The 57671-nt window shown below is 72.3% G+C and carries 47 protein-coding genes, 1 tRNA gene and 2 pseudogenes (2 of these 50 only partly in view); 29 read left to right on the forward strand and 21 right to left on the reverse strand.

Features of this window, described 5'->3' with window-relative positions; genetic code table 11:
- Positions 1-54, forward strand: the end of a protein-coding gene (locus tag O7620_RS30825; RefSeq protein ID WP_278126656.1) for a DNA-formamidopyrimidine glycosylase family protein. 753 nt of this gene lie to the left of the window's left edge; the window shows 54 of its 807 coding nt (coding positions 754-807); its start codon lies off the left edge, out of view; its stop codon occupies positions 52-54.
- A gap of 32 nt (positions 55-86) precedes the next feature.
- Here the strand turns inward: O7620_RS30825 and O7620_RS30830 are convergent, their stop codons facing one another.
- Complete coding sequence (locus O7620_RS30830) at positions 87-953, reverse strand: aminoglycoside phosphotransferase family protein (protein WP_278126658.1); 867 nt, start codon at positions 951-953, stop codon at positions 87-89.
- 51 nt (positions 954-1004) lie between these two features.
- Between O7620_RS30830 and O7620_RS30835 the strand changes: the two genes are divergently transcribed.
- The 4 genes from O7620_RS30835 to O7620_RS30850 all read left to right on the forward strand — a co-directional run bounded on the left by O7620_RS30835 (position 1005) and on the right by O7620_RS30850 (position 4761).
- Positions 1005-1856 (forward strand): LLM class flavin-dependent oxidoreductase, encoded by an 852-nt coding sequence (locus tag O7620_RS30835; protein ID WP_278126660.1) that lies wholly within the window; start codon positions 1005-1007, stop codon positions 1854-1856.
- Positions 1853-2278 (forward strand): nucleoside deaminase, encoded by a 426-nt coding sequence (locus O7620_RS30840; RefSeq protein WP_151489260.1) that lies wholly within the window; start codon positions 1853-1855, stop codon positions 2276-2278. Before O7620_RS30835 ends, O7620_RS30840 begins: the two co-directional genes overlap by 4 nt.
- A 261-nt stretch (positions 2279-2539) precedes the next feature.
- Positions 2540-3805, forward strand: a complete 1266-nt coding sequence (locus O7620_RS30845; protein ID WP_347403785.1) for an AGE family epimerase/isomerase — start codon at positions 2540-2542, stop codon at positions 3803-3805.
- Positions 3802-4761, forward strand: a complete 960-nt coding sequence (locus O7620_RS30850; protein ID WP_278126662.1) for a carbohydrate kinase — start codon at positions 3802-3804, stop codon at positions 4759-4761. Before O7620_RS30845 ends, O7620_RS30850 begins: the two co-directional genes overlap by 4 nt.
- A gap of 89 nt (positions 4762-4850) precedes the next feature.
- On the opposite strand, the gene O7620_RS30855 is transcribed toward O7620_RS30850, so the two are convergent.
- The 3 genes from O7620_RS30855 to O7620_RS30865 all read right to left on the reverse strand — a co-directional run bounded on the left by O7620_RS30855 (position 4851) and on the right by O7620_RS30865 (position 8437).
- Positions 4851-5825, reverse strand: a complete 975-nt coding sequence (locus O7620_RS30855) for a LacI family DNA-binding transcriptional regulator (RefSeq protein WP_278127225.1) — start codon at positions 5823-5825, stop codon at positions 4851-4853.
- Between the two features lie 72 nt (positions 5826-5897).
- Positions 5898-7277 carry an FAD-dependent oxidoreductase gene (locus O7620_RS30860; RefSeq protein ID WP_278126663.1) on the reverse strand — a complete coding sequence of 460 codons (1380 nt, stop codon included), beginning with the start codon at positions 7275-7277 and terminating at the stop codon, positions 5898-5900.
- Between the two features lie 23 nt (positions 7278-7300).
- On the reverse strand, positions 7301-8437 hold the full coding sequence (locus O7620_RS30865; RefSeq protein ID WP_278126665.1) for a glutamate--cysteine ligase: 1137 nt from the start codon (positions 8435-8437) through the stop codon (positions 7301-7303).
- A 152-nt stretch (positions 8438-8589) separates the two neighbouring features.
- Here O7620_RS30865 and O7620_RS30870 point away from each other — a divergent pair, with 152 nt between their 5' ends.
- Positions 8590-8883 carry a DUF6412 domain-containing protein gene (locus tag O7620_RS30870; RefSeq protein ID WP_278126667.1) on the forward strand — a complete coding sequence of 98 codons (294 nt, stop codon included), beginning with the start codon at positions 8590-8592 and terminating at the stop codon, positions 8881-8883.
- Positions 8884-8982: 99 nt separating this feature from the next.
- Entirely contained in the window at positions 8983-9720 is a 738-nt protein-coding gene (locus tag O7620_RS30875) for a YidC/Oxa1 family membrane protein insertase (RefSeq protein ID WP_278126669.1), read from the forward strand.
- Positions 9721-9723: 3 nt separating this feature from the next.
- On the opposite strand, the gene O7620_RS30880 is transcribed toward O7620_RS30875, so the two are convergent.
- The gene (locus O7620_RS30880; protein ID WP_151492917.1) at positions 9724-10398 is read right to left on the reverse strand and encodes a DedA family protein; all 675 of its coding nucleotides are present in this window, start codon (positions 10396-10398) and stop codon (positions 9724-9726) included.
- Positions 10399-10467: 69 nt separating this feature from the next.
- Positions 10468-11082 carry a DUF1349 domain-containing protein gene (locus tag O7620_RS30885; protein WP_278126671.1) on the reverse strand — a complete coding sequence of 205 codons (615 nt, stop codon included), beginning with the start codon at positions 11080-11082 and terminating at the stop codon, positions 10468-10470.
- A 67-nt stretch (positions 11083-11149) separates the two neighbouring features.
- On the opposite strand from O7620_RS30885, the gene O7620_RS30890 reads away from it, so the two are divergent.
- Positions 11150-12802 (forward strand): alpha-amylase family protein, encoded by a 1653-nt coding sequence (locus tag O7620_RS30890; RefSeq protein WP_278126673.1) that lies wholly within the window; start codon positions 11150-11152, stop codon positions 12800-12802.
- A gap of 99 nt (positions 12803-12901) precedes the next feature.
- Here O7620_RS30890 and O7620_RS30895 read toward each other — a convergent pair whose 3' ends face one another.
- Positions 12902-16630 (reverse strand): S8 family serine peptidase, encoded by a 3729-nt coding sequence (locus tag O7620_RS30895; RefSeq protein ID WP_278126675.1) that lies wholly within the window; start codon positions 16628-16630, stop codon positions 12902-12904.
- Between the two features lie 175 nt (positions 16631-16805).
- Between O7620_RS30895 and fabG the strand changes: the two genes are divergently transcribed.
- Positions 16806-17564, forward strand: a complete 759-nt coding sequence (gene fabG, locus O7620_RS30900; protein ID WP_151493207.1) for a 3-oxoacyl-ACP reductase FabG — start codon at positions 16806-16808, stop codon at positions 17562-17564.
- Between the two features lie 8 nt (positions 17565-17572).
- On the opposite strand, the gene O7620_RS30905 is transcribed toward fabG, so the two are convergent.
- On the reverse strand, positions 17573-17989 hold the full coding sequence (locus tag O7620_RS30905; protein ID WP_151493208.1) for a hypothetical protein: 417 nt from the start codon (positions 17987-17989) through the stop codon (positions 17573-17575).
- Positions 17982-18409, reverse strand: a pseudogene (locus O7620_RS30910) (hypothetical protein). The gene O7620_RS30905 and the pseudogene O7620_RS30910 overlap by 8 nt, the downstream one beginning before the upstream one ends.
- Positions 18410-18669: 260 nt before the next feature.
- Here O7620_RS30910 and O7620_RS30915 point away from each other — a divergent pair.
- On the forward strand, positions 18670-19572 hold the full coding sequence (locus O7620_RS30915) for a Gfo/Idh/MocA family oxidoreductase (protein ID WP_278126678.1): 903 nt from the start codon (positions 18670-18672) through the stop codon (positions 19570-19572).
- A gap of 505 nt (positions 19573-20077) precedes the next feature.
- On the forward strand, positions 20078-20875 hold the full coding sequence (gene erm / locus O7620_RS30920; protein WP_278126680.1) for an ErmE/ErmH/ErmO/ErmR family 23S rRNA (adenine(2058)-N(6))-methyltransferase: 798 nt from the start codon (positions 20078-20080) through the stop codon (positions 20873-20875).
- A gap of 9 nt (positions 20876-20884) precedes the next feature.
- Here the strand turns inward: erm and O7620_RS30925 are convergent, their stop codons facing one another.
- On the reverse strand, positions 20885-21076 hold the full coding sequence (locus O7620_RS30925; protein WP_151492735.1) for a DUF2795 domain-containing protein: 192 nt from the start codon (positions 21074-21076) through the stop codon (positions 20885-20887).
- 101 nt (positions 21077-21177) lie between these two features.
- On the opposite strand from O7620_RS30925, the gene O7620_RS30930 reads away from it, so the two are divergent.
- Entirely contained in the window at positions 21178-22434 is a 1257-nt protein-coding gene (locus O7620_RS30930) for an erythromycin esterase family protein (protein WP_278126683.1), read from the forward strand.
- Positions 22435-22539: 105 nt separating this feature from the next.
- On the opposite strand, the gene O7620_RS30935 is transcribed toward O7620_RS30930, so the two are convergent.
- The 3 genes from O7620_RS30935 to O7620_RS30945 all read right to left on the reverse strand — a co-directional run bounded on the left by O7620_RS30935 (position 22540) and on the right by O7620_RS30945 (position 25881).
- A complete protein-coding gene (locus O7620_RS30935; protein WP_278126685.1) occupies positions 22540-24759 on the reverse strand; it encodes an MMPL family transporter in 2220 nt (739 codons plus the stop codon).
- The gene (locus O7620_RS30940; RefSeq protein WP_151492738.1) at positions 24759-25346 is read right to left on the reverse strand and encodes a TetR/AcrR family transcriptional regulator; all 588 of its coding nucleotides are present in this window, start codon (positions 25344-25346) and stop codon (positions 24759-24761) included. The genes O7620_RS30935 and O7620_RS30940 overlap by 1 nt, the downstream gene beginning before the upstream one ends.
- A 100-nt stretch (positions 25347-25446) precedes the next feature.
- Entirely contained in the window at positions 25447-25881 is a 435-nt protein-coding gene (locus O7620_RS30945) for a helix-turn-helix domain-containing protein (protein ID WP_225854795.1), read from the reverse strand.
- A gap of 75 nt (positions 25882-25956) precedes the next feature.
- On the opposite strand from O7620_RS30945, the gene O7620_RS30950 reads away from it, so the two are divergent.
- Together O7620_RS30950 and O7620_RS30955 are read left to right on the forward strand one after the other, a co-directional pair.
- Positions 25957-27474, forward strand: a complete 1518-nt coding sequence (locus tag O7620_RS30950) for an MFS transporter (RefSeq protein WP_278126688.1) — start codon at positions 25957-25959, stop codon at positions 27472-27474.
- Between the two features lie 26 nt (positions 27475-27500).
- Positions 27501-28430 carry an ATP-dependent DNA ligase gene (locus O7620_RS30955; protein ID WP_278127227.1) on the forward strand — a complete coding sequence of 310 codons (930 nt, stop codon included), beginning with the start codon at positions 27501-27503 and terminating at the stop codon, positions 28428-28430.
- A gap of 26 nt (positions 28431-28456) precedes the next feature.
- On the opposite strand, the gene O7620_RS30960 is transcribed toward O7620_RS30955, so the two are convergent.
- The 5 genes from O7620_RS30960 to O7620_RS30980 form a co-directional block, all read right to left on the reverse strand.
- Positions 28457-29800 (reverse strand): glycosyl hydrolase family 18 protein, encoded by a 1344-nt coding sequence (locus O7620_RS30960; protein ID WP_278126690.1) that lies wholly within the window; start codon positions 29798-29800, stop codon positions 28457-28459.
- A gap of 212 nt (positions 29801-30012) precedes the next feature.
- Positions 30013-30087 (reverse strand) — tRNA-Arg (locus tag O7620_RS30965).
- Positions 30088-30325: 238 nt separating this feature from the next.
- Positions 30326-31021, reverse strand: coding sequence for a winged helix-turn-helix domain-containing protein (locus O7620_RS30970; RefSeq protein ID WP_151490464.1), 696 nt, complete (start codon positions 31019-31021; stop codon positions 30326-30328).
- A 335-nt stretch (positions 31022-31356) separates the two neighbouring features.
- The gene (locus O7620_RS30975; RefSeq protein WP_278126693.1) at positions 31357-32025 is read right to left on the reverse strand and encodes a DUF305 domain-containing protein; all 669 of its coding nucleotides are present in this window, start codon (positions 32023-32025) and stop codon (positions 31357-31359) included.
- Between the two features lie 10 nt (positions 32026-32035).
- Positions 32036-32833 (reverse strand): DUF3105 domain-containing protein, encoded by a 798-nt coding sequence (locus O7620_RS30980; RefSeq protein WP_278126695.1) that lies wholly within the window; start codon positions 32831-32833, stop codon positions 32036-32038.
- Between the two features lie 98 nt (positions 32834-32931).
- Here O7620_RS30980 and argS point away from each other — a divergent pair, with 98 nt between their 5' ends.
- The 9 genes from argS to rho all read left to right on the forward strand — a co-directional run bounded on the left by argS (position 32932) and on the right by rho (position 47594).
- On the forward strand, positions 32932-34599 hold the full coding sequence (argS, locus tag O7620_RS30985; protein ID WP_278126697.1) for an arginine--tRNA ligase: 1668 nt from the start codon (positions 32932-32934) through the stop codon (positions 34597-34599).
- A gap of 1 nt (position 34600) precedes the next feature.
- Complete coding sequence (gene lysA, locus O7620_RS30990) at positions 34601-35986, forward strand: diaminopimelate decarboxylase (RefSeq protein ID WP_278126698.1); 1386 nt, start codon at positions 34601-34603, stop codon at positions 35984-35986.
- A gap of 8 nt (positions 35987-35994) precedes the next feature.
- A complete protein-coding gene (locus tag O7620_RS30995; RefSeq protein WP_192580298.1) occupies positions 35995-37305 on the forward strand; it encodes a homoserine dehydrogenase in 1311 nt (436 codons plus the stop codon).
- A 138-nt stretch (positions 37306-37443) separates the two neighbouring features.
- Positions 37444-38493, forward strand: coding sequence for a threonine synthase (gene thrC, locus O7620_RS31000; RefSeq protein WP_151490458.1), 1050 nt, complete (start codon positions 37444-37446; stop codon positions 38491-38493).
- Between the two features lie 154 nt (positions 38494-38647).
- Positions 38648-41944, forward strand: a complete 3297-nt coding sequence (locus O7620_RS31005) for an efflux RND transporter permease subunit (protein WP_278126701.1) — start codon at positions 38648-38650, stop codon at positions 41942-41944.
- A 158-nt stretch (positions 41945-42102) separates the two neighbouring features.
- Positions 42103-42918 (forward strand): polysaccharide deacetylase family protein, encoded by an 816-nt coding sequence (locus tag O7620_RS31010; protein ID WP_278126703.1) that lies wholly within the window; start codon positions 42103-42105, stop codon positions 42916-42918.
- Positions 42919-42929: 11 nt separating this feature from the next.
- Complete coding sequence (locus tag O7620_RS31015) at positions 42930-44174, forward strand: MFS transporter (protein WP_278126706.1); 1245 nt, start codon at positions 42930-42932, stop codon at positions 44172-44174.
- A gap of 64 nt (positions 44175-44238) precedes the next feature.
- The gene (thrB, locus tag O7620_RS31020) at positions 44239-45183 is read left to right on the forward strand and encodes a homoserine kinase (protein WP_278126707.1); all 945 of its coding nucleotides are present in this window, start codon (positions 44239-44241) and stop codon (positions 45181-45183) included.
- Positions 45184-45479: 296 nt separating this feature from the next.
- Positions 45480-47594 (forward strand): transcription termination factor Rho, encoded by a 2115-nt coding sequence (gene rho / locus O7620_RS31025; protein WP_278126709.1) that lies wholly within the window; start codon positions 45480-45482, stop codon positions 47592-47594.
- Between the two features lie 75 nt (positions 47595-47669).
- Here the strand turns inward: rho and O7620_RS31030 are convergent, their stop codons facing one another.
- Positions 47670-48566 carry an AAA family ATPase gene (locus tag O7620_RS31030; RefSeq protein WP_278126711.1) on the reverse strand — a complete coding sequence of 299 codons (897 nt, stop codon included), beginning with the start codon at positions 48564-48566 and terminating at the stop codon, positions 47670-47672.
- 275 nt (positions 48567-48841) lie between these two features.
- Between O7620_RS31030 and rpmE the strand changes: the two genes are divergently transcribed.
- Positions 48842-49066 (forward strand): 50S ribosomal protein L31, encoded by a 225-nt coding sequence (gene rpmE / locus O7620_RS31035; protein WP_088987870.1) that lies wholly within the window; start codon positions 48842-48844, stop codon positions 49064-49066.
- A gap of 127 nt (positions 49067-49193) precedes the next feature.
- Complete coding sequence (gene prfA, locus O7620_RS31040; protein WP_151490451.1) at positions 49194-50282, forward strand: peptide chain release factor 1; 1089 nt, start codon at positions 49194-49196, stop codon at positions 50280-50282.
- Between the two features lie 32 nt (positions 50283-50314).
- On the opposite strand, the gene O7620_RS31045 is transcribed toward prfA, so the two are convergent.
- A complete protein-coding gene (locus tag O7620_RS31045) occupies positions 50315-51862 on the reverse strand; it encodes a GGDEF domain-containing protein (protein WP_151490450.1) in 1548 nt (515 codons plus the stop codon).
- Between the two features lie 73 nt (positions 51863-51935).
- On the opposite strand from O7620_RS31045, the gene prmC reads away from it, so the two are divergent.
- The 4 genes and pseudogenes from prmC (at position 51936) to O7620_RS31065 (ending at position 56363) form a co-directional block, all read left to right on the forward strand.
- Positions 51936-52883, forward strand: a complete 948-nt coding sequence (gene prmC / locus O7620_RS31050) for a peptide chain release factor N(5)-glutamine methyltransferase (protein WP_278126716.1) — start codon at positions 51936-51938, stop codon at positions 52881-52883.
- Positions 52874-53530, forward strand: a pseudogene (locus O7620_RS31055) (L-threonylcarbamoyladenylate synthase); the annotation flags it as partial. The gene prmC and the pseudogene O7620_RS31055, both read left to right, overlap by 10 nt.
- Positions 53531-54142: a phosphotyrosine protein phosphatase gene (locus O7620_RS31060; RefSeq protein ID WP_278126717.1), complete on the forward strand. Its 612-nt coding sequence runs from the start codon at positions 53531-53533 to the stop codon at positions 54140-54142.
- Positions 54143-54248: 106 nt separating this feature from the next.
- Entirely contained in the window at positions 54249-56363 is a 2115-nt protein-coding gene (locus O7620_RS31065) for a transglycosylase domain-containing protein (protein ID WP_278126718.1), read from the forward strand.
- A 208-nt stretch (positions 56364-56571) separates the two neighbouring features.
- Here O7620_RS31065 and O7620_RS31070 read toward each other — a convergent pair whose 3' ends face one another.
- Positions 56572-57671, reverse strand: partial view of an SDR family oxidoreductase gene (locus O7620_RS31070; RefSeq protein WP_278126719.1) — the 3' portion only. It continues 364 nt past the right edge of the window; 1100 of the gene's 1464 nt are visible here — the last part of the coding sequence; its start codon lies beyond the right edge, outside the window; the stop codon is at positions 56572-56574.

Below are 57671 nucleotides of genomic sequence, written 5' to 3' on the forward strand. Positions count from 1 at the left end.
CGCGGCGAGCTGGCCGGCCGCAACCTCTACTGGTGCCGCACCTGCCAGGCCTGAGCCGACGGCACCACGATCGGCGACGGTGTCGGTCAGTGCCCGTCGAGCAGCCAGCGGGCCACCTCGATCTGGTGCGGGAAGACGACCTGATCGGCGATGCTCCAGGCCAGCGTGTGCCCGATCGTCCAGCCCCGGACCCGCTCGGTGTCCAGCCCCAGTTCCGCGCTGAGCCGGTCCAGTCGGTGTCGGACGGCGGCCGGCGAGTGACCCAGCTCCTGGCCACGGACCATCGGCACGACGGAGAACTCCCGCTCACCGGTGAGCGGCTTCGGATCGATCGCCAGCCAGGGTTCCCGGTCGGCGGCGAGCACGTTGCCGGCGTGCAGGTCCTGGTTGACGAGCACCTGCTCACCCTGGCTCGGCACCAGATCGGTGAGCAGGGCCAGCGCCGCGTCGAGCAGTCGGCGCTCGTACGGCCGGCCGGCGCGATCCCAGGCCCGGGGCATCCGGTCGATCCAGCCGGCGGCCTCATCGGCCAGCGGGGTGAAGGGTGCGCCGGCGGGTCGCCACAGCCGGGGGAGGAGTCCGGTCACCACGTCCAGCGCCCGGTCCATGGGCAGCTCGTGCAGCGGGGTGCTGGGTCGGCAGCGCTCCACCAGCAGGGCACGGCGCGCGGGGTCGTGGGCGAGCAGCCGGATCGCCCCGTCGCCGTCCCAGCGGGCCAGCGCGTCGGCCTCGTGCCGGCTGTCCTCGTCCGGGTACTGGAGCTTCAGCACCGCGGCCGTGCCGTCCGGCAGGTCGGCGGGGAGCGCCAGTGACGCGTACGCGTACCGGAAGGGTGGGCCGGGTCGCAGCGACCACTGCTCGGCGCACTCCGCCAGCCAGGTCGGGAGTGCGGCCAGCCAGGCCCGCCCGGACGGTGTCGCGTTCACCCAGTCGAGGCCCTCGGGTAGGTCCATCCGCCCATCATGGGCCATCCAACGCGCCGTCGAGAGTCCACAATGGCTAGCGTGCGGATTGGCGTGAACGTTCCGAACTTCGCCCCGGGCACCGACCCCGACGTGCTGCGACGGTGGGCGCAGACGGTCGAGGGCCTCGGCTTCGACCTGCTGATGGTCTCCGACCACATCGTGGTGACCCCGGACGTGGCCGAGCAGTATCCGGCGCCGTTCTACGAACCGTTTACCACGCTGTCCTGGCTGGCCGGGGTGACCAGCCGGGTCCGGCTGGGCACCACGGTGCTCATCGTCCCGTACCGGCACCCGCTGCTCACCGCCCGGATGGCGGCGAACCTCAACCGTCTCAGCGGCGGCCGGCTCGTCCTCGGTGTGGGCGTGGGTTGGGCCCGGCAGGAGTTCGAGGCGCTTGGTGTGCCGTTCGGGCGGCGCGGCGCGCTGACCGACGAATACCTGCGCGCCATGCGTTCGGCCTGGCAGGACACCGAGGACTACGACAGCGGTGCGATCCCGATCTGGGTCGGCGGCAACAGCGACGCCGGTATGCGCCGCGCGGTACTGCTCGGTGACGCCTGGCATCCGCTGCGGGTCGCGCCCGGACAGTTGGCCGAGGCGGTCGGCCGATTGAAGATCATCGCGGACGAGCAGGGTCGTCCGGTGCCCGCGGTGGTGCCGCGCATCGCGCTGCGCGAGACCTCTGAGCCGATCACCGCCCCGGACCGGCTCGCCGGTGTCGGCACCATCGACCAGATCATCGCCGACATCGACCAGATCCGTTCGCTCGGCGCGGAGACGGTGGTGCTCGACCCGTTCAACGACGACCTGACCGAGATCCGCCAGCCCGAACGCGCCTGGCGGACTCTTGCGGCCGTGGCCGCGTACCACCGATCCCAGGAGGTCCGATGACACCCGACGACGAGACGTTCCTCCGCCGCGCCGTGGAGATCGCCAACGAGGCGGGGGCGTCCGGCGAACGGCCGTTCGGCTCGTTGCTGGTCGGCGCGGACGGTGTCGTCCTGATCGAGGACCGCAACACGGTGGTCTCCGACTCGGACATCACCGCGCATCCGGAGCTGAAGCTGGCCCGCTGGGCCGCTCGGGAACTCCCTCCCGAGGTGGCCGCCGGCACCACGATGTTCACCAGTTGTCAGCCCTGCCCGATGTGCGCGACCGCCATCGACCGGTCCGGGCTCGGCCGGGTGGTGTACGCCCTGTCCAGCGAGCAGTTCGAGGAGGTCAAGCCGGCCACCCCGCCGCTGCCCCCGGTCCGCTACGAGGGGCCGGCGCTGTTCGACGAGGCGCGTCGGCCGATCGACGACTACTACTGACGGGCGTGGCGGGCCCGGTCCCGTCCGGTGCTGCCCGGCCGTGCGGTGTGACGCAGGTGGAATTGACAGTCGGACGCCTGCCGGAGCAGGGTTGAGCAGTGACAACGATGTCAACGGACAAAGGCGAGGAAAACGTACTCATGATCCTTTCGGATCGTTCCGGCACTCGCGGTGTCCCGTTGACGGTTTTCCGGCGCGGACCAGGTCCGTCCGCCGATTCTGGCCGTATGTCCCTTCCCTTCCCGACGGTGACCAGCTGAGATGACCGACGTGCCCCGATCCGACGCCGCAACGACCCCCGCTCCTGCCGGGTCACCCGACCTGCTCGACCTCGACGAGTTCCTCGCCGACCAGACCCGGACGCTGCTCGACACGGCCGGCCGGTCGATCCGGCCCGAGGGCGGTTTCTGGTGGCTCACCGACGACCGCACCCCGGACCGCGGCGAACCGGTCTACACCTGGATCACCTGCCGGATGACCCACGTGGCCGCCCTCGCCCACCGCAACGGCGACCCGGACGCCGCCGCCCTGGTCGACCACGGCATCGCCGCGCTGAGCACACTGCTGCGCGACGAGCGGTACGGCGGGTGGTTCAGCGCGGTGGACCAGCAGGGCGCGCCCGTCAACGACCGTAAGGCCGGCTACGACCACGCGTTCGTGCTGCTCGCCGCGTCCAGCGCGGCCCGCGCCGGCCGGCCCGGCGCAGACCGGTTGCTCGCCGACGCGCAGGCCGTGGTGCGGGACCGGTTCTGGGACGACGACGCCGGTGCGGTCCGCGAATCGTGGAACCGGGACTGGACGGTCACCGAGGACTACCGCGGCGCGAACAGCAGCATGCACATGGTCGAGGCATTCCTCGCCGCTGCCGCCGCCACCGGGGACACCAGCTGGACCGACCGGGCCCTGCTGATCGGCACCCACCTGGTGCACGGTGCGGCCGCACGCCACGACTGGCGGCTGCCCGAGCACTTCACCGCCGACTGGGCGCCGCTGCCCGACTACAACCGGGACCGGCCCGCCGACCCGTTCCGGCCGTACGGCTCCACGATCGGGCACTGGCTGGAATGGGCCCGGCTGCTGCTGGAACTGGAGGCGGTCCTGCCGCAGCCACCGCGCTGGCTGCTCGACGACGCGCGCGCCCTGTTCGCGGCCTCCGTCCGACGCGGCTGGGCGGTGGACGGCGCGGACGGCTTCGTCTACACGATCGACTGGGACGACCGGCCGGTGGTCCGCTCCCGGATGCACTGGGTGCTGGCCGAGGCGGTCGGTGCGGCGGTCACCCTGCACCGGCGTACCGGCGACGCCGTCTACGCCGACTGGTACCGGGTGTTCTGGGCGTACGCCCGCCGCTACCTCGTCGACGGCACCGGATGGCGGCACGAGCTGGACCCGCAGAACCGTCCCGCCGACACGGTCTGGCACGGCCGACCGGACGTCTACCACGCATACCAGGCGGTGCTGCTGTCCCGGTCGGCCGACGGTCTCGGCGGCACCGGCCCGCTCGCCCCGGGCGAGGTGACCGCGTGATCGTGGTCGCGGGTGAGGCACTGATCGACCTGGTGGTCAGCGCCGAAGGGCAACGGGCGGTGCCGGGTGGCTCCCCGGCGAACGTGGCGGTCACCCTGGCGCGCCTCGACGAGCCGGTGCGCCTGCTGGCGCGGATCGGCACCGACGAGTACGGCCGGCAGCTCGCCGAGTACCTGAGCGCCAACCGGGTGGATCTGGCCTGGGCGGTACGCGCCGACGAGCCCACGTCGGTGGCGGTGGCCACCCTGAACGCCGCCGGCCAGGCCAGCTACGAGTTCCGGCTGGCCGGCACGGCGGACTGGCAGTGGACGCCGCAGGAGCTGCCCGAGCTGGCCGGGTCACCGGCGACCGCCCTGCACACCGGGTCGCTCGCACTCGCCCTGGCCCCCGGCGCGCAGGTGCTGGAGGGCCTGCTCGCCCGCGAACACCGTCGCGACGGGCTCACCGTCTCGATCGACCTCAACCTGCGTCCGAGCATCGTCACGGACCGGGCGGCGGAGCAGGCGCGGGTACGACGGCAGGTGGGCCTCGCGCACCTGGTGAAGGCCAGCGACGAGGACCTGGCCTGGCTTTACCCGGACCGGACGGTGTCCGACGTGCTGGCCGGTTGGCGGGAGGCCGGGGTGTCCTGCGCGGTGGTGACCCGGGGTGGGGAGGGCGCCTGGCTGCTCGCCCCGGACGGTGCGCTGCTCGAGCAACCCGTGGTGCGTACCACGGTGGTCGACACCGTCGGCGCCGGCGACTCGTTCACCGGTGGCCTGCTGGCCGCGCTCGCCGATCTCGACGCGCTCGGTGACCGGCCGGCCGATCGGCTCGCCGCGGTGACCGCGCAGCAGTGGGCGGAGGTGCTCCGGCAGGCCGCGACGGTGGCGGCGCTGACCTGCGGCCGGCGGGGTGCCGACCCGCCCCGCCGCGCCGAGGTCGAAGCCCTGCTGCACCCCACCACCACCAGCTGACTCCCGCGATCGTGCACTTTCTGTCCCGACGAAACGGGATGTTCGCCGCAAGTCGACGACAGCAAGTGCACGATCGCGAGGGGGCAGGTTCAGGGGCGGGTCAGGCCTCGGGGGAGGAGTTGGGTGGGGAGGACCGTCGTCGACGGTGGGGCGTCGTCACCCGCGATTCGCTCGAACAGCCGCTCGGCGGCCACCCGGGCCAGCTCCCGTGTGTCGTACGCGACCACGGTCAGCGGGCGGGGCATCAGGTGGGCCAGTTCGAAGTCGTCGAAGCCGACCAGCGCGGCGGCACTGCCCCGCCGGTGCAACTCCTGTAGGGCACCGACGGTGAGCCGGTTGTTGGCGCAGAAGAAGGCGGTCGGCGGGTCCGGAAGGTCGAGCAGAGCGGCGACCGCCCGCCCGGCCTCCTCCGGCGCGATGAGCCGGTCGCGGACCAGCGACTCGTCCGGCTCGACGCCGGCGGCAGCCAGGGCCGAGCGCGCCCCGGCCAGCCGCTCACGCATCGTGGGCACGCTCGGCGCGCCCAGCAGGAGACCCACCCGGCGGTGCCCGTCGTCGAGCAGCGCGGCGACCCCGTCCTGGCTGCCGCCCCGGTTGTCCAGCAGGACGGCGTCCGCCTGCAGGCCCTGCGGCGGCCGGTCCAGGAACACCACCGGCATGCCCAGCTCGACCTCGCGGCGCAGGAACGAGTGGTCGAGACCGGCCGGCACCACCAGCAGCCCGTCGACCCGGCGCTGGGTGAAGTCCTGAAGTAGGGCGCGTTCCCGTTCCGGGTCCTCCTCCGAGGAGGCGGTGATCAGCATCGTGCCGTGCGCGGCGGCGATCTCGGCGGCGACACTGGCGATGGTGGCGTAGAACGGGTTGGCGATCTCCTCGATGAGCAGCCCCACCGTGGCGTTGAGCTGCCGGGAGCGCAGGTTCCGGGCGATGTCGTTGCGCCGGAACCCCAACTCGGCGATGGCGGCGAGGACCCGGCTCACCAGCTCCTGCCCCACCGGCTCGTCGTTGACCACCCGGGACACCGTCTTCAGACTGACCCCGGCATGCCGGGCCACGTCGACCATCGTCGGGCGCCGGCGCGTGGCCGGCCTGGTCGGGGTCTGCGTCACGGGGTGGTCCTCCACGGCGGGCGCGGGTCAGCGGTCGAGAGCGGCGAGCGCGTCGACCGCTTTACGGGCGGCGATGAGCACCGGATCCCAGACCGGCGCGTACGGCGGAGCGTAGCCCAGGTCCAGTGCGGTCATATCGTCCACCGTCATGCCGTTCCACAGCGCCACGGCCAGCGTGTCGATGCGCTTGGCCGCCTCGGACCAACCGACGATCTGCGCACCGAGCAACCGGCCGCTGGGCCGCTCGGCGATCAGCTTGACGGTCATCGGCCGGGCACCGGGGTAGTAGCCGGCCCGGCTGGTCGACTCGGCGACCACCGAGACGAACTCGAAGCCGGCCGCCGTGGCGTCCCGCTCGCGCAGGCCCGTCCGCCCCACCTCCAGGTCGCAGACCTTGGTCACCGCCGTGCCGATCACGCCGGCGAAGGTGGCGTACCCGCCGCCGATGTTGATCCCGGCGACCCGGCCCTGCTTGTTGGCGTGGGTGCCCAGCGGGATGTGCACGGGCATGCCGCTGACCCGGTGCAGTGTTTCCACGCAGTCGCCGGCGGCCCAGACCCCGGACAGCCCGGGCACCCGCATCCGGCGGTCCACCCGGATCGCGCCGGTCGGCCCGAGCGGCAGCCCGGCCGCCTCCGCGAGTGCGGTGTTGGGGCGTACGCCGAGCCCCAGGACCACGACGTCGGCCGGAATCGGCCCCTCGGCGGTGACCACGGCGGACACCCGGCCGTCGCGCTGCTCCAGGCCGGTCACCGTCAGGCCGCTGCGGATCGTGATGCCGAGGCCGCGCATGGCGTCGGCGACCAGCTCGGCCATGTCCGGGTCGACCGTCGACATGGGTTGCTCGGCCTGCTCGACCAGGGTCACGGTGAGGCCGCGTTGGATCATCGCCTCACCCATCTCCACGCCGATGTACCCGCCACCGATCACCACCGCCCGACGCGGCTGCGGATCGCCGTCCAACCACTCGCGCAGCGCCGCACCGTCGTCGAGGGTCTGCACGCCGAACACCCCGCCGAAGTCCGCCTGCGCCCACGGTGGCTTCACCGGCACCGCGCCGGCCGCGTACATCAGCTCGTCGAAATGTTCCCGGACCTCGCCGCCGCCCCCCAGGTCCCGGGCCACCACCTCGCGGCGGTCCAGGTCGATGGCGGTGACCTCATGGCGGATCCGCACGTCGATGGCGAACTTCGTGCGGAACGTCTCCGGATCGCGGGCGATCAACTGCTCCGGGCCGGGGACCAGCCCGCTGATCCAGTACGGGATGCCGCAGGCCGAGTAGGAGGTGAAATGGCCGCGCTCGAAGACCACGATCTCCAGGTCGTCGCGATCGCGGCGACGACGGGCCTGGGATGCCGCCGACATGCCGGCGGCGTCCCCGCCGATGACGATCAGCCGTTGCGCCACGGGATCATCCTGTCACGAGGCGCTCAGCCACGGGTCTGTCGCGCCACGTCCTGCACCACGTCGGTGAGCCGCCCGGTGCGGGCGTACACCGCGCGCTGCCGAGCGGCGCCGCTGCCGTGCCGGCGCAGCCCACCCAGCAGGTCGGTCACCTCCGCCCAGTCGCCGTGCTGCTCCAGAGCCGGCCGCATCCGTTCCACGAACCGGTCCAGCAACTCCCAGGCCGGGCGCAGCTCGCCGGTGGTGACGTCGACGCCCTCGCCCTCCAGGCCGTCGTGGGCGGCCCGCCAGTGCGCGCCGACCAGCAGGTGGTGGTCGGTCTGCAACGCTGGCCGGCCCGCCTCGACGTCGGCGATGGCGGTCGCCACCACCGCCCGGACCAGGGCCGCGACCAGCACCGCGTCGTCCACCGACGGGCAGACGTCGCCGATCCGCAGCTCCACCGTCGGGTACTTCGCCGACAGCCGGGCGTACCAGTAGAGCATCCCCTCGTCGAGCATCACCCCGCTGGAGATCAACTGGCGGATCAGCCGTTGGTAGTGCTCGTGCGACTCCAGCCAGGGCGTCGGCGCGACCGACGGCCAGCGCTCCCACTCCACCGACCGCCAGCTCGCGTAGCCAGTGTCCTCGCCCCGGGCGAACGGGGAGTTGGTGGTCACCGCGTGCAGCATCGGCAGCCACGGCCGTACGTGGTTGAGCACCTGCACGCCGGTCTCCGGGTCGGGGATGCCGACGTGCACGTGCATGCCGTTGTTGCCCGGTCCGGGGACGAGCAGCCGGAAGCGTTCGATCATCCGGTCGAAGCGGGGCTTGTCCACCACCGGCGGCACCGGGCCGTCCACCGGGCCGGTGCCGATGGCCAGCAGTCGTACGCCGGCCCGCTCGGCGGCGTCGGCGAGCGCCTCCCGCAGGACGCCGAGGGAGTGCCGGATCGAGGACAGCTCCAGACCGGGCGGAGTGCCGATCTCGATCTGGCTGGTCTGGAACTCGCGCTCCACCTGGCCGCGCAGCTCCGCCGGCACCTGCTCCATCACCAGGTCGACGGCGGGAACCGCGGCCCCGGTGTGCGGGTCGACGAGCAGGAACTCCTCCTCGACACCAACGGTGAGCACATCGGTCCCCGCGGTCGTTCCGCTGGGAGCCTCCGCCACCTGGCCGGTCATCGACACCACCGTCCGTTCCTGCCGTCCGCGGTCCGTCCGCGTCGGTCCGCCGTCTGGTTACCCAACGTGGCGACGACGGGAAACGTGGCGTGCCGTCCAGGGGTTGGTGCGATTCGGTCGGGCGGCGTGACACCGGGTCCTATGCTGGGCCCGTGCCGGTGCTGCTGGGGGTCATCCAGGTCGCGTGGATGTCCGCGTTCGCCCAGCTCACCCTGCTCGCGGGCCGCCCCGCCGACCTGCTCGCCGGTGCCGCGCTGACCGCCTTGGTGCTGCTCGCCGTGGTGCTCGCGGCGCGGGTGCTCGGCCGTTCGGGTGCGCCCGGCGCCGGGCCGCGGTGGGCCGGGCTACGGGCCCGCTCCCGTGCTCGTCGGATGCCCCGACAGATCGACCCGGACGCCCCCGGTCGTCCCCGCCCCCGCGCACCCGGTCACCCCTCGGTCGCGTAGCGCCTCGCGCCACGCGGCCGATCCCGCCGTCACCGGTCCTCCCGCCGGGCGGACGCCGCCGGGGGAGGACCCCACCGGAATCGGACCGAGGGGTAACCCATGCTCGCCTTCGCACCACTGCACGACACGGTCGCCGCCGCCGGCACCGCGCTGTCCTGGCTCACCGACCTGCTCGAACCACTGGCCGGCGGGATGGCGACCGCCGCCGCGATCGTGCTGTTCACCATCGCCGTCCGACTGGTGATCTCGCCGCTCACCGTCGCGCAGGTCCGCGGGGAGCGACGCCGTGCGGCGCTCGCCCCCCAGGTGCGCGATCTCCAGCAGCGGTACGCCGACGACCCGGCGACGCTTCAGCGGGAGGTGTTCGCGTTGTACCGCGAGGCCGGCGCCAACCCGCTCACCGGCTGCCTGCCGCTGCTGCTCCAGGCGCCGTTCCTGCTCGTGCTGTACCGGTTGTTCACCACCAGCGAGGGCGGCACCGGGCTGCTGGACGAGCGGCTGGCCGGCGTGCCGCTGGGGCACCATCTCAGCGACGGGCTGGGCGGCGCGGCCGGGCCGCTGTTCGGCGTACTCCTGGCCGTGCTGCTGCTGGTGGCCTGGTGGTCGTCGCGGCGGGCGCGCCGGGCGCAGGCGGCGGTCGGCACGGTCGCCGGTACGCCCACCGAGGGCCCGGGCGCGGCCACGCTCGGCCGGCTGCTGCCCCTGCTGCCGTTCACGACGGTGCTGGTGGCGCTGGTGCTGCCGCTCGCCGCGGTGATCTACCTGGTGACCACGAGCGTGTGGTCGGCGATCGAGCAGGTGGTGCTCCGGCGACCGCAGGCCGCGACTCCGTCGTGATGATCAGTGGCGACCGGCGGTCACCGACCGCCGGTCGTCGCGTTCCCGGCGGCGGCGGACCTTACGGATCACCCAGGTGACCAGCATGACGACGAAGACCACGCCGATCGCGTAGTTGAACCAGTCGCTGTAGCGCTCGACGTTCTGCCAGCGGCTGCCCAGCGCGTAGCCGGCACCGACGATGAGGGCGTTCCACACGCCGCTGCCGAGCGTGGTGAGCAGGATGAACTCGCCCAGCGGCATCCGGTTCGCGCCGGCCGGGACGGAGACCAGGCTGCGGACCACCGGCACCACCCGGCCGATCAGCACCGCCCACCGGCCGTGCCGTTCGAACCAGCGGTCGGCCTTCTCCAGGTCGTCGCGGTCCACCAACGGAATGCGGTCCAGCCAGCGCTTGAGCCGTTCCTCGCCGAGCGCCGCGCCGAGCCAGTAGAGCACCAGCGCGCCGACCAGCGAGCCGACCGTCGCGGCCACCACCACGAGGACGACGTTGAACGTGCCCTCGTGGGCCAGGAAGCCGGCCATCGCCAGCACGATCTCGCTGGGGATCGGCGGGACGATGCTCTCCAGGGCGACCAGCAGCGCGACGCCGACCGGGCCCATCACCTCGATCACCGAGGCCACCCAACCGGTCAACCCGGTGAACTCGGACGGGTCACCAGTCTGGGCGTACGCCATGGTCGTCCTTCCGGTCGGCTGTCGGGGATCGGAGGGTGTTACCCACTGCCGGCCCTGCTACACCCGCGCTCAGTGCTCCGGGTGCAGGGCGGTGTCGGCCGGCCCCTGCCGCCACCCGGTGAACACGACGGTCAGCCCGGCACGCACCGGGGCGCAGCAGAACGGACCCGCCACGGCCTCGGCGGCCGGGTCCAGCGGGGCGAGCCGGACCAGTCGCCACGGCTCGTCGTCGGCCCGCGCCCGCACGGTCAGCGCGTCGCCGGCACGGCTGACCCGTACGGTCACCTGCCGGCCCGCCCACCGCGGCACCGGCGCCACCGACCAGTCGGAGAACTCCCGGGTCACCACCGCGCCGAGGTGCAGCTCGCCGTCGCTCATCTCGACGCCGGCCTTGGTCCAGGTCCGCTCGTCCACCCGCACCAGCGCGCCGGCCTGGTCGAACTGCCCGCTGAGGTCCAGCCGGAAGCTCACCTCCATGGCGCTGCCGACCGGCAGCGGCGCCAGCAGGGCGGGGCCGTTGTCGTGCACGAAGCCGTAGCTGGTCCGCCGCCAGAAGTCGGTCTCCGCGGCCGGTCCGACGACCAACTCGCCGGCCGGGCCTTCCTCGGTGCGCACCGGCGGGTGCAGCCACCGGCCCCGGGACCAGTCCAACGGTTCGCTCGGCGGTACGAGGTCGATCTCCATGACCGGAACGGTACCGGCCGTCACGGACGGGTTTGCCGCGGTGATCGACCGGAGATGTTCCTCCGGCATGGGTGACCGTTGGTATTCCGAAGCCGTCGTCTACTGCCTCGACATCGACACGTACGCCGACTCGGACGGCGACGGGGTCGGCGACATCCGCGGCCTGATCGGCCGGCTGGACTACCTGGCCCGGCTGGGCGTGACCTGCCTGTGGCTGCACCCGATCCACCCGTCACCGAACCGCGACGACGGCTACGACGTCACCGACTTCTACAACGTGGACCCGCGCTTCGGCACCCTCGGTGACTTCGCCGAGCTGCTGCACCAGGCGCAGAACCGGGGCATCCGGGTGATCATCGATCTGGTGGTCAACCACACGTCCGACGAGCACCCGTGGTTCCAGTCCGCCCGATCCTCGCCGGACTCGCCGTACCGTGACTGGTTCGTCTGGTCCGACACCGAGCCCGACGACCGGCACCAGGGCATGGTCTTCCCGGGCGAGCAGAACGAGACCTGGAGCTACGACCGGACCGCCAAGGCGTGGTTCTACCACCGGTTCTACAAGTTCCAGCCGGACCTCAACTTCGCCAACCCGGAGGTCCGGGCCGAGGTCAAGAAGATCATGTCGTTCTGGCTCCAGCTCGGTGTCTCCGGCTTCCGGATGGACGCGGTGCCGTTCATCATCGAGCTGACCGAGCCGGGCAACCCGGACTCGCCGAAGGACTTCGAGTTCCTCACCGAGATGCGCCAGCACGTGCAGTGGCGACGGGGCGACGCCGTCCTGCTGGCCGAGGCGAACGTGGAGCCGGACCAGCTGCCCACGTTCTTCGGCGACGTCAGCGGCTCCGGCAACCGCATCCACATGCTCTTCGACTTCATGCTCAACGGCCGACTCATGCTCGCCCTGGCCCGTGCGGACCCGGAGTCGCTGATCGAGGCGCTGCGGGACACCCCGAAGCTTCCCGTCGGCGGGCAGTGGGCCACGTTCCTGCGGAACCACGACGAGATCGACCTGTCCCGGCTCACCACCGAACAACGCAACCAGGTGTACGCGCAGTTCGGCCCGGACGAGAACATGCGCATCTACGACCGGGGCATCCGCCGCCGGCTGGCCCCGATGCTCGGCAACGACCGGCGGCGCATCGAGCTGGCGTACGCCCTGCAGTTCTCGATGCGGGGCACTCCGGTGCTGCGCTACGGCGAGGAGATCGGGATGGGCGAGGACCTGTCGCTGCCCGGTCGCGAGGCGATCCGTACCCCGATGCAGTGGTCGTACCAGCCGAACGCCGGCTTCTCCACGGCGGAGGAGGAGAAGCTGATCCGCCCGGTGATCGACAAGGGTGAGTTCGGCTACCAGAACGTCAACGTCACCGCCCAGCGGAGCGACTCGAAGTCGCTGCTCGCCTGGTTCGAGCGCATGATCCGTACGCTGCGCGAGGCGCCGGAGATCGGCTCCGGCTCGACCACCCACATCGACGTGCCGGTGCCGCCCGGCGTGCTGACGCACCGGGCGGACGGGCCGACCGGGACGATGGTCTTCGTGCACAACCTGGGCACCGACGACGTCGAGGTGGACCTGAGCAGTCTCGAGCCGGAGGCCGACCTGCCGATCGACGTGCTCGCCGATCGGGGCTACGGCGAGTTGGGCAAGCTCGGCGCGGTGAAGGTCGCCGGCCACGGATACCGGTGGATTCGCCTATGCCGGGGCCAGTGGGTCTGACCCACGAGGGACCGCACCGATCGGCGCGGTCCCCGGCCCCGCGTGGCGTCCGGCCGGCACCGGCCGGCTGGACGCCACGCGATCATCGCAGCTTGCCGTTCAGCGCACGCCGAAGGCACGGAGCACGGTCTGCTTGACCGAGTTACCCGAGTCGTCCGTCGCGCTGGCCCGCAACGAGACGAACTTCGCGCCCTTCGGCGCGCGCAGCTTCGCCGTCCAGGAGCCCTCCTTCGAACGGTCCAGCGACTGCTTCTGCCAGTGCGTGCCGTCGTCGTACGAGATCTCCAGGGTGACCGGCCGGATGCTGCCGCAACCGGTCACGCCGGGCAGGTGCGCGGCGGACACGGTCAGGTCGGTCCGGTCCTTCGCGGTCCCGGCGGCGTCGGTGTCGACCCCGTAGTCGAGCTGAAGTAGCGGCAGCACACTCGACTCCACCCCGACGGCGGGCGCCTTCGACCGGAACGCCCACTGCGTCTCGGTGCTGGTGGAGTAGGGGCCACCCTTCGGGTCCTGGGTCGTCTTCACCACCAGCCGGTACGGCAGGTCACCCGCTCCCGGCGCGGTACCGCTGACCCACGTGCTGGTGCTCTGTCCGAGCAGCGTGGAGCCCTGATAGAGCTGGTTGGTCTGGGTGGCGGCGTTCATCGCCATGCCGACGTGGTCGTCCCCACCCCAACCGGGCACGTCCAGGTTGAGGCTGTCGCCCGAACGCTTGGGCAGCTTGAAGTTGTTGTTCAGGTGTGGCCGTTCGATCGGCTCGAAGAACTGCTCCGTACTGTGGCTGCCGGGCCGGTAGCTGGTCTGCGGGTCGATCTGGTACGTCGCGCCGTTGATGTACGCGTCCTGACCCCACCGGTACAGGTCGCCGGTGGAGACCCAGTCGGTGCGGACCGGGGCGAGCGGCCGGTTGCTGGTCAGGCCGATGCCCCAGTTCGAGTACGAGGGATAGTCGTACCGGAACTCGCCACCCAGGGTCTGCGGGGTCGGGAAGTTGAAACCGACGTCGATCCGGGCCAGCGTCTTCTTCGACTCGGTCCGGATCAGCTCGCGCGGGATCCGGTTGTGGTAGGCCTGAACCAGGTCGTACGTGTAGTCGGCGATGGGCTGCGAGACGACCTCGACCTTCGTCGATCCGCGCTGGATCTGTCGGATCAGCGCCTCGCCCTCATCCATGCTGAGCAGCGCCACCTCGATCGGCGTGCGAACGAGGGAGAACGAATAGTCGCGCACTTCGCGAGCCGGGCTGTCGTTGACCACCAGCATCAGCTTCGCCCCGGCGGCGGTCGCCGCGGCGGCCTGGTCGCTGTCGCGGACGTCCCAGTTGTGCCGGACCACTACCGCCTTGCCCCGGGCGTCCAGCCCGGCGTAGTCGCTCGCCGCACCGTTGCCGGCGAACACCGCCGCCAGCGTCGAGCGGCCCTTCGGCAGTCGGGTGGTGCCCAGCTGGCGGATCACGTCGTCGAAGTTCACCGCCTTGGTGCCGACGCTCAGGTCCGGCTGCTCCTTACGCCATCGGGCGCTGACGTAGAAGTCGCCGTGTCGCACGTCCTTCGTGGTGGGTTGGGCCCAGAAGCTGTCGTAAAAGACGGTGCCGTTGACGAACGTGCGCCAGTGGCCCTCCCCCTGCGAGCGGTAGTAGTCGAGCCGGGTGAACGTGTCGGCGGTCTGCTGCGGCACGGCGGAATCGACCCGCCGGGCGGCCTTTCCGTCCAGCCGAACCGTCATGTCCTTGCGCAGATCGATGTCGGGGTCGCCGAGTAGTGCCAGGCCGAGTGAGTTGGGCCCGTGGCTGCCGGTGACATTGAGGAAGCTCATCGCCGAATAGACGCCTTCGGGCAGGATGAGTTCCGTGAATCCGTCCGCGTTGGTCTCGACGAAGCCCGGCTCGTAGCTACCCGGCTGGCCCAGTTCGATCATCCCGGCGGCCGGCTTACCGGCCAGGTCGGTCATCTCCAGTCGCAGCCGGCGATACTGCGTGAAGGTGCCGACGGCGATCGCGGTACGGGCCAGTACGACCCGGTCCGCCCCGGTGGCGACGATCTGACCGGTGTACCGGCTGCCGGCGCTGGCCCGGGTGGTGTCCGTTGTCAGGGTGACCGTGGCGGTGCCGTTCGCGGGCACGCTCACCTGCGTCGCGGACAGTCTGAACAGCCCGGCCGGCGCGGTGGCCGCGTCGACCGTCACGCCCAGGGTGATCGGTTGGCCGGTGGTGTTGGTGTACGTCACCGGGTGCGTGCTGCCGCCCGACTTCGCGGTCTCGTACTTCACGCTGGTGGAGATCGCGCCGGTGGCGACTATCGGTGCGCGGACCGCGGCGGCGACGTCGACCCGCCCGCTGCCGGCCTGGTACGCGTCGTACTGCGGGGTGGCCTTGGTGGTGCTGACCAGGGCGTCCTTGAGCTGCTGGCCGGTCCAGTCCGGGTGCTCGGCGGCGAGCAGGGCGGCGGCGCCCGTCACGTGCGGCGCGGCCATCGAGGTGCCGTCCAAGGTCTGGTAAGCGCCCTCACCGGGCGCGTACTGCGACCGGGCCGCGAGCACCCCGACACCGGGGGCGGTCAGCTCCGGCTTGATGGCCTCGTCGCCGTTTCGCGGCCCCTGACTGGAGAAGGAGGCGAGCTGGTCGCTCGCGTCAACCGCACCGACGGTCAGCGCGGCGTCCGCCGCGGCCGGCGTGCCGACGGTACCCGGGGCGCCGCTATTACCGGCGGCGACCACGAACAGGGTGCCGGTCTCGGCGCTGAGCGCGTTGACCGCCTGGCTCATCGGGTCGGTCCCGTCGCTGAACTGGTCGGAGCCCAGGCTGATGTTGATGACGCTGGCGTCGGCGTCCCGCGCCGCCCACTCCATGCCGGCGAGGACCCAGGAGTCCTGTCCGACGCCGGTGTCGCTGATCACCTTCGCGATGGCGAGTTGAGCGTCCGGGGCGACGCCCTTTTCGTGCCCACCCGAGGCGGCGCCGGTGCCGGCGATGGTGGAGGCGACATGGGTGCCGTGGCCGATCCGGTCGGTGATGTCGGCGCCGGGCGCGAACACGGCGGACGCGCTGATCCGGTCGGTCAGGTCCGGGTGGCTCGCGTCGATGCCGGTGTCCAGCACGGCGACCCGTACGCCCGCACCGGTATTCCCGCCGGCCCACACCTTGGGTGCGCCGATTTGCGCCGTGGTGTCGGCGAGGTCGGCGCGTACCCGCCCGTCCAGCCAGATCTTGGCGATCCCGCCGCCGAAGCGTCCGGCGCCGCTGCCGGCGGTGGCCGACTTCGCGGCGGTACCGGTGATCGCCGTCCAGAAGTCGGCGGCCTGGTCGCGGTCCGCGCTGAGCGCGGCGCCCGAGATGCTGCTCAGGGTGCGGGTGCGGGCCACCCCGGCTGGTGCCGCATCGGTCCGCAGGCCGGCCGCCGCGTCGGCGTACGACACGATCAGGGGCAGGTGGTCCATCTGGGCGTCGTCGTACCCGTCGGCGATTAGCCGGGTGACGTTGAAGAGCCGCTTGTCGAGGGTCTTCGCGGCCACGTAGGGGAGCACGGACTGCGGGTAGACGTAGAGGTCGTGGCCGGCCTCCACCACCCGCACGGGTGTCGAAGCGCCGTTCGGGCCGCGTACGTCGATTGTGCCGCCGTTGGCGCTCTGGCGGGTGTTGACCGTATCGCCGGTGATCAGGGTGACCGAGTGGGTGCCGGGTGGGGTGGGTAGGTCGGTCGCGGTGGCGGGGGACGAGCCAGGACCGGCGGGTGCGGCGGCGGCCTGGGCGGGTGAACCACCCGTCGCCGCGAGGGCCGCGGAGACCACGGCGGCGAGCCAGGCCCTACGGGGGGTATGCGAAAACTTCAACTGATGTTGTTCCTTGCCTCGTCGTCTGTTCGCTGGGTGGGCTTGACAGCGAACGAGACGGTACGCACGGAAGATCTCTTCGGATAGTCAACTTTTGTAAAGCGATGGTCATCGCTGGTAACTGCCGGTGAGGAGTAAGATCCTCCGATCGATCCCACGTTACCGGGAGGTAATCATGTCGGAGGAGCCCCGCGTCGCCATCGTCACCGGAGCCGCACGCGGTATCGGTGCGGCCACCGCCCGACGGCTGGCCGCCGACGGGATGGCCGTCGCCGTGGTCGACATCGAGGAAGCCGCCACCAAGGAGACGGTGGACGCCATCGCCGCCGCCGGCGGCCGGGCGCTGGGTGTGGGCGCCGACGTGTCCGACCGGGAGCAGGTCGAGGCGGCCGTGGAGCGCGTCGCCGCCGACCTGGGCGCGCCCACCGTGCTGGTCAACAACGCCGGTGTGCTCCGCGACAACCTGCTGTTCAAGATGACCAACGCGGACTGGGACACCGTCCTGGGTGTGCACCTGCGCGGCGCGTTCCTGTTCAGCCAGGCCACCCAGAAGCACATGGTGGACCGCAGGTGGGGGCGGATCGTCAACCTGTCCAGCACCTCCGCCCTGGGCAACCGGGGTCAGGCGAACTACGCCGCCGCCAAGGCCGGCCTACAGGGCTTCACCAAGACGCTCGCCATCGAGTTGGGGCCGTTCGGGGTGACCGCCAACGCGGTCGCACCCGGCTTCATCGTCACCGACATGACCGCGGCCACCGCCGCCCGCATGAAGGTCGACTTCGAGGACCTCCAGAAGCACGCCGCCGCCGAGATCCCGGTACGCCGACCGGGCCGGCCGGAGGACGTCGCGCACACCATCTCGTTCCTGGTGAGCGAGGGGGCGGGCTTCGTCTCCGGTCAGGTCATCTACGTCGCCGGTGGCCCGCGGGGCTGACCGAGGGGTCAGGCGTGGTCGTGGCGGGTGCGCCACAACCAGAGCAGGCCGAGCACCGGCAGCACCAGCGGAATGTAGCCGTACCCGCTGCCGAACTGCGACCAGACCGTCTCGTCGGGGAACAGCTCCCGGTCGACCACGCTCAGGACGCCGACCGCGACCACGCCGACCAGCTCCACCGAACAGCAGGCCAAGGCCACCCGCCGGCCGGTGTGCCCGGCCCGGGCCAGCCCCACCGCCGCCACGATGTAGATGAGCGCGGCCAGCGCGGAGAGCAGGTACGCCACCGGCGCCTCGTCGAACTTGGTGGCGATCTGCAGGCCCGCCCGACTCGTCGCCGCGATGGCGAAGAGCAGGTAGACGGCGATCAGCAGTCGACCCGGCCCGGAGTTCGTACGCCGCCGCGCCGGTCCCGCCTCAACCACCGAGCACCTCCCAGGTCTGCTGCAACCGGACCACCACCACCGGAGTCACCAGGCAGACCGCGCACACGATCGCCGAGCCCCAGCGGGTCGGCTCCATCCGGGCCAGCACCCAGGCCAGCGGCGGCAGGCAGACCAGCGTGACCAGGTAGCCGAAGAAGGCACCCGGCTCGCCGGGACGATCCCCGCCGCCCACCGCGACCAGCGCCAGGACGCTCAGCACGAGCAACGCCACTTCCAGTACGGCCAGACCGACGACCTGCACCCGGTCCGGCGGCCGATGGCGTACCGCCGCCACCAGCGCCCACACCGCCACGAGCAGCGACAGCACGATCGGCACGGTCGCGACGATCCCGTCCACCGGTGAATCGGTGCCCACGCTGGTCACCGGACCCACCCGGTCGTTGCCTCGGTCACCGGCACAGCCTACTAACCGCTGTAGTAACCGGGTCACGCTGCCTCGCCCGCGCCGTGCCCGCGCGCCCCGCGCCGCGCGGTGTCCCGCCTCAAGATCGTGCTCGATCCAGGAAACAGGGCCTTCGATGCGTGGACGAGGGCACTCGATCCAGGTTCGAGCGCGATCATGCGAGGTTGGCGACCCGCCGCCGGTGTGACCAGCGGGGCGACTAGCGTGGATCACGTCCGTGGCGTTGCCGCGGTGCGGCGAAAAAGCGGAGGTACACGTGCTGCGGTTCGGTTTGTTCGGCACCGGTCACTGGGCGATCGAGACGCACGGGAAGGCGTTGCACGCCCACCCGGACGCGGAACTGGTCGGCGTGTGGGGGCGCAACCCGGAGCGGGCCTCCGCGCTGGCCGAGCGGTACGGGGTGCCCGCGTACGCCGACGTCGACGCGCTGATCGAGCAGTGTGCGGCGGTGGCCGTGGCGCTGCCGCCGGACATCCAGGCCGACATCGCCGTGCGGGCCGCGTCCGCAGGCCGGCACCTGCTGCTGGACAAGCCGCTGGCGCTCAGCGTCGCCGACGCCGACCGGGTGGTCGCCGCCGCCGAGGCGTCCGGGGTCGCCTCGGTGGTCTTCTTCACGCAGCGGTTCCAGCCGAACGTCACCGCGTTCCTCGCCGCCACCTCCGCCGCCGGGGGTTGGCAGCACGGGCGGACCACCGCCTTCGCGTCGATCTTTCAGGACGGCAGCCCGTACGGCGGTTCGTTGTGGCGTCGGGAGCACGGCGCGCTCTGGGACATCGCCCCGCACGCGCTCTCCATCCTGCTGCCGGTGCTGGGGCGGGTGACCCGGGTGGCGGCGATGGACGGACCGAGCGGCATGGTCCACCTGCTGCTCACCCACGAGGGCGGTGCCACCAGCGCCGCCTCACTCTCCCTGGACGCGCCGCAGGAGTCGATGACCCGCGAGTTCGTGTTCTACGGCGAGAACGGCATCGAGACCGTCCCGTACGGCGAGAACGACGCGGCCACGGCGTTCGGTGTCGCGATCGACCAGCTCGTCGAGCAGGTACGCGCCGGCACCCGCGACCACCGCTGCGACGTCCGCTTCGGCCGCGAGGTGGTCACCATCATCGCCGCCGCCGAAACCGCCCGCACCGAATCCCGAACCGTCCCCCTCCCGTAACCCCCAACCCCCACCCCACCCACCGTGATGATCAAGAGGTTTGCGTCACGACACGCCGTGCCGCATGACGCACACCTCTTGATCACCGAGGCAGACCGGGCCGGGGCAGACCGGGCCGGGGCAGTGCGGGGTGGGTGGGGAAATGGGTGGGGTGGGGGTTTGGGGGTCGGTAGGGTGGGGGGGCATGTTCACGCATGCCCTGATCGAGGGGGTCGGTGCGCCGGCCGCCTGGGGTGCCCTGCTGGTGTCCCGTCCGCGAGTCCGGCGTCCGGCCCTGGCCGGCTGGGACGCATTCCGCCGCTGATCGGTTCACCTTCGCGGTGACGTTGGGGCGTCGCCCCACCATCGCTGATCGCCTGCAACGGCACGAGGCTGTCGCCTCGTCGTCTCGCGTACCCGCGCCATCGTCCAGGGCCGTCCGAGTCCCGATCCACTCGGACAGGCCCGGCACTTCCGGCTGCCTGTCCAGCCCGTCGCCGAGCGGCGACAGACAGGACGACGACCCGTGGCGCCCCGCAACCTCCGACCGACCGAACGCGACCGGTCCCGTCGCGTACTCAGCCAGAACTTCCTCACCGACCGGGCCGCCGTGGCACGGCTGGTCCGTGTCGCCGACCCCGACCCGGCCGGGCTCCTGCTGGAGGTCGGCGCCGGCCGTGGCCAGCTGACCCGGCCGCTCGCCGCCCGCGGTGGGCGACTGACGGCGTACGAGGTGGACCCGGCCGCCAACCGGGAGCTGGCCGCCGTCTGCGCGGGCCTGCCCAACGTCGAGCATCGGCAGGCCGACTTCCTCGCCGCGGAGCCGCCTCCGGAGCCGTTCGCGGTGGTCGGCAACATCCCGTGGTCGCTGACCGCCGCCGTGGTGCGCTGGTGCCTGGCCGCACCCCGGTTGCGCTCGGCGACCCTGCTCACCCAGCTGGAGTACGCCCGTCGGCGCAGCGGCGACTACGGCCGGTGGACCCGGCTCACCGTGCAGACCTGGCCGGAGGTCGAGTGGCGGCTGGCGGGGCGGGTGCCGCGTACCGCATTCCGGCCGGTGCCGGCGGTCGACGCCGGGATCCTGCGCATCGAGCGGCGACCGGAGCCGCTGCTGTCGGCGGCGGCGCTGCCGGCGTACCAAAGGCTCGTGGGGTGGGGTTTCGAGGGCGTCGGCGGTTCCCTCGCCGCGAGCCTGCGCCGGCACCACCCGCCGGCCCGGGTCGCGGCCGCCCTGCGGGCGACGCGGATCGCGGCGGACACCCCGGTGGGGTACGTCTGGCCGGAACAGTGGTTGGTGCTGTTCCGGCTGCTGCACGCGCGGTGAACCGGCCCGTCAGGCGAGGGTGGTCAGCGCGGCGTTCAGCTCGTCCGGTGAGTCGAACTGCTCCGCCGGCAACGCCTGCAACATCTGCAACATGGCTGTGCTGGCCCCGTTCTCCTGACCCCAGCGGACCAGGTCTTCACGGGAGACCGGGTAGTCGAGCCCGGCCAGGTACTCCTGCAACTGCACCCCGGTGACCGTCATGCCGATCGGCTACCCGCTCGCCGCACCCCGTACACCGGTCCGGCGTGCCGGCGGGCGGCGCGCCGACGGTTTGTCGGAGCGGCCGCCGGGTAGCCGCTGGCATGCTGGTTCAGCGGCTCGGCGCGCCGAGCGACTTCGACCCGTTGCTGGAGCGCGCCCGGGACGCCCGGGTGGTGATGATCGGCGAGTCGACGCACGGCAGTTACGACTACTACCGGTTGCGCGAGCAGCTCACCCGCCGGCTCATCGCGGAGTGCGGCTTCTCGTTCGTGGCGGTGGAGGGCGACTGGCCGGACTGCGACCGGGTGCACCGCTCGGTCACCGGCGCGCCGGGCGGTGCCCTCGATCCGCAGACGGCGTTGGAGCACTTCGAGCGGTGGCCGACCTGGATGTGGGCGAACGCCGAGGTGGCCCGGTTCTGCCGCTGGCTGCGGGCGTGGAACCTGGAGCGGCCGGACGGTCAACGAGCCGGGTTCCACGGTCTCGACGTGTACAGCCTCTGGGAGTCGATGCAGGCGATCTTCGACTATCTGGGCGAGGAGGATCCGACCTCGCTGGAGGCGGCGCAGGACGCGTACCGGTGCTTCGAGCCGTACGGCAAACGCGTCGAGGAGTACGGCGCGGCCAGCCGGTTCGTGTCGGCCCGCTGCGAGGAGGAGGTCGTCCGGCTGTTGGCCCGTACCCGGGAACAGGCCATGTCGGACGGCCCGGACCGGTTCTCGGCCTGGCAGAACGCGGAGGTGGTGGCCGGCGCGGAGCGGTACTACCGGGCGATGATTGCCGGTGGGCCCGATTCGTGGAACATCCGGGACACCCACATGCAGGACACGCTGGACCGGCTGCTGGACCGCTACGGCCCGGACGCCCGCGGGATCGTCTGGGCGCACAACACGCACGTCGGGGACGCGCGGGCCACCGACATGGCCGCGGACGGGATGATCAACATTGGTCAGTTGGCCCGGGAACGGTACGGCGACGACGCGGTGACACTGGTCGGATTCGGCAGCTACCGGGGCACGGTGATCGCCGCTCCCCGATGGGGCTCCCCGTCCGAGGCGATGGTGGTGCCGCCGGCCCGGGAGGGCTCGGTGGAACGCAGGCTGCACGAGTTGATGCCGGAGCGGGCGGTGCTGGTCTTCGGTGGCGACGATCAGCCGGAGTGGGTCACCGGGACGGCGGACCACCGGGCGATCGGGGTGGTCTACGACCCGTCGTTCGAGTCCTGGGGCAACTACGTGCCCACCCGCCTCGGCGAACGCTACGACGCCTTCATCTGGTGCGACGAGACGACGGCCCTGCACCCGCTGCAGGTCCCGGCGGTCCCCGGCGAGATGGAGACGTACCCGGCCGGAGTCTGAGCGGCCCGACCCGTGTCGATCATGGAGTTATGGTGCTGGACGAAGGCCCCGGATCGGGGTACAACAGGCACCATAACTCCATGATCGACCGCGGAGGGCGAGGGGTTAGACCCGGGTTGGGGTGCGGTCCTGCAGATGGGTGCGGAGGCCTTCGCCTTCGATGTCGACGTTCGGCAGGGCGCGGGACAGCCAGTTCGGCAGCCACCAGGCGCGCGAGCCGAGCAGGGACATCACCGCGGGGACGATCGTCATCCGGACCACGAAGGCGTCGATGGCCACGCCGACGGCGAGCGCGAAGCCCATCGACTTGATCACCGGGTCCTCCAGGAAGACGAAGCCCCCGAAGACCGACATCATGATCAGCGCGGCGGCGGTGACCACCCGGGCGCCGTGCCCCATGCCGCTGATGGTGGCCTGCTGGGCGGTCTCACCGTGGACGAAGTCCTCCCGCATCCGGGACACCAGGAACACCTCGTAGTCCATCGCGAGGCCGAACAGGATGCCGATGAGCAGGATGGGCAGGAAGCTGATCAGCGGGCTGGGCGTGTCCAGGCCGACCAGGTCGGCGAGGTGGCCCTGCTGGAAGACCGCCACCGTGATGCCGAACGTGGCGGCGACGGTGAGCAGGAAGCCCAGCGCGGCCTTGACCGGCACCAGCAGGGAACGGAACACCAGCATCAGCAGCAGCACGGAGAGCCCGACGACGAGCAGCAGATAGACCGGCAGGGCGTCGGAGAGCTTCTCGGAGACGTCGATGCCGATCGCCGTGGCACCGGTGAGCAGCACGTCGGCGTTCCGGATCCCGCCCACCGAGTCGCGGACGTCGTGCACCAGGGTCTCGGTCGCCTCGTCGGTCGGGCCGGTCTTCGGCACCACCCCGAGCAGCGCGGTGCGGCCGTCCGGGCTGAGCTGCGGCGGTGCCACCGCCAGGACGTTCTCGGTGCGCTGGAGCAGGGCGGTGACCTGCGGTACGGCGGCCGACGTGGCCTGCGGCGTATCACCGGCGACGACCACCGCGAGCCGGCCGGTGAAGCCCGGACCGAAGCCCTCGGTGATCAGATCACTCGACACCCGGGCCGGCGAGCCGACGGCGGCCGTCGAGGCGTCCGGCAGGGCCAGCCGCATGTCCGGCGTGGGCAGCGCGAGCAGGCCCAGGCCGAGCAGGCCGACCAGGATGACGGGTACGCGGAACCGGGTCACGAACCGGGCCCAGCGGAAGCCGAACCCGGACTTGTCCTCGGCCGGTGCGGTGCCGACGTCCGCTCGGTCGCCCGACGGGGCGTCGGCGGCGATCGTGCCGTCGGTGGGGAGCGCGCGCAGCCGGCGGGGGAGCACCCGACGGCCGGCGAAGCCGAGCAGCGCCGGCTGGAGGGTGATGGCGACGAGGACGGCGACGGTGACCGTGCCGGCCGCCGCGAGACCCATCACGGTGAGGAACGGGATGTCCACCACGGCCAGTCCGGCCAGCGCGATGACCACGGTCGCGCCGGCGAAGACCACGGCGGAGCCGGCGGTACCGACCGCCCGGCCGACCGCCTCCTCCGGCGGCAGGCCGTCGAGCAGGTTCTGCCGGTGCCGGGAGGTGATGAACAGCGAGTAGTCGATGCCGACGGCGAGGCCGAGCATCAGTGCCAGGATCGGCGCGGTGCTGGTCAGTTGGACGACACCGCTGAGCGCGAACAGGCCGGCCATGCCGGCGCCCACGCCGATCAGCGCGTTGAGCATGGTCATCCCGGCGGCCACCAGCGACCCGAAGGTGATGATCAGGACGATCGCGGCGACCAGGACGCCGAGCGCCTCGGTGGAGCCCACCTCGGGCTCACCGCCCAGCACCTCACCGCCCGGGGCGACCTGCCAGCCCTGCGCCTCGACCGACGAGCCGACCTTCTCGTACGCGGCCTTCTGGTCGTCGGTGACCTCGTCCGCGCCGGTGGCGAACTGGACCTGGACCAGCGCGTACCGCCCGTTGGGCGAGACCGCGCCGACCTGGAACGGGTCGACGGCGCCGACCACGCCGGGCAGCGTCGACGCCTGCTGGACGAGCCCCCGCACCACGGCCTGGCCCTCGGGGCTGGCCAGCTGGCCGTCCGCCGGCGCCTTGACCGCGATGGTGCCGGTGGCGCCACTGGCCGCGGGGAACTGCTCCGCCAGCAGGTCGAGCGCACGCTGGCTCTCGGTGCCCGGCATGGTGAAGTTGCTCGCCGTCGGGCCGCGCAGGGTCGCCGCGGCGATGCCGGCGCCAACGAGTACGACGAGCCAGAGCGCGACGACGAGCCGTCGCCGGCGCAACGCGCCCCGGCCGAGCCGGTAGAGCAGGGTGGCCATCAGGAGTCCTTGTCCTCGGTCGTGGGTGGTTGGGGCAGGGGTGCGTCGACGGGTTCGACGGCCCGCCGGACGAGGGTGAGCAGGGCGGGGCGCAACTCGTCGTCGGGGATGTCGACGAACTCGGCGCACGCCTCGGAGATGCCGGCGAGGAGCACCAGCGCGGCGATCCGGGCGGCCGGCCGGTCGGAGTGGCCGGCCAACGCGTCGCGCAGCCGGTCGGAGATCTGCTGGATGTGCGCGAAGGCCGGCTGGCACAGCAGCTCGGGGAACTCGCCGCGGAGGACCGCGATCTCCCGCCGGAACCGGACCGCGAGGTCGACGAAGCCCTGCGCCGCGACCTCCTGGGCGGCCGTGCCGGTCAGGCCGGTGAGCTGGTCGTCGAGGTCGCGCAGCACCCCGATCGCCGGAGCCATCAGCTCGGCGAGCAGGGCCTCCTTGTTGGCGAAGTGGTAGAGCACAGTGGCCTTGGAGCAGCCGACCTCGCCCGCGATGTCCTGCAACGAGGTGCCCCGGTAGCCGGTCACCGCGAACCGTCGGGCCGCCGCGGCGAGGATCTCGCCGTGCGTCTCGGACACCGCTCTGGCCATCACTGGTCCACCTCCGCAGACCAGCATGCCTGACCGATCGGTCAGAGCCTGACCGATCGGTCAGACGAACGTGGTGGCGTTCGCCACAACGCGGCCTGGCTCAGCCCGCGTGCTCGGCGTCGTACCTGGTCCGCGCCGCGGCGATGGTCCGGCGGTGCCGCTCGGCCCAGCTGGTCAGCGCCACCAGCGACTCGTACAGCTCCAGTGCCATCGGCGTGGCCGTGTACTCCACCTTCGGCGGGACGGTCGGGTAGACCGTGCGGTGCAGCAGGCCGTCACGCTCCAGGTTGCGCAGCGTCAGCGTGAGCATCCGGCGACTGATGCCCTCGATGTGCCGCTCCAGCTCGGTGAAGCGCACCGGGCCGTTCGACGCGGCCACCAGGATGCCGATGCTCCACTTGCCGCCGACCCGGTCGAGCACCTCGCGGACGGTGCACGCCCGAGCCTGCCCGGGGGTGAACGGCACGGTCCCGGCCGCGCAGGTGAACTCCGCCTCGACCTGCGCGGACACATCGCTGTTCCTCTGGGACATCACAGTGCCTCCTTCCGCTCCGGCTCATGGTCACAGACGATGACGTCAGTAACAAAGCGTGCACCAAGGAGGCATGTGATGGACCGTACCGTCCCGGCCCGCTGGCCGGCCCTGCTCGTGCTCTGCGCCGGCAGCCTGATGATCATCCTGGACGGCAGCGTCGTCTCGGTGGCGCTGCCCGCCGTCCAACGCGACCTGGGCTTCACCGGCGCCGGCCTGGCCTGGGTGGTCAACGCCTACCTGGTCGCGTTCGGCGGGCTGCTGCTGCTCGCCGGACGCCTCGGCGACCTGCTCGGCCGGCGCCGGGTCTTCCTGGCCGGCGTCGCCCTGTTCACCCTGGCCTCGCTGGCCTGCGCGGCGGCCACCGGGCCGGCGCAGCTGGTCGGCGCGCGCTTCGGCCAGGGCGTCGGCGGCGCGCTGGCCATGGCGGTCAGCCTCGGCATGATCGTCCGGCTCTATCCCGAACCGGCCGAGCGGGCCCGCGCCATCGCCGTGTTCAGCTTCACCGGAGCGGCCGGCGCGTCGATCGGCACGGTGGCCGGCGGGGTGCTCACCGACTCGGCCGGCTGGCGGTCGATCTTCCTGGTGAACCTGCCGATCGGGGCGGTCATCCTGCTGGCCGCGATCCGTCGACTGCCCGCCGAACGGGGGATCGGCCTGCGCGCCGGCCTGGACGTGCCCGGCGCGCTGCTCGCCACCGCCGGCCTGATGGCCGCCGTGCTGGGCATCGTCGGGACCGGCGAGCACGGTTGGACCAGCCCGCGGACCCTCTCCGCGGCGGCACTCGCCGCGCTGCTGCTCGGCGGCTTCGCCGTACGCCAGCGGGTGGCGGCCACGCCGCTGCTGCCGGGCCGGGTGCTGCGCGTCCCGGGTCTGGTCGCGGCCAACGCCGTGCAGTTCCTCATGGTGGCCGCGTACTTCGGCTTCCAGTTCCTGCTCGCCGTGGAGCTGCAACTGGTGCTCGGGCTGGACGCGGCGGCCACCGGCTGGGCGTTCCTGCCCACCCCGGTGGTGATCGCGGTGGTGTCGCTCGGCCTGGCGGGTCGGCTGATCGCCCGGTGGGGCGCCCGGACCGTGCTGCTGGCCGGGCTCGCTCTGGCGATCGTCGGCTTCCTGCTGCTCGCCCGGCTGCCCGCCGACGGCGGCTACCTCGCCGACGTGCTCCCCGCGATGGTGATCTTCGGCGTGGCCGGCGGCCTGACGCTGCCGGCGGTCACCACGCTGGCCATGGTCGGCGCGACCGACGCCGACGCCGGGCTCGCGTCCGGGCTGGCCAACACCACCCAGCAGGTCGGCGGGGCGGTCGGACTGGCCGCGCTGGCCACCCTCGCCGCCGCCCGCGCCGACGTCCTGCGGGCCGGCGGGTCCGCCCAGTCCGAGGCGCTGGCCGCCGGCTACCGGGTCGCGTTCGCCGTGGCCGCCGTCCTGGTGCTCGCCGCGTTGCTGACAGCCCTGACCACGCTGCCCCGGCGCCCGGCCGGCCTGCTGCCCGACGCCGATGCGCCGGCCGGCGACGGCGGCCAGCCGAACCGGTCCGTGTCGAAGCGCCGCGTCCGGTTGACCGACGACGCCGAGGCCGGGAGGGTGATCGGGTGAGCGAGGCTGACGAGACCCGCGACGGGATGGCCCTGACCAACCTGGACCAGCCCCTGTCCGACATCACCGACGCGACCAAGCGCGACCTGGTCGACTACCTGGACGCGGTCGGCGACCGGCTCCTGCCCCAGCTGCGGGACCGGCCGCTGTCGGTGATCCGGGTCCGCCCGGGCCAACCGCCCTTCATGCAGAAGAACCTTCCCCGGTACACACCCGACTGGGTACGCCGGGCGCCGGTCTGGGCCGAGGCGTCCCACCGCGAGATCTCGTACGCCCTCTGCGACGACCGGCGCACCCTGCTCTGGTTCGCCAACCAGCGGGCGGTGGAGTACCACCCGACGCTGGCCACCGTCGCCGACCTGCACCGCCCGACCCACCTGGTGCTCGACCTCGACCCGCCGGAGGGCGACGGATTCGCCGCGGCCGTCGCCGCCGCGCTGCTCGTCCGCCAGGCCCTCGCCGGCGCCGGCCTGGCCGGGGCGGTGAAGACCAGCGGGGCCAAGGGCGTGCACGTCTTCGTCCCGGTGGCGGGCGACCCCACCGCCGAGGAACTGGCCGCCGCCACCCGGGCGCTCGCCGCTCGTGCCGAGCGGATCGACCCCGCGTTGGCCACCACCGCGTACATCAAGGAGGACCGGGGCGGCCGGGTGTTCGTGGACGCCACCCGGGCCGGCGGCGCGACCGTGGCGGCCACCTACAGCCCACGACTACGCCCCGGGATGCCGGTCTCCTTCCCGGTCGACTGGGCCGACCTGACCGAGGTCACCCCGGCCGACTTCACCATCCGGACGGTGCCGTCGCTGGTGGCCGACACCGACCCGTGGGCCGCCGCGATGCCGGCCCCGCAGCCGCTCCCCGCCGACCTGGTCGCCGAGGGCCGGACCATCCCGGTCGCCCGGGTGCAGGCCATGCACGAGGGCAAGCGCCGGGCCCGCGCCCGCCGGGAAGCCGGCTGACGGTACGCCCGGCGCCTGCCCCCCGCTCAGCGTCCCTGCAGACGCTTCGCGTTGTCGCCGAACGTCCAGCCCTTCGACCCGTCCCAGTTCGCCGACCAGGTCATCAGGCCCTTGAGGCCGGGCACGCTGTTCCACGCCTGGGTGACCAGCGACGTCGACAGGTAACCGCCACCCGCGCCGGTCTGCGCGGGCAGGCCCGGAACCTGCTTGTCGTACGGCACGCGGATCGTGGTGCCCTGGATGGTCAGGCCGTTGTTCAGGCACTGCGTCTGCACCGTGAAGCCCTGCACGGTGCCAGCGGGGTACGAGTCGCCCGCGCAGCCGTACATGCTGCCGTTGTAGTACTGCATGTTCAGCCACCAGAGCCGGCCGTTGTCCACGTACTTCTTGATGATCGGCAGGTACGAGCCCCAGATCGAGCCGTAGACCACGCTGCCGCCGGTGACGTAGGCCGTCTCCGGTGCCATGGTCAGTCCGAAGTTCGACGGCATCCGGGCCAGCACTCCGTCGATGATCCGGATCAGGTTGGCCTGCGACGTGGACAGGGTGTTGATGTTGCCGCTACCCGTCAGCCCGGTCTCGATGTCGATGTCGATGCCGTCGAAGTGGTAGGCCGTCAGGATCGGCACGATCGTCGCGATGAACCGGTCGGCGACCGCGCTGGAACTCAGGTCGATGCCCGCGGCGGCTCCGCCGATCGACATCAGGATGGTCGCGCCGGCCGCCTTGGCCTGGCACATCTCGGCCGGGGTGGCGACCTTCACGCCGGCGTCCATGCCGTTCTCCCAAAGCACCGTGCCGTCCGCGCGGATCACCGGGAAGGCCGCGTTGATCACGTTGTAGCCGTGCTGGCTGAGCCGGCTGTCGGTGATCGGGATCCAGCCGAGGCCGGGGTGCACACCGTTGGAGGCGCCGTCCCAGTTCTCCCAGTAGCCCTGCAGCACCTTGCCGGCGGGCCGCGACTTCACCGCGCAGGTGCCACCCGTCGGTGGCGGCGTGGTGGGTGGTGGGGTGGTCGGTGGCGGCGTGGTGGGAGGCGGCGTGGTGGGAGGTGGTGGGGTGGTCGGTGGCGGGGTGCCGCCCGAGCACGCACCCAGGTCACGCCACAGCGACGGGGTCGCGGCCGGGTTCCAGCCGGTGCCGGGGTACGCGGTGTGGGTGACCAGAGCCTGGTAGAGCCGGTCGCTGTAGGTGACCTGGGCACCCGCCTGGTAGGTGTTGCCCTCGGCCCAGCCCGGCGCGGTGCAGGCGACCATCGGTGCGACGTCGGCCGAGGACACGGCGGCCATGCTGCTCGGCACGAAGGCGACGGCGGCCGCGACGGTCATCGCCGCCCCGGCCACCACTGCGAAAATCCGACGGCTTCTCATGCTCACTCCCCAGGCTTCGACGACCCGCGACCTCCACATATTGACGTTCGTGAAGTTTAATATCAAGGGTTGTTAACAGATCCGGGGCGGTCGGAGTGACCGCGCCGCCTCGACCTGGACATCCGCCATCGGACCGCCGAGGCTCCGGGCGCAGAGAAAAGGCCCCTGACCGAAAGTCACCCGGTCAAGGGCCTTACCGTGCTGCTGATCTCTGGTGCCCCCGGCAGGATTCGAACCTGCGCCCCCGCCTCCGGAGGGCGGTGCTCTATCCCCTGAGCTACGGGGGCTCAGCGACTGGAGAAGACTAGCAAACCTCCTCCAGGAACACCGAATCGGTATCGGTGCCCCGATCGTGTCGCAGGACCTGTGCGGATCGCGATCTCAAGATCCGCACAGGGCCGGGAAGGTGCTGCCCCGTCGCGGCGCTTTCCCTGTTCCTACGCGGATCCTGACCGGCCGCCGTCGTGCGGGTCCGGCTGGCGCGGGAGTTGGCCGGTGGCCGGCGGCCATGGTCCGGACGGTTGATCAGGCGGCGGCGATCACTCGGCCGCAGCTCGGCAGCGGGTGTAGGACGATCCGTCGCGGGAGCCGGCGCGGCCACTCGTTGCGCGGCCAGGAGCCGTCCACGATCAGGTGCACGGTGCGCTCCTCCGTGCCGCTGAGCCGCAGCACGAAGTCGCGGGGGAGCGGCGGGTCGACCGTCGGCGTGGTGATCATGAACCGCACCCGGCCCCGGGACGAGACGGCGGAGATCACGTCGGCCGCCGGCATGGTGCCGCGCAGGCGTACCCGGCCGATCCAGTAGACCTCGGCGAGGTGCTCCTGGGCGGCGCGGGTGATCGCCGGGTATTCGCTGCGTACCCAGCGCTCGACCGCGCTGACGCAGAGCCCGCAGGCGCGCTCGCGCGGCTCGCGCGGACCCAACCCCCAGGCCCGCAGGTACGCCCCGACCGCGCCGGAGTCCAGCGGCAGGTCGAAGCGGCGCTGGATGAGCGTGGTGAGGCTCTGCCGCGTCCACAACTCCTCGTCCAGGCCGAACTCGTCGGGGTGGACGCCCCGCAGCACGTCGATCAGTTCAAGTTCCTGTTCGCGGCTGAGCAATCCCGGCTCGCCCTGCCGCTGTCCGCGACGGACGGCTGCCACCGCCCCGTCACCGCCGATGGTGTGGCGCCGGCACCAACTGGTGACCGAACGCCGTGCGTCTCTGAGTGCAACCCCCACGTCTTGGGCAACGAGCCCGAATCGCAACTGGTCACGATATGTGGGGAGAAAACTCTCTAAGCAACGTAATCGCCTGTCCCTCGCAAAACGCCCACAAGGGGCATCTGCGCGGCGTACGGGGCTGGGGCCTGCGGATATGCATGCTGATCGACTCGGGTTCCTGGAAACGGGGTGTCGACGCCCGGACACCCCGGCTTCCAGGAACCCGAGTCGATCATCGGGCCCGGGCACTCGGGCAGGACGCGGGGCCGCGGCCCGCGCCCCGGGCAGGACGCGGGCCCGCGCCCCGCCGGTGTGCGGCGGTGACGCGGGCCCGGTGTGGCCCGTGCGGGGGATCAGCCCTTGGCCTGCGCCTGGAGCTGCCGCAGGTTGTTCAGTTCGGATTGCTGGGTGGCCTTCATGGTCTCCGCCACCCGTACGACCTCCGCGTTGTCGGTCTCCCCGAGCGCCGCGTCGATCATGTGGATGCCGCCCAGGTGGTGGGCGTACATCAGGGTCAGGAACTGGCGGTCGACCTCGATGCCCTTGGCGTCGCGCAGGGCGGCCATCTGCTGCGGCGTGGCCATCCCTGGCATCAGCCCGTCCTTGACGGTGGCACCGTCGGACATCCATGACATCGGCGGCTTCGAGCCGGTCGGGCTCAGCCCCCATTCGCGCAGCCAGGTCTGCATGGCGCCGATCTCGCCCTGCTGGCCGGTGGCGATGTCGACGGCGATCTGGCGGACCTCGGGCAGCGTGGCCGACCGGTACGCGATCAGGCTCATCTCCACCGCCTGGGCGTGATGTGTCGTCATGTCCCGGGCGAAGCCGGCCTCGACCGAGTTGTCACCGGGCAGGGTGAGCCGAGGGGTGAGCAGACCTCCGGCGTACCCGAGAAGCAGCCCCACCACCAGCAGGGCGGCCAGCGCGAGCACACCGTAGCGCCGAGCCGGGGCCCGGTCGCCCTCATCCAGGGCGGATGGGACCTCGTCGTGCTCGCTGTCGGTGGTGGCGGGGGCAGTCATCGCCGTGTCCTTACTGGGTGGGCTGCTGCTGGAGCTCACGCGGCGTGGTGCCGGTGGCGGTGATACCCGTGTTGCAGAGCGCCGTCGGACCCTCGACGGAAGCGTTCACCCGCAGGTCCTTGATGAAGTCGTCGATCCGCTTGTCGTCGGCGTTGTCGACCTTGAGCTGGTAGCCCCACGCCTGCAGCGAGATCGGCTTGTCCAGGCCCTCGTATGGGCTCATCAGCATCTTTTCGACGCCGCGCACCTTGCCGGCGAGCTTGTCGACCTGGTCCTTCGGCAGGTCGGGGCGGTAGGTGATCCACACCGCGCCGTGCTCCAGGCTGTGCACCGCGTGCTCGCTGGCGATCGGGGCGTCGTAGACGTCGCCCATGCAGTTCTGCCAAGTGGCGTTGTGCACGCCGCCCACCGGCGGCGAGTACTTGTAGGTTAGCGGGCCAGACTTGTGCGCCTCGTACTTCAGGCTCTCCGGGTCGGACTTGCGGATGTTGACGATGCCGTCGATGGAGTTGGCCTTCTTGTCCCACGGCTTGGAGCCCTGGAACGACGCCCAGGCGCCGTAGCCGATGATGCCGGCCGCGAGCACGCCGACGGCGACGAAGAGCGCGATCGGGCCCCAGGCCCGGCCCTGGCTCACCTTGACCGGGGTGACCGGCTTGCGGGGGCCCTTGCCACCCGCCCGGGGCGTGCCCGTCGGCTTGCCGGAACCGGCCTTGGCGCCGGACGCCGGCCGGCCCGCGGCCGGCTTCTTGCCGGTGCTGACCACGGTCGGGCGGCGTTCAGGGCCACCCGGGGTGCTGATGCTCATCGTGCCTCGTCAAGTCGGTCGGTTAGGGGGAGTGGCGGGCCGGATGACGCGCAGGGTAGCCGCCGAGTGCCCGAGTCTACCCCCGATAACATGGCCGGGTGACTCCTGCAGAACTCGCCTCGGTCGTCCTTGCCGCCGCCCACGCCGTCTTCACCCAGCGTGGGCTGGACCGCGCCGCGCTGCCGGAGCGCACGGTGGTGGAGCGGCCGCGCAACCCCGAGCACGGCGACTACGCCTCCACGCTCGCGCTGCAGTTGAGCAAGAAGGTGGGCGTTCCGCCGCGGGAGCTGGCGACCGCCCTGGCCGACGAGCTGGGTCGGGCACCGGGGGTCAAATCGGTCGAGATCGCCGGGCCGGGCTTCCTGAACATCCGGCTCGACGCGGCCGCCGCCGGCCAGCTCGCCCGGGTGATCGTCGAGGCCGGCGCGGAGTACGGCCGCAGTGACCGGCTGGCCGGCGAGAAGATCAACCTGGAGTTCGTCTCGGCCAACCCGACCGGGCCGGTGCACATCGGCGGGGTCCGCTGGGCGGCCGTCGGCGACGCGTTGAGCCGGCTGCTGCGGGCCACCGGCGCCGACGTCGGCACGGAGTACTACTTCAACGACGCCGGTTCGCAGATCGACCGGTTCGCCCGGTCGCTGCTCGCCGCCGCGAAGGGTGAGCCGGCGCCGGAGGACGGCTACGGCGGGGCGTACATCGCCGAGATCGCCGCCGAGGTGCAGGCCCGTCGGCCGGAGGTGCTGACCCTGGACGACGCCGCGGCCCAGGAGGTGTTCCGGGTCGAGGGTGTCGCGCTGATGTTCGACGAGATCCGCTCCTCGCTGCGGGACTTCGGGGTGGAGTTCGACACCTACTTCAACGAGAAGGATCTGCACGACCGGGGTGAGTTGGACCTCGCCCTGGCCCGGTTGCGCGAGCAGGGGCACCTCTACGAGTCCGAGGGCGCCACCTGGCTGCGCACCACCGACTTCGGCGACGACAAGGACCGGGTGTTGCGCAAGTCCAACGGCGAGTGGACGTACTTCGCCGCGGACTGCGCGTACTACCTGGACAAGCGGGAGCGCGGCTTCGAGCGGGTCGTGATCATGCTGGGCGCCGACCACCACGGCTACATCGGCCGGATGAAGGCGATGGCCGCCTGCTTCGGCGACGACCCGGAGCGCAACCTGGAGATCCTCATCGGGCAGCTGGTCAACCTCGTGCGCGACGGCGCCCCGATGCGGATGAGCAAGCGGGCCGGCACCGTGATCACGCTGGAGGACCTGGTCGACGCGATCGGCGTGGACGCCTCGCGGTACGCGCTGGCCCGCTACTCCAGCGACTCGCCGATCGACATCGACATCGAGTTGTGGACCCGGGCGACCCGCGACAACCCGGTCTACTACGTGCAGTACGTGGCCGCCCGTACGGCGGGTGTGGCCCGCAACGCCGCCGAGGTGGGGCTGGTGCCGGGAGACGCCGACGCGTTCCGCCCCGAGCTGCTCGACCACGAGAAGGAGAACGAGCTGCTCAAGGCGCTCGCCGAGTTCCCGGCGGTGGTGGCCACGGCCGCTGAGCTGCGGGAGCCGCACCGGGTGGCCCGCTACCTGGAGGAGAGCGTCGCGGCGTCCTACCACCGGTTCTACGACAACTGCCGGGTGCTGCCGTTGGGCGACGAGGAGGTCACCGACCTGCACCGCGCCCGGCTGTGGCTCAACAACGCCACCCGTACGGTGATCGCCAACGGTCTGCACCTGCTCGGCGTCTCCGCACCCGAGAGGATGTGACATGAGGGCTCACGAGGCCGGTGCGCTGCACGCGGACATCAGCAACCAGGGGCCGGCCTGGCTGCGTACCCCCGAGGACGTCAACTCCCTCGTGCCGGCGCTGTGGCCGCGCAGCGTGACGCGCGGCACCGACGGCGCGCTCGCCGTCGCGGGCCTGAGCGTCCGCGACATCGCGGCCGAGTTCGGCACCCCGGTGTACGTCCTCGACGAGGCCGACCTGCGGTCGCGTTGCCGGGACTTCCGGGCGGCGTTCCCGACCGAGGACGTCTTCTACGCCGGCAAGGCGTTCCTCTGCCGGGCGGTGGTCCGCATGATCGCCGAGGAGGGGCTGCACCTGGACGTGTGCAGCGGAGGCGAGCTGGCCACCGCGTTGTCCGCGGGGATGCCGCCGGAGCGGATCGGCTTCCACGGCAACAACAAGTCGATCCGTGAGCTGACCCGGGCGCTGGACGCCGGGGTGGGGCGGATCATCGTCGACTCGTTCACCGAGATCGACCGGCTCACCGCGCTGGCCCGCGAGCGTGGGGTCCGGCCCCGCGTGCTGGTCCGGGTCACCGTCGGCGTCGAGGCGCACACCCACGAGTTCATCGCCACCGCCCATGAGGACCAGAAGTTCGGCTTCTCGCTGGCCGGTGGGGCGGCCGCCGCCGCGGCGTTCAAGATCCTCGACGAGGACGTTCTGGAGCTGCGGGGTCTGCACTCGCACATCGGCTCGCAGATCTTCGACGCCAGCGGGTTCGAGGTCTCGGCCCGCCGGGTGCTGGCCCTGCAGGCGCAGATCCGCGACGCCCGCGGCGTGGAGCTTCCCGAGCTGGACTTGGGCGGCGGGTTCGGCATCGCGTACACCACCCAGGACGACCCGGCGACCCCGCAGGACCTGGCCAAGCGGCTGCGCAAGATCGTCGACTCGGAGTGCGCGGCGGAGAACCTGGCCGTACCGCACCTGTCGATCGAACCGGGTCGGGCCATCGTCGGGCCGGCCGTGTTCACCCTCTACGAGGTCGGCACGGTCAAGGATCTCGACGGCATCCGCACGTACGTCAGTGTGGACGGCGGGATGAGCGACAACATCCGCACCGCGCTGTACGACGCGTCGTACTCGGCGACGCTGGCCTCCCGGGCGTCGGCCGCGCAGCCGTTGCTCGCCCGCGTGGTGGGAAAGCACTGTGAGTCCGGGGACATCGTGGTGAAGGATGAATTCCTGCCCGCCGACGTGCAGCCCGGAGATCTTGTCGCAGTGCCCGGCACCGGCGCGTACTGCCGGAGCATGGCCAGCAACTACAACCACGTGCCCCGGCCACCGGTGATCGCGGTGCGTGACGGCCAGGCGCGTCTGATCGTCCGGCGGGAAACCGAAGACGACCTGCTCGCATTGGATGTTGGATGACGTCACCTGTGCGCTTGGCACTGCTCGGCTGCGGCACGGTCGGCCAGGAGGTGGTGCGGCTGCTGCACGAGCAGTCGACGGACCTGGCCGCCCGCATCGGCGCTCCGCTGGAGATCGCCGGCATCGCCGTCCGCCGGCTCGGGCGTGACCGCGGTGACCTGCCGGTCGACGACGACCTGTTCACCACCGACGCGCTCGGCCTGATCAAGCGCGACGACGTGGACGTGGTGATCGAGGTGGTCGGTGGCATCGAGCCGGCCCGGGGTTGGCTGGTCGAGGCGCTGCGCGCCGGCAAGAGCGTGGTCACCGCCAACAAGGCGCTGCTCGCCGAGGACGGCGCGGCGCTGCACGACGCGGCGGCCGAGGGCGGCGGCGACCTCTACTACGAGGCGTCCGTGGCCGGGGCCATCCCGCTGCTGCGCCCGCTGCGCGAGTCGCTGCACGGCGACCGGATCACCCGGGTCACCGGCATCGTCAACGGCACCACCAACTTCATCCTCTCCGCGATGGACGCCACCGGCGCCGGCTTCGCCGAGGCCCTCGACGAGGCCACCGAGCTGGGGTACGCGGAGGCCGACCCGACGGCCGACGTGGAGGGCTTCGACGCGGCGGCGAAGGCGGCGATCCTCGCCTCGCTGGCGTTCCACACCCGGGTCGGCGCCGCCGACGTACACCGGGAGGGCATCACCGAGGTGACCGCCGCGGACGTGGCCAGCGCCCGGGCGATGGGTTGCACGATCAAGCTGCTGTGCATCGCGGCTCGGGGCGTCGACCCGACCGGCCGGGAGACGGTCAGCGTCCGGGTGCACCCGGCGATGATCCCGCGCAGCCACCCGCTGGCCAGCGTCGGTGACGCGTTCAACGCGGTCTTCGTCGAGGCCGACGCGGCCGGGCAGCTGATGTTCTACGGCCGGGGCGCGGGTGGCGCGCCGACCGCCAGCGCCGTGCTCGGCGACGTGGTCGCGGTGTCCCGTAACCGGCTCGCCGGGGTGCGCGCGGCCAGCGAGAGCGCGTACGCGGACCTGGCGGTCCGGCCGATGGGCGAGGCGCTGACCCGCTACCACGTGAGCCTCGACGTGGCCGACCGTCCGGGTGTGCTGGCCGCGGTGGCGGGCGTGTTCGCCCGGCACGACGTGTCGATCGCGACCGTGCGGCAGGGTTCGGCGGGTGGGTCGCCCGGCCGCGACGGCGACGCCGAGTTGGTCATCGTCACCCACGTGGCACCGGACGCCGCGCTCGCCGCGACCGTCGGTGAGCTGCGCGGTCTGGACATTGTCCGGTCGGTGACCAGTGTGCTGCGGGTCGAGGGCGACGCCTGAGTCGTTGCACCATCGACGGGAGTGCTCGCGCGTCCCGCCAGGTGGGTAAGCCGGGGTGTGCCGTCGATCGCTCCGGCAGGGTGGTCCAGGGTGGCCTGGTGCTCAGGTCGGCGTGGCGGTAGAGGCGAGGAGAGCGACATGTGGCGGGGTCTGATCGAGGCGTACCGGGATCGGCTGCCGGTCACCGCGGCCACGCCGGTCGTCACGCTGCACGAGGGCAACACTCCGCTGCTGCCGGCGCCCGTGCTTTCCGCCCGGATCGGCTGCGACGTGCACCTCAAGGTGGAGGGTGCCAACCCGACCGGCTCCTTCAAGGACCGGGGGATGACCCTCGCGGTGTCCAAGGCGGTCGAGGCCGGCAACAAGGCGATCATCTGCGCGTCCACCGGTAACACCAGCGCGTCCGCCGCCGCGTACGCGGCGCGGGCCGGGCTGACCTGCGCGGTGCTGGTGCCGCAGGGCAAGATCGCGTTGGGCAAGCTGGCCCAGGCGCTGGTGCACGGCGCGAAGCTGCTCCAGGTGAGCGGCAACTTCGACGACTGCCTGTCGCTCGCCGCCAAGCTCGCCCAGGATCACCCGGTGGCACTGGTCAACTCGGTCAACATCGACCGGCTGCACGGCCAGAAGACGGCGGCCTTCGAGATCGTCGAGGCGCTCGGGGACGCGCCCGACATCCACTGCCTGCCGGTCGGTAACGCCGGCAACATCTCCGCCTACTGGATGGGGTACGCGGAGGAGCGCGCCGCCGGCGCCACCACCCGCGCCCCGAAGATGTACGGCTTCCAGGCCGCCGGCGCGGCCCCGATCGTGACCGGTCAGGTCGTGCCGGAGCCGTCGACCATCGCCACCGCCATCCGGATCGGCAACCCGGCGAGCTGGACCAAGGCGCTCGACGCGCGGGACGCCTCCGGCGGCCTGATCGCCGCGGTGACCGACCGGGAGATCCTCACCGCGTACCGACTGCTCGCCCGCGAGGTGGGGGTCTTCGTCGAGTTGGGCAGCGCGGCCAGCGTGGCCGGCCTGCTCCAACAGGCCGCGGCGGGCGCGGTGCCGCCCGGCTCGACGGTGGTCTGCACGGTGACCGGCCACGGTCTGAAGGACCCGGAGTGGGCCATCTCCACGGCACCCGCCCCGCTGACCATCGCGAACGACCCGATGGCCGCCGCCCGGGCCCTCGACCTGGCCTGAGAGCGGTGCCGCCCGCCGGTGCGGGCGGGGTCGTGACCGGCCGTCGACCGGCGGCGGTGGGACGGCCCTGGGGGCGGCGGGTGTTCCGGTGATCGAGTCCGGCACACTTTCGGGTATCCCCGCCCGCATTCTCTTTCAGGAGTGAGCCAGGCCGATGTCGCTGCTCGCCAGATTCAGCCTCGCCAACCGAGGGCTGGTCGCCCTCATCGCGGTGGTGACCACGGCGTTCGGAGCGTTCGCCGTGCCGTCGCTGAAGCAGCAACTGCTGCCGTCGCTCGAGTTCCCGGCCGCGTTCATCGTGGCCGCCTATCCCGGCGCCGGACCCGAGATCGTCGAGTCGCAGGTGACCGAGCCGATCGAGAACGCGCTCCAGGGCATTCCCGGGTTGGACAAGGTCACCTCCACGTCCCGTGAGGGCTCGGCCACCGTCCAGGTGGAGTACGAGTTCGGCACCGACCTGGACGACGTGGTCAACAAGATGCAGACCGCGTTGAGCCGGATCGACGCCCAACTGCCGGAGAGCGTCGACCCGCAGGTCATCGCGGGCAGCACCGACGACCTGCCGGCGGTGGTGCTGGCCGCGGCCGGTGCCGCCGACGAGCGGGCGCTCGCCGAGAAGCTGCGTGCGACGGTGGTGCCGGAGCTGGAGGGCATCGAGGGGGTCCGCACGGTCGAGGTGACCGGTACCCGCGACGACATCGTCGTGGTCACCCCCGACCTGGCCAAGCTGGGTGCGGCGAAGCTCCAGCCGACCGCGATCGGCGCCGCGCTGAAGACCAATGGCGTGTCGGTGCCGGCCGGCGCGGTGACCGACGGCAACCTTGCCCTTCCGGTGCAGGTCGGTACGCCCGTCGCCACGCTGGACGACCTGCGCGGCATCGTCGTCGCCCCGGGCGCGGCCCCGGTCCGCCTCGGTGACGTGGCGACCGTCGAGCAGGCGCTCGCCCCGGCCACCGCGATCACCCGGACCAACGGCAAGGACAGCCTCGGCATCGCGATCACCGCGGCGCCGGACGGCAACGCGGTGGAGATCTCGCACGAGATCCGGGACCGGCTGGCGGAGCTGAAGAACGCGTCCGGCGCCGAGCTGACCGTGGTGTTCGACCAGGCGCCGTTCGTCGAGAAGTCGATCGAGTCGCTGACCACCGAGGGTCTGCTGGGCCTGCTGATGGCCGTCATCGTGATCCTGGTGTTCCTGCTGTCGATCCGCTCGACGGTGGTCACCGCGGTGTCCATCCCGCTGTCGGTGCTGGTGGCGCTGATCGCCCTGTGGATCGGCGACTACTCGCTCAACCTGCTGACCCTCGGCGCGCTCACCATCGCGGTCGGCCGGGTGGTGGACGACTCGATCGTGGTGTTGGAGAACATCAAACGACACCTGGAGTACGGCGAGGAGAAGCGGCAGGCGATCATCACCGGCGTCCGTGAGGTGGCCGGCGCGGTGACCGCGTCCACCCTCACCACGGTGGCGGTGTTCGCGCCGATCGCGCTGGTCGGCGGGTTCGTCGGGCAGCTCTTCGCGCCGTTCGCGATCACCGTGACGGTGGCGCTGCTCGCGTCGCTGCTGGTGTCGCTGACCGTGATCCCGGTGCTGGCGTACTGGTTCCTCAAGCCGCGTGGCGGCACCCCGGACGACGAGGCGGTGCGGCGCGGCGCGGAGGAGAAGGAGCTGCGCAGCCCGTTGCAGCGGTCGTACCTGCCGGTGATCGGGTTCGCCACCCGCAAGCGGTCCACCCGCTGGATCACGGTCGGGCTCGGGCTGCTGGTGCTCTTCGGCACCTTCGGGTTGGCCCAGAAGCTGGAGACGAACTTCCTGGACGACTCCGGTCAGGACACGCTGAGCTTCCGCCAGGAGCTGCCGGCCGGCAGTGGCCTGGCCGCCACCGACGCCGCCGCCAAGCAGGTCGAGGCGGTGCTCGGGCGGGTCGACGGGGTCGAGACGTACCAGGTGACCGCCGGCGGCGGGGACACCCCGTGGGCGGGCGGCGGCGGCAACAACGTCGCGAGCTGGTCGCTGGCCCTGGACGGGGACACCGACGCCAAGCAGATGCGCGAGCAGCTGCGCAAGGAGTTCGACAAGCTCGGCACCGGCGTGGGTGAGGTCAGCTTCGGTGGCGGGCAGGACGCCTCGACCAGCCAGCTTGAGGTGATCGTGCAGGCCAGCGACCCGGAGGTGCTGACCCGCGCCACCGAGGCGGCCCGGACGGCGATGGCCGGGGTGCCGGACGTCGAGGATGTCACCACCAGCCTCGCCGACCGGGTGCCGAGGGTCGACGTGACCGTGGACCGGGTCGCCGCCGGCCGGGTCGGCCTCACCGAGGCCACGGTGGGTCAGCTCGTGTCGCAGGCGTTCCGCGGGGCGCCGCTGGGCCAGGTGACACTCGACGGCCGCCAGCAGAACGTGGTGCTACGGCTGGGCGCGCAGCCGCCGGTGTCGGTGCAGGAACTGCGCGCCCTGCCGGTGGGTCCGGTGAAGCTGGACGACATCGCGGACGTCACCCAGGGCGAGGGCCCGCAGCAGGTCACCCGCATCGACGGTGAGCGCAGCGTGTCGGTGACCGGCGCGGCGACCGGCTCGAACCTGGGCGCGACCAGCCAGGAGTTGCAGAAGCGTCTGGACGGCATCGACGTGCCGGGGGCGAGCTTCACCATCGGTGGGGTCAGCGCCGACCAAGCGGACGCCTTCGGTGACCTGGGCCTGGCCGTGCTGGCCGCCATCGCGATCGTATTCCTGATCATGGTGGCCACGTTCCGGAGCCTCACCCAGGCGCTGATCCTGCTGATCTCCATCCCGTTCGCGGCGACCGGCGCGATCGGCCTGCTGCTGATCACCGGGACGCCGCTGGGCGTGCCCGCGCTGATCGGTGTGCTGATGCTGGTCGGCATCGTGGTGACGAACGCGATCGTGCTGCTCGACCTGATCAACCAGTACCGTGCCCAGGGCATGGGGGTCCGGGAGGCGGTGGTCGAGGGTGGCCGGCGCCGGCTGCGCCCGATCCTGATGACCGCGGTGGCGACGATCTTCGCGCTGCTGCCGATGGCGCTCGGGTTGACCGGCGAGGGCGGGTTCATCTCGCAGCCGCTGGCGGTCGTGGTGATCGGCGGCCTGCTCAGCTCGACGCTGCTCACGTTGATCCTGGTGCCGACGCTGTACACGATGGTGGAGCACACCAAGGAGTCGTTGCGCGAGCGGCGTCGGCGTCGGCGCTCCGGCGAGCCGGCGGCTTCCGAGCCGACCGGCCCGGCGGCCGCCGAGCAGGACGGCCCGAACCAGGTGGCGGTGCCGGCCGGTGCGCCCGCACAGGCGCAGGCGTCGGGCGAGGGTTCACCGTCCGCGGCGGCGCGCCCCGCGCCGTCGGGCGCGCTGGTGGACGGTACGGACCAGTTCGAGGTGCTGCGGCTGCCCCGTAGCCGCACCTCGCCGCTGCCCCCGTCGGAGCCGACCGAGTAGTCGGACGACAGTGCGGAACGCCCCCGGCAGGCTCGACCTGCCGGGGGCGTCCCGTACGTCGGCGCGGACACTCCGATCGAACGACCGAGCCGGTACTTTGCGTCATCTCTTGCATACTCCTAGTAGATGTCAGAAGTGTCGGCGAGCGAGGCGGGCAGATGACCGAGATCGCGCACGGGTGGTCCCGGCGCGATCTGCTGCGCGGCGCTGCCCTGGTGGCGACCGGGATGGCCGCCGGTGTGGGAGCCACCGACATGTGGTTCACCCACCGCCGGCTGCCCCTCGGTGGCGGCCCGGCCAGCGCCACCCTCGGCAACGGGCCGCAGGACGTCGGCTCCGGCGTACTGCCGGTCGTCTGGTCGGGAATGACCACGCGGCGGCTGGTCGCGCTCACCTTCGACGACGGGCCGGCACCACAGTGGACGCCGATGGTGCTGGACACCCTCGCCGAGCACCGGGTGCCGGCCACCTTCTTCATGGTCGGCGCGCAGGTCCGGCGGCACGCCGACGTCGTACGCGGCCGACTCACCGAGCACGAGGTGGGCAACCACAGTTGGCAGCACCGGGACCTGGCCCAGATGGACGCCGCGGCGGCGTACGACGACCTGAGGCGCAGCCACGACGTGATCGCCGAGGTGACCGGCGCTCCGCCCCGGCTGGTCCGCCCGCCGTACGGCCACCTGGGCGGGGCGGTGCTGCACGCGGCGGCACGACTGGACTGTCGGCTGGTGCTCTGGTCGTTGCAGATGGTGGAGCGTGAGTACCCGGACGACCCGGCCGGTCACGCCCGGCGGATCGTGGCCGACGTCCGACCCGGGGCGATCGTGCTCGGGCACGACGTGGGTCAGCCGCGACGTCTGGTCGCCCTGCGCGGCCTACCCGACATGATCAACGGGCTGCGGGCGCGCGGCTACACCTTCGTGACCGTCTCGGCGCTGCTGGGAGCATGCGTGGCCCCGACGCGGACCGGGTAGGGTCGCGCTCCGTGGCGTCCACCCTCTCGGTCCTTACCGGCAATCGGAGCTTCCGCAATCTCTTCCTCGCCGAGCTGGTGGTCTTCGGCGCCGACTGGTTCGTCATGGTGCCGCTGCTGGTGCTGCTGCCGCACCTGACCGGCAGTGGCGTGTGGGGCGCGCTGGTGCTCGCCGTGGACACCGGCATCGTGGCGTTGCTGCTGCCGTACACCGGCACGATCGCCGACCGGTTCGACCGCCGGAAGATCATGATCGGCGCGAACGTGGCCGCGCTGGCGGGCGTGCTGCTGCTGCTCGGCGTCCAGAGCCGCGGCACGGCCTGGCTGGCGCTGGTGGCGATCGGCGTCGTCGCGGTCGCCAAGGCGTTCTACTCGCCGGCCGCCCAGGCCGCGTTGCCCAACGTCCTGGAGCCGCACGAGCTCGCCGCCGGGAACGCCGTGGCCGGCTCGGCCTGGGGCACCATGACGGTGGTGGGCGCCTCGCTCGGCGGCGTGCTCAGCGCGGCCGCCGGCCCGTACGCCTGCTTCTGGGTGGCGGCGGTGGGCCTGGCGCTGGCGGCGGGCCTGGCCACGCGGATACGCCGGCCGTTGCAGGCGCCGCGCGACGCCGACCTGCCGGTCCAGCGAACGTGGGCGGCGGTCCGCGAGGCGCTCGGCTACATCGGCCACCGGCCACGGGTGCTGGCGCTGGTCACGGTGAAGTCGGCGGTCGGGCTGGGCAACGGGGTGCTGACCGTGTTCCCGCTGCTCGCCGGCGTCTACGGCGTGGGCCCGCTGGGCGCCGGCCTGCTCTTCGCGGTCCGCGGTGCGGGTGCGCTGGTCGGGCCCATCCTGATGCGGAGGGTGCTGACCAACCGGTCCTGGCTGCTGCCCGGGCTCGCGCTGTCCATGTCGCTCTACGGCCTGTCCTACCTGGGCACGTCGGTGGTCCGGTGGTTCCCGCTGGTGCTGCTGCTGGTCTTCGTGGCGCACTTCGCCGGCGGCAGCAACTGGGTGATGTCGAACTTCGCCCTGCAGGGCGAGGTGCCGGACCGGCTGCGTGGTCGTGTGTTCGCCACCGACATGATGCTCGCGACGCTGGCCATCTCCGTGAGCCAGCTGGCGGTGGCCCTGGTCGTGGACGTGGTGGACGAGCGGGTGGTGCTCGCCGGCTGCGGTCTGGTCACCCTCGTGTACGCGGTGGGCTGGCGGATCGCCACGCGCCGGCTCTCGCTCACCGACCCGAGCACCGAGCCGGTCCCGGACCGGGCCGGCTGACCCGGCCGGTCCCAAGCTGCGGGCGCGGGACCGGATCGTCGGTGCCGACCCCTAGCATGAGCGCGTGCCGACGAACTTCACCGCCGGGCCGGTCCGGGTCCGGGTTCCCGCGACCAGCGCCAACCTGGGCCCGGGCTTCGACGCGCTGGGCCTCGCCCTGGGCCTGTACGACGACCTGGCGGCCGAGGTCGCGTCGGGTGGGGTCCGGGTGACGGTGACCGGGCAGGGCGCCGGCGAGTTGCCCGACGACGACCGTCACCTGGTGGTGCGGGCCATGCGGGCCGCCTTCGACGTGCTGGGCGCGCAACCCACGGGGCTGAGCGTGGAGTGCGTCAACCGGATCCCGCAGGCGCGTGGGCTGGGCTCCTCGTCCGCCGCGATCGTCGCCGGTGTGCTGCTGGCCCGCGCGCTGGTCGTCGACGGGAGCCAACGGTTGGACACCGCCGGCGTGCTCCGGCTGACCGCCGAGATCGAGGGTCATCCCGACAACGTCGCCCCCTGCCTGCTGGGCGGTTTCACGCTGGCCTGGTCCGAGCCGGCCGGTGCCCGCGCGGTGTCCCTGCCGGTCGCCGAGGGGGTGCGACCATCTCTTTTCGTGCCGGCCGAGCGTGGATTGACCGCGACCGCACGGGCCGCGTTGCCGGCCACCGTGCCGCACGGCGACGCCGCGTTGACCGCCGGACGGGCGGCGCTGCTCGTGCACGCGCTCACCACGGACCCGTCGCTGCTGCTGCCGGCCACCGTTGACCGACTGCACCAGAGCTACCGCGCGGCCGGGATGCCGGCCACATCTTCCCTGGTCAACGCGCTGCGAGAGGCCGGAGTGGCGGCTGTGGTCAGTGGGGCCGGGCCGACCGTGCTCGCGCTCACCGACCCCCCGGCGGGCTTCCCCCTGGGAACAGACTGGCAGTTCTGGAAGTTACCGATAGACGTCAGCGGCGCGCGGGTTGCCCGGGGTAGACTTGGACACGCCGAGCGGGACCCTGTTGCCGCAGGTCGGAAGAGTTGATTACGCTCTAGACCTAGCACAGCCGCGAAGCACGCGATCTCCTGCGGGGCGGCGCACCCCCGAAGCTCTCGGCGGTCAGCCCGTCACCCCTGCCAAGGCCCACGCCGCACCGCAGTTTCCACAGGTCGCCGCAGACGGCGAGACCTGCTCACCGAGCTCTGGTGAGTCGGGATACCGACCGGCTGCTGTGTCACAGACTCCCGCGACGCGTCCTTGCGAGGCGGGTGCACCGAGGCCGCCCGGCCACCTGAGTTCCGACTCCGGGCAGTCCCGGCCTTATCGAGGGAAGGAATCCATTGAGCGACACCACCGACGTGACGTCGGATGTTTCCAACGTCGCTGGCGATGCCACCACCGCCGCTCCCGCCCGTCGTCGGCGTAGCGGCACCGGTCTGTCGGCGATGCTGCTGCCAGAGCTGCAGAGCCTGGCCGCGTCGCTCGGCATCTCCGGCACGGCTCGCATGCGCAAGGGCGAGCTGATCGCCGCGATCTCCGAGCGGCAGGGCGGCAACGCTGCCGGGACCCCTCGACCGCGGGCCGAGGTCGCGGCTGCGGCCGCTCCGACCCGGGAGGGGGTGCGCGCCGAGGTGCGGGAGACCGCCGACCGGCCGGCAGCCGAAGGCCGCAGCGCCGACCAGGCGCCGGCCGAGCCGGCCGCCGAGACCGAGGGCCGGGGTCGTACCCGGCGCAGCCGCACCGCCACGGCGGAGGCTCGTAACACCGAGGCTCGTGGCACCGAGGCTCGCGCCACGGAGGCGCGTAGCAGCGAGGCGCGTACCGACGAGGTCGAGACCGCCGAGCGGACCGACCGGGGCGAGAATCGCCGGGATCGGGCCGAGCGTCCGGAGCGTGCCGACCGGGGCGAGCGTGCCGACCGTGGTGAGCGTGCCGAGCGCAGCGACCGTGGCGAGCGTGCCGACCGTGGTGAGCGTGCCGAGCGCAACGACCGGGGCGAGCGTGCCGACCGTGGTGAGCGTGCCGAGCGCAACGACCGGGGCGAGCGTGCCGACCGTGGTGACCGTGCCGAGCGCAACGACCGCGGCGACCGTGCCGAGCGCAACGACCGGGGCGACCGCAACGACCGGGGCGACCGAAACGACCGCAACGACCGTGGTCAGCGCGCCGAGCGGGACAACGACGACGACGACGGCGAGGGCGGCGGTCGGCGCGGCCGGCGCAGCCGTTTCCGCGACCGTCGCCGTGGGCGTGGCGAGCGCACCGAGACCGGTGGCGACACCGGTGGGCGTGAGCCGCAGGTCAGCGAGGACGACGTGCTCGTCCCGGTGGCCGGCATCATCGACGTGCTCGACAACTACGCCTTCGTCCGGACGACCGGCTACCTGGCCGGCCCGAACGACGTGTACGTCTCGATGTCCCAGATCAAGAAGTACGGCCTGCGCCGCGGTGACGCGATCACCGGCGCGGTGCGCGCGGCCCGCGAGGGCGGCAACAGCGGCGATCAGCGGCGGGACAAGTACAACCCGCTGATGCGGCTGGACACGATCAACGGGATGGAGCCGGAGGAGGCGCGGCGTCGGCCCGAGTTCTACAAGCTCACGCCGCTCTACCCGCAGGAGCGCCTGCGGCTGGAGACCGAGCCGCACATCCTGACCACGCGGGTCATCGACCTGGTCATGCCGATCGGCAAGGGCCAGCGAGCGCTCATCCAGTCTCCGCCCAAGGCGGGTAAGACGATGGTGCTGCAGGCGATCGCCAACGCGATCACCCGCAACAACCCGGAGTGCCACCTGATGGTGGTGCTGGTGGACGAGCGGCCCGAAGAGGTCACCGACATGCAGCGGTCGATCAAGGGCGAGGTCATCGCGGCCACGTTCGACCGTCCGCCGCAGGACCACACCACGGTTGCCGAGCTGGCGATCGAGCGGGCGAAGCGTCTGGTCGAGCTGGGCCACGACGTGGTCGTGCTGCTCGACTCGGTGACCCGGCTCGGTCGGTCGTACAACCTGGCGGCGCCGGCCAGCGGCCGGATCATGTCGGGTGGTATCGACTCCACCGCGCTCTACCCGCCGAAGCGCTTCCTCGGAGCGGCCCGCAACATCGAGAACGGCGGCTCGCTGACCATCATCGCCACGGCGCTGGTGGAGACCGGGTCCATGGCGGACACGGTCATCTTCGAGGAGTTCAAGGGCACCGGTAACGCGGAGCTGAAGCTGGACCGGAAGATCGCCGACAAGCGCACCTTCCCGGCCATCGACATCAACCCGTCCGGTACGCGTAAGGAAGAGGTCCTGCTCGCACCCGAGGAGCTGGCCATCATCCACAAGCTCCGGAAGGTGCTGCACTCGCTGGACTCGCAGGCCGCGATGGATCTCCTGCTGGACCGGCTCAAGCAGTCCCGCACCAACATCGAGTTCCTGATGCAGATCGCGAAGTCGACGCCGGGGGAGTGACGCTTTCCGGTTGACCGACGACGAAGGGGCACGGCCACCGCGGCCGTGCCCCTTCGGCATGTCGCACCGTCCACTTCAGAAGTCGCCGTCGGCCACCTGGAAGACGGTCAGGCCGAGGGACCGCCACATCTGCACCACCTGGACGCGGTCGTCGAAGACGCCCACCACCCGGTAGCGGTCGCGGATCTCCCGGTCGTAGATCTCCCGCTTGACGATCGAGTCCCGGCGGGTGTCGTCGACCGCCCGCAGGTGCAGGCCGAGGTAGGGAACGCGGACGTGTCGGGCCAGCCACGCCTCGGTGGCCGTGCGGGCGGAGGCGTCCCGCCCGGAGCAGAAGACCACCCCGTACCCGGCGGCGTGCATGGCCCGGACGGCGGCGATCACCGCCGGGTTCGGCGCGTCCTGGCCCACCCGGGTCATGTCGTACGGGCTGCGGGACACGGCCAGCGCGACGGTGCCGTCGATGTCCACCAGGACGATCTCCGGCGGCTCGGTCGACGGCGGATGGGCGGTGGCGGGCCCTCCGGTGCGGGCCTGCGGCACCGGCAGCGGCAGCGTGCGCCCCTCGAGGTACCGCTCGTGCAGCCGACGGATCGCGTCCGCGCCGACCTGGTCGGCCACCGGACGGGCCGCGTCGCGGCGCAGGCACTCCTCCAGCGGTACGTCGGTGAAGTCGTGCACCTCGAAATCCGCGCCGTGTCGGGCGGCCAGATCGGCCCAGCCCCGCAGTGTCCGGGCGCGCAGGTTGGTGTCGTCCACGCAGACGTCCGCCCGAGCCCTCAGCAGTGCCTCGACCTGGGCCCGCTGCACGACGGTCACCTGCGCCTCGGCCCACTGGGTGAACAGCCGCTCGCCGTGCAGCATCCGGCGCAGGTCGTCCCGGTTGACCCGCAGCACGGACGGCTGGAGCGTACGGGCGAAGGTGGTCTTGCCTGAGGCGGGCAGCCCTCGGGTGGCGATCAGGCGGGTCATCGGCGTACCTCGGGCCGGCCCGGCGTACCCCCGGCGGGGTACGTGGCGGTGGCTCGCGGAGCGGGCGAATGCGTCGGCCGGCGGCGGGAATGCGGACGGGTGGGCACGTGTTGACGATGCCGGACGAGGTGTGTGGCCCGATTGCCGGGTCGGCTCAGGCCCATGGCACACTGGTCAATCGGCCACCGGTTCCGGTTCACGCCCGAGCCCGTCGCGTACGGCGCGACGGGCGGTGACGGCGACCCGGCGACCACCAACGAGAGGACCGAGGCGAGATGAAGGCAAACATCCACCCGGAGTACACGACCACCGAGGTCAGCTGCTCCTGTGGCAACACGTTCACGACCCGCAGCACCGCCAAGGGCGGGGCGATCCACGTCGAGACCTGCAGCGCCTGCCACCCGTTCTACACCGGTAAGCAGCGCGTTCTCGACACCGCCGGCCGGGTCGCGAAGTTCCAGCAGAAGTACGCCAAGGTTCAGGCGAAGAAGGCCAAGTAACTCCTCGTTCGGCGCCCGCGTCCGGTTTACCGCCGGACGCGGGCGCCGTCCGCGTTTCGCCTGTTTCCGCCCGCCGGCCGGCCTCCGTGCCGGCCCGGTGCCGCACCGTCGAAGGAGCAACCCCAGCATGAGCAGCGAGCGTCTGGCCGGCCTCCTCGACGAGTACGCCGAGCTGGAGAAGCGGCTGGCGGACCCGGCGATCCACGCCGACCAGGCCACCGCGCGCCGGGTCGGCCGTCGGTACGCCGAGCTGGTGCCGCTGCACAAGGCCGCCGACGAGCTGGAGCAGGCGCGCGCCGACCTGGCCGCGGCACGCGAGTTGGCCGCCGAGGATCCGTCCTTCGCCGGCGAGGCGGAGTCGATCGCGGCGTCCCTGCCGGCCCTGGAGGAGCGTCTCGCCGAGTTGCTCATCCCGCGTGACCCGCACGACGCCAAGGACGTGATCGTCGAGATCAAGGCGGGGGAGGGCGGCGAGGAGTCCGCGCTCTTCGCCGGTGACCTGCTGCGGATGTACTCCCGGTACGCGGAGCGCCACGGCTGGGTCACCGAGGTGATCGACGCACAGGATTCGGACCTGGGCGGGGTCAAGGACGTGTCGCTGTCGATCAAGACCAAGGGTGTGCCGGAGGGCGGCAACGGCGTCTGGTCGCGGCTCAAGTGGGAGGGCGGCGTGCACCGGGTGCAGCGCGTCCCGGTCACCGAGTCGCAGGGCCGGATCCACACCAGCGCCGCCGGTGTGCTGGTGCTGCCCGAGGCCGAGGACGTCGACGTCACGATTGACCAGAACGACCTGCGGATCGACGTGTTCCGTTCGTCCGGCCCGGGCGGGCAGTCGGTGAACACCACCGACTCGGCGGTGCGGATCACCCACCTGCCGACCGGCATCGTCGTCTCCTGTCAGAACGAGAAGTCCCAGTTGCAGAACCGGGAGCAGGCCATGCGCATCCTGCGGGCCCGGCTGCTCGCGGCCGCCCAGGAGCAGGCCGACGCCGCCGCCTCGGACGCCCGCAAGGCGCAGGTGCGCACGGTGGACCGTTCGGAGCGGATCCGCACCTACAACTTCCCGCAGAACCGGATCACCGACCACCGGATCGGCTACACCGCGTACAACCTGGACCTGGCGCTGGCCGGCGAGCTGGACGGCGTCCTGGACGCCCTGACCGAGGCCGACCGCGCCGCCCGCCTGGCCGGCGACACCGAGCTGACCCGCCGCTGACCCCGCTGTCGTCGGCCGGTCCGGCCGGCGGTTCAGCTCGCGCGGGGCCGCGACTTGGCGCGCAGCATCTCCCGGTCGGCCTCCTCGAACGCGACGCTGAGCGCGTCGCGCAGCCCACCGCCGCCGGAGACCTCGGCGAAGCCGATGCTGACCCCGACCGGGGTGCCCGGCACCAGCGACTCCCAGTCCTCGGCGTGGACCGCCGCCTCGATCCGGCGGGCCACCTCGACGGCCTCGGCCATGCCGGTGTCGGGCAGCACCACGACGAACTCGTCACCGCCGTAGCGGGCCACGAAGTCCCCCCGGCGCATCACCCGGTTGATCACCCCGGCGATGCGTTGCAGGACCAGGTCGCCGGAGTGGTGCCCGTGCCGGGTGTTGACCGCCTTGAACCCGTCCAGGTCGCAGACGCCGATCACCACCCGCTCGCCGCGGGTGACCACGGCGGTGATGTACCGCTCAAGGCGCCGCCGGTTGGGCAGGCCGGTGAGCGGGTCGGTCAGCGCCTCGCCCTCGTACCGGGCCGCCTCGCGGCGCATCTCCTCGTGGTCGATCCGGGCCGCGATGCCGTCGATGTAGACGTCGCGCAGCCGGTCGTTGCGTTGCGCGGCGAGCCGGAACGCCAGCCGGTCGGCCCGGTGGGCGGCCACGTGGTCCCCGGCGCGGGCCAGCGCGATGCTGCGCAGCCGGGCCGGCTCGGCCGTGCCGAGCGTCTCGGTGGAGACCAGGATGGTGTCCAGCCGGGCGACCGCCTCGATGGGCCGTCCGGCGGCGACGGCCAGGCAGACCTGCCCGAGCTGCCGCATGTCCCGGGTCCGGGCGCTGTCCCCGCCGTTCTTGAGCAGTCGGGACGGGTCGGTGTCGACGGTCGGCTCCACCCGGTCGCCGAGCGCGGCCTGCCGGGCCGCCGCGTACCCGTACGCGGCGAGGCTGCTCGGGCGCAGCCGGCCGGCGCGGCCGGTGTGCACGAACCGGGCCAGGTCGGCCGCGACGTCACGGAGCACCCGCAGGCAGCCGTCACTGTCGCCGTTGTGGTCCAGCGCCACGGCGTTGCGCAGCCGGATGCCCGGGGCCGCGAACGTCTCCTCGGGGATGCCGGCGCTCAGGCCCAACTGCCGGGCGCGTTCGATCGCGCCGAGGGCGTACCCGTGGAAGCTGAGGTAGCTGTAGGCCATGGCGAGGTCGTGCCAGCCCCAGGCGGTGTCCCGGTCCGGGTCCTCCACGGCGCTCAACGCCCGGGCGGCCTTCACCAGGTGGGTGACGCAGCGGTCCAGGGCGCCCTGGTGGTGTGCGGCGAGCGCGGCCAAGGCGTTGAGGTGCCCGTGCAGGTAGGGCTCGGCGAGGTCGCGGACCGCCGCCGACGCCTCCTCGATGGCGCGGGTGAACTCCGCCGTCCGACCGAGATTGATCAGCGCGGAGAGGCGCTGCACCATGGCGTCCGCCCGCGCCGCCGGGTCGGTGGTGGTGCGGATCACCCGTTCCAGCAGCGCGTACGACTCGGCGGAGCGACTTGCTTCCTGCAAAGCCCGCGCGTGCGTGAGGGTGTCAACCTGGTCATCGACCCGGTCGAGCCAGCCCACCCGCCAACCTCCCGTCGTGTGCGTCTCGACGCACCCGTTCGTCACGCCACCCGCGACGCATCATGATTATGCGGTGACCACTCTGCCGCAACACCCCCCCGAAGGGACAGGGAGGCTCCGTCCGTCCGCCGCGGTGGCCCGCGCGGCCCGGACGCTCGCCGCCGCCGGGGTGGGCCCGGCCCGCGTGGAGGCCGAGCTGCTGGCGGCGTACGTGCTGGGGGTGCCCCGGGGTCGGCTGGCGCTCGCCGACGACCTGGGCGCCGACGACCTGGCGCGGCTCGACGACCTGGTCCGCCGTCGCGCCGACCGGGAGCCGCTGCAGCACCTGACCGGCCGGGCCGGCTTCCGGCACCTGGAGTTGGCGGTCGGTCCGGGCGTCTTCGTGCCCCGGCCCGAGACGGAGCTGCTGGCCGGGTGGGGTGTCGAACAGGCCCGGAGCCGGCCCGATCCGCTGGTGGTGGATCTGTGCAGCGGCTCCGGCGCCATCGCGCTGGCGGTCGCGCAGGAGCTGCCCGGGGCGCGGGTGGTGGCGGTGGAGCGGTCCGGGGCGGCGCTGGACTGGCTGCGGCGCAACGCGGCGGAGCGGGCCGCCGCGGGGGACCGGCCGATCGAGGTGGTGGAGGCGGATGTCACCGCCGCGGACCTGCTGGCGGACCTGGTCGGCCGGGTGGACGTGCTGCTCTGCAACCCGCCCTACGTGCCGGTCGAGGTGGTGGTGCCGCCCGAGGTGGCCGGGCACGACCCCACGGAGGCGGTCTTCGGTGGGGCGGACGGCCTCGCGGTGATCCGGCCGGTGATCACCCGGGCCGCGGCGTTGCTGCGCCCCGACGGGGTGGTGGGCGTCGAGCACGACGACACGCACGGCGTCGTGGTGCCCGAACTGCTCGTCACGGACGGCCGGTTCGTCGCCGTCGCGGAGCATCTGGACCTCACCGGGCGCCCCCGGTACGCCACCGCGTCCCGACGGGCGGACGGCCGGCACCCCCCCGCTGGGGCGGCGTGGCAGACTGACTCCTCGTGATGCTCTACGACTGCCGGTCGCCCGCTGATCGGGACCGCGGCATCGCTGCGGCCATCGAGGCGGTCAAGAACGGCGAACTGGTCGTCCTCCCGACGGACACCGTCTACGGGATCGGCGCGGACGCGTTCACCCCGTACGCGGTCAAGGCGCTGCTGGACGCGAAGGGCCGGGACCGGCAGATGCCGCCGCCGGTGCTGATCGGTTCCCGGCACACCCTGGACGGGTTGGTCTTCTCGCTGCCCACGGCCGCACGGGACCTGGTGGAGGCGTTCTGGCCGGGTGCGTTGACGATCGTGGTCGAGCACTCGCCGAGCCTGCAATGGGACCTGGGCGACAAGACGGGCACGGTGGCGGTCCGGATGCCGCTGCACCCGGTGGCGCTGGAGGTGCTGCGGGAGACCGGCCCGATGGCGGTGTCGTCGGCCAACAAGACGGGCCAGCCCGCCGCGGTGACCGCCGAGGAGGCGCGCGACCAGCTCAGCTACTCGGTGCGGGCATACCTGGAGGCCGGGCCCTGCCCGGACCCGGTGCCCAGCACGATCGTGGACCTGACCGGCGAGGTGCCGCAGTTGCTGCGGGCCGGCGCGATTCCGCTGGAGAAGCTGCGCGACGTGGTTCCGGATCTCGTCGACCGCCAGGGGGTCTGAGTGCCCCCGTTCACCGTGCTGCACGTCTGTATGGGCAACATCTGCCGTTCGCCGATGGCCGAGCGGCTGCTCGCCCTCGCCGTGCGGGAGCGGTTGGCCCGGCGTGAGCAGGACCCGGCCCGCGCCGAGGAGCTGCTGCACAGCCACAGTGCCGGCACCGGTGGTTGGCATGCGGGCGAGGAGATGAACCCGCCGGCGGCGCGTCAGGTCATCGGGCGGGGCGGGGACGTCGAGGGCTTCGCCGCGCGCAAGCTGCGCTCGGACCACATCGACGCCGCCGACCTGGTGCTGACCGCGACGGCCGACCAGCAGGAGTACGTGGTGGCGCTGCGTCCGGACGCGGCGGCCCGCACGTTCGTGCTGGGCGAGTTCGGCCGGTTGCTCGCGGCGGTGGACGCCGGCGCGCTGCCGGCCGCCGAGGCGACCCCGGAGGCGGTGTACGCCCGGGGTGTGGCCCTGGTGGCGGCGGCGCAGGACGCCCGGCTGGGTACCTCGGCGCTGCCGACGGACGATCTGGACGATCCGTGGGGTCGTGGTGACCAGTGCTTCAGCCGGGTCGCCGACGAGATCGAGGAGACGGTTCACCCGCTGGTCGGCGCGCTGCTGCCCTGAGCGCCGTGCGAGTTTCCTCCGGGTTTGGTGAAAACCGGGGGCGAAAGGGGCGTTCCGGGTCATTCTGAACGGGTCCTAGCGTGACCGGCTCCTGCGGGGAGAGCTGATGATCCGGGCCCATCTCGACAAACTGCTGACCGTGGTGATCGCCGGCGTACTGGCCGGGTTGGCGCTGGCCGCGGCCGCCCTGCCCGCGGCCCTGGTCTTCGGGATCGGCTTCAGCGCCCTGTCCACGCCCTACTCGGAGCTGCCGAACACCCTGCGGACGCCACCCACCGCGCAGCGCTCCAACCTCTACGCCAACGACGGCACCACCCTGATCACCTCCTTCTACCAGGAGGACCGGTGGGACGTGCCGCTGCGCGAGGTGGCGCCGGTGATGCGCCAGGCGATCGTGGCCGCCGAGGACGTCCGGTTCTACCAGCACAGCGGGGTGGACCTGCGGGGTGTGGTGCGCGCGTTCACCGTGAACAGGCGCGACGGTCAGACCCGGCAGGGCGCCTCCACGCTGACCATGCAGTACGTCCGCAACGTGCTCAGCAGCGACCCCCGGCTGACCGAGCGGCAGCGCCGGGCGGCCACCGAGGTCACCACCGCCCGCAAGCTCCAGGAGATGCGGTACGCCCTGGCGATGGAACGGGAGCTGAACAAGGAGGAGATCCTCACCCGCTACCTGAACATCGCCTACTTCGGGGCCGGCGCGTACGGCATCGCGGCGGCCAGCAAGCGCTACTTCTCCCGAAGCCCCGCCGAGCTGACCCTGGCCCAGGCGGCGCTGCTGGCCGGCCTGGTCCGCTCACCGGACAGCGACGACCCGATCAACGGCGACGCCGACAGCGCGCTGAACCGCCGGACGTACGTGCTGGAGCAGCTGGTCGAGACAGGCCAGGTGTCGGCGGAAGCGGCGGCGGCGGCCCGGGCCGAGCCGTTGCAGCTGCGGCCCAGCGAGACCCCGAACGACTGCACGGCGGTGCCCGACGGGCACAACGACTGGGGCTTCTTCTGCGACTGGTTCACCCGGTGGTGGAGCAGCCAGCCGGCGTTCGGATCCACCGCCGACGAGCGGCAACGCACGCTGCGCCGGGGCGGGTTCTCCATCGTCTCCTCGCTGGACCCGGCGGTGCAGCGGACCACCACCGAGCAGGTTCTGCGGATCTACCGGCCCACCGAGGCGCGGGCGGTGCCGACCGTGGTCGTCCAGCCCGGCACCGGCCGGGTGCTGGCCATGTCGGTGAACCGCAACTACAGCGTCGAGGACAACCCGGTCGGGCAGAAGAACCACCCGAACACGGTGAACCAGCTCGTCGCCGGCGGCGGGGCGATCGAGGGGTACCAGGGTGGGTCGACGTTCAAGCTCTTCACCATGCTCGCCGCGCTGGAGTCCGGCATGCCGCTGTCGACGGACTTCGTCGCGCCCACCCAACTGCTCACCCGCTTCCCGGTGACCGGCGCGGGCAGCTGCGACGGCCGCTGGTGCCCGGCGAACGCCAGCCCTTCGTCGATGGACGGCCCGCGCACCATGTGGACCGCGTTCGGCCGCTCGGTGAACACCTACTTCGCCTGGCTCACCGAGCGGGTGGGTGCCGATCGGGTGGTGGAGATGGCCGAACGGCTCGGCATCGTGCTGCGCGCCGACTCCGATGCCCAGCTCGCCCGCTACGGCGCGAAGAACTGGGGTCCGTTCACCCTGGGCGTGGCCGCGACGACGCCGCTGGACCTGGCGACGGCGTACGCCACGGTGGCGGCCGAGGGGACCTGGTGCGCGCCGCTGCCGGTCGTCTCGATCACCGACTCGGGCGGCCGTCCGGTCGACGCCGCCAAGCCGGACTGCCGGCAGGTGCTCGACGCCGACGTGGCCCGGGCGGCCACCGACGCGGCCCGCTGCCCGGTCGGCGACCAGTCGATGTACGGGCGTTGCGACGGCGCCACCGCCCCCACGCTGCGCGCCAAGCTCGGCCGACCGGTGGCCGGCAAGACCGGTAGTTCGGAGCGGTACGAGACGGAGACGGTCGTGGCCTTCACCCCGCAGCTCGCGGTCGCCTCGATGGCGGCGAACCCCGACGATCCCCGCGACGCGGTCGGTCAGGCGGTGCAGTCGCGGATGGTCGACGCGGTCGGCGAGGTGCTCGCCGTCGCGCTGCGCGACCAACCGGTCCGTGACTTCGTCCCCCCGAGCGAACGAACCGCCTTCCAGCAGACCGAACCCCGCTCCGGAAACTGACCAAACCTCCTCGGGGCCCGCCCCCCAACCCAGTCGATCATGGAGTTGTGGTGGGTGCTAGCTCCTTGACCGCCCCTTTTGTGAGGCACCACAACTGCATGATCGACGCGGGCGGGCGGGCGGGCGGGCGGGCGGGGCGGGCGGGGCGGGCGGGGCGGGCGGGGAGGGAAGGGCGGGGAGGGAGGGAAGGGCGGGGGCTTGGGGTGGGTTAGGGGGTTTGTTCGGCGTTGCGGGCTATGTTGCGGGCCATTCCGCCGAAGACCACCGCGTGGAACGGGGCCACCGACCCCCAGTAGGCGTGCCCGGCCAGGCCGCGGGGCAGGAAGACGGCGCGTTGCTGGTAGCGGCTGCGGCCGTCGTCGGTCGGCAGGGCCCGCATCTCCAGCCAGGCCCGGCCGGGCAGCCGCATCTCGGCGCGCAGGCGCAGCAGCTCACCGGGGACGATCTCCTCGACCCGCCAGAAGTCCAGGGCCTCGCCGACCTGGAGGTGGTGCGGGTCGCGTCGGCCCCGGCGCAGCCCCACACCGCCGACGAGCCGGTCCAGCCAGCCGCGGACCGACCAGGCGAGGGGGAACGAGTACCAGCCGTGTTCGCCGCCGACGCCCTCGATGACCCGCCAGAGCGCCGCCGGTGACGCGTCCACGGCCCGCTCGCGGGTGTCGGTGTACGTGGTGCCACCGGACCAGTCCGGGTCGGTGGGCAGCGGTTCGGCGGGGGCGTCCGGGCCGCTCGCGGTCGACCAGCGGGTCTCCACCTGCGCGTCGCGCACCTTGGCCAGCGCCAGCGCCACCGCGTCGTCGAAACCGGTCAACCCGCCCGGCGGGTCCGGTACGTACCGGGCGATGTCGTGTTCGTGTGCGACGGCCTCGTGGATGAGGCTCTCCACCAGCGGACGGGCGATGGCGTTCGGCACCGGGGTGATGAGGCCGACCCAGTGCGAGGAGAGCGACGGGGTGAGCGGCCGGACCGGCACGATGATCCGTCGGCGCAGCCCGGCCACCCGGGCGTAGCGCTGCATCATCTCGCGGAAGGTGAGCACGTCGGGCCCGCCGATGTCGAAGCCCCGGTTGACCTCCGGCGGGAGCGTGGCGCAGCCGGCCAGGTAGCGCAGCACGTCGCGGACCGCGATCGGCTGGATCCGGTTCCGTACCCAGCGCGGGGTGATCATGGCGGGCAGGCGCTCGGTCAGGTATCGCAGCATCTCGAACGACGCCGAACCGGAGCCGATGATCACCGCGGCCCGCAGCACCGCCGTGGGCACCCCGCTGGCCAGCAGGATCCGCCCGACCTCGGCGCGGGAGCGCAGGT

Origin of the sequence: Micromonospora sp. WMMD710 (genome assembly GCF_029626045.1) — a bacterium.
In the GTDB taxonomy this organism is placed as follows: Bacteria; Actinomycetota; Actinomycetes; order Mycobacteriales; family Micromonosporaceae; genus Micromonospora.

Excerpts from the sequence above, each read along its gene's own strand:
- O7620_RS30830 (WP_278126658.1), bottom strand. The coding sequence starts at position 953 with ATGGACCTACCCGAGGGCCTCGACTGGGTGAACGCGACACCGTCCGGG.
- O7620_RS30840 (WP_151489260.1), top strand. The coding sequence starts at position 1,853 with ATGACACCCGACGACGAGACGTTCCTCCGCCGCGCCGTGGAGATCGCC.
- O7620_RS30845 (WP_347403785.1), top strand. The coding sequence starts at position 2,540 with ATGACCGACGTGCCCCGATCCGACGCCGCAACGACCCCCGCTCCTGCC.
- O7620_RS30855 (WP_278127225.1), bottom strand. The coding sequence starts at position 5,825 with ATGGTCGACGTGGCCCGGCATGCCGGGGTCAGTCTGAAGACGGTGTCC.
- O7620_RS30865 (WP_278126665.1), bottom strand. The coding sequence starts at position 8,437 with ATGACCGGCCAGGTGGCGGAGGCTCCCAGCGGAACGACCGCGGGGACC.
- O7620_RS30875 (WP_278126669.1), top strand. The coding sequence starts at position 8,983 with ATGCTCGCCTTCGCACCACTGCACGACACGGTCGCCGCCGCCGGCACC.
- O7620_RS30880 (WP_151492917.1), bottom strand. The coding sequence starts at position 10,398 with ATGGCGTACGCCCAGACTGGTGACCCGTCCGAGTTCACCGGGTTGACC.
- O7620_RS30885 (WP_278126671.1), bottom strand. The coding sequence starts at position 11,082 with ATGGAGATCGACCTCGTACCGCCGAGCGAACCGTTGGACTGGTCCCGG.
- O7620_RS30890 (WP_278126673.1), top strand. The coding sequence starts at position 11,150 with ATGGGTGACCGTTGGTATTCCGAAGCCGTCGTCTACTGCCTCGACATC.
- fabG (WP_151493207.1), top strand. The coding sequence starts at position 16,806 with ATGTCGGAGGAGCCCCGCGTCGCCATCGTCACCGGAGCCGCACGCGGT.
- O7620_RS30925 (WP_151492735.1), bottom strand. The coding sequence starts at position 21,076 with ATGACGGTCACCGGGGTGCAGTTGCAGGAGTACCTGGCCGGGCTCGAC.
- O7620_RS30930 (WP_278126683.1), top strand. The coding sequence starts at position 21,178 with ATGCTGGTTCAGCGGCTCGGCGCGCCGAGCGACTTCGACCCGTTGCTG.
- O7620_RS30935 (WP_278126685.1), bottom strand. The coding sequence starts at position 24,759 with ATGGCCACCCTGCTCTACCGGCTCGGCCGGGGCGCGTTGCGCCGGCGA.
- O7620_RS30940 (WP_151492738.1), bottom strand. The coding sequence starts at position 25,346 with ATGGCCAGAGCGGTGTCCGAGACGCACGGCGAGATCCTCGCCGCGGCG.
- O7620_RS30950 (WP_278126688.1), top strand. The coding sequence starts at position 25,957 with ATGGACCGTACCGTCCCGGCCCGCTGGCCGGCCCTGCTCGTGCTCTGC.
- O7620_RS30955 (WP_278127227.1), top strand. The coding sequence starts at position 27,501 with ATGGCCCTGACCAACCTGGACCAGCCCCTGTCCGACATCACCGACGCG.
- O7620_RS30960 (WP_278126690.1), bottom strand. The coding sequence starts at position 29,800 with ATGAGAAGCCGTCGGATTTTCGCAGTGGTGGCCGGGGCGGCGATGACC.
- O7620_RS30975 (WP_278126693.1), bottom strand. The coding sequence starts at position 32,025 with ATGACTGCCCCCGCCACCACCGACAGCGAGCACGACGAGGTCCCATCC.
- O7620_RS30980 (WP_278126695.1), bottom strand. The coding sequence starts at position 32,833 with ATGAGCATCAGCACCCCGGGTGGCCCTGAACGCCGCCCGACCGTGGTC.
- lysA (WP_278126698.1), top strand. The coding sequence starts at position 34,601 with ATGAGGGCTCACGAGGCCGGTGCGCTGCACGCGGACATCAGCAACCAG.
- thrC (WP_151490458.1), top strand. The coding sequence starts at position 37,444 with ATGTGGCGGGGTCTGATCGAGGCGTACCGGGATCGGCTGCCGGTCACC.
- O7620_RS31005 (WP_278126701.1), top strand. The coding sequence starts at position 38,648 with ATGTCGCTGCTCGCCAGATTCAGCCTCGCCAACCGAGGGCTGGTCGCC.
- O7620_RS31010 (WP_278126703.1), top strand. The coding sequence starts at position 42,103 with ATGACCGAGATCGCGCACGGGTGGTCCCGGCGCGATCTGCTGCGCGGC.
- O7620_RS31030 (WP_278126711.1), bottom strand. The coding sequence starts at position 48,566 with ATGACCCGCCTGATCGCCACCCGAGGGCTGCCCGCCTCAGGCAAGACC.
- rpmE (WP_088987870.1), top strand. The coding sequence starts at position 48,842 with ATGAAGGCAAACATCCACCCGGAGTACACGACCACCGAGGTCAGCTGC.
- prfA (WP_151490451.1), top strand. The coding sequence starts at position 49,194 with ATGAGCAGCGAGCGTCTGGCCGGCCTCCTCGACGAGTACGCCGAGCTG.
- O7620_RS31065 (WP_278126718.1), top strand. The coding sequence starts at position 54,249 with ATGATCCGGGCCCATCTCGACAAACTGCTGACCGTGGTGATCGCCGGC.